The sequence below is a fragment of the Lysinibacillus sp. FSL R5-0849 genome, assembly GCF_038595075.1.
Lineage (GTDB): Bacteria > Bacillota > Bacilli > Bacillales_A > Planococcaceae > Lysinibacillus > Lysinibacillus fusiformis.
This window is the reverse complement of the sequence record NZ_CP152004.1, coordinates 4,089,424-4,147,094: the sequence shown is the minus strand read 5'-3', so window position 1 is coordinate 4,147,094 and position 57,671 is coordinate 4,089,424. Positions and strand designations below refer to the sequence as shown.

Genomic DNA, 57,671 nt, shown 5'->3' with positions numbered 1-57,671 from the left:
GATATTGTAAAAGGTTTAAACATTGGGGCAGATGATTATATAGTAAAGCCTTTTGATGAGGAAGAGCTATTAGCACGTATACATGCTGTATTAAGGAGAACCAAGATAGAAGACAAGGTGGTTGTCTTTGAGGGTTTACGCTTAGATAAAGAATCCTTTGAATTATATTATCAACAAGAGGCAATCCCATTAACACCAAAAGAATTTTCCATGATGTCCTTATTTCTAGATTATCAAAATAAAGTGTTTTCAAGAGAACATCTTATTAACACAGTTTGGGGTTATCATGTATCCATTGAGGATCGCACTATCGATTCCCATGTCCGTAATTTACGAGAAAAATTAAGGAAAAGTGGCTTTCCTGCTGATGATTACTTGCAAACCGTTTGGGGAATCGGCTATAAATGGCATAAGTTTGCGGACCGAAAGCCTTTAGAACATAAAAACTAGAAAACAACCTCTGCCAAATATACTGGGAGAGGTTGTTCGAATTATTGCGCTGTTAACTCATCTTCTGTTACCCATTTATGATTTTTCACTGCTTCACCATTCGTGGTTGAAGTGTAATCAACCATATAAACTGTGGTTGGTACAGCTTCTTCAATGCGGACGGTTGCGTTTTTCATGCCTTCCATATGAGTAGCGGTCGTTTTTACCTCTGTACCAGGGGACAGTGGTGCTTCCCCAACATCCAATAATTCCTCATGGATAATCCATTTATGATTCTCTACACGTTTGCCACCTGATGTTGGATCATAAGAAATGATATAGGCTGTAGTTTTATAGGCACCAACAATCGTCGCTTCGGCACCCTTCATCCCCTCCATATGCCCATCTGTCATCATAGCGGTACTTCCAACCGGAAATGCTGGATCTTCAGCTTTTCTTAATGTAGCCGGCACTTCTGCTGAGCTAGAATGATTCATTGTGGAGTGATCCATTTCTGTTTGTTGCTCAGTCTCAGGAGTAGTATCTGAAGTTGATGAAGGCTCTGTTTTATCTTCAGAGCAAGCGGATAAAGTAAGTATAGCAACTGCTGATAATAGTCCACCTGACCATCTTCGCTTGAATGTCATATGAGATCCTCCTTTCTATTTGCCCTTACTGTAACAAACAAATATGCAGAAATGATGGACATTCATTATTACAAAAAACTTCTTTAGTCTATTGACTAAAGAAGTGGATGGAAGCGCTATTGAATGGGCATGATTTTCAATGTTTTTTGTAGTCGGTACGCTAAAATACCAGCGAAAATAGCTAAGATAATATCTTTTGGGAGTGGGGGAATCATCCAGAGCCATGCTAATCTATAGGAAAAATCCTCTGGCGCACTGGCCCATAGTTTATACGCAATAAACATCCAGTTTGTACCAACTAAATAATTGATAGCAGTTGCGATGAATGCGGCTAGTATATAGCTTTTCTTTGTACCACTTCGTTCTACCATTAAACCGGCAACATATGCTGCTAAAATAAAAGTGATAATAAATCCAAATGTAGGGCTTAATAGTTGACTGAACCCTCCACCAAAGCGAGCAAAGACAGGTGCTCCTGCTAATCCAATACACATATAGACTGTGCAGGCAAGCGCTCCCTTCCTACTACCCAAAATAAGTCCGGCTAAAATGGCAAAAAAGGTTTGTAGAGTAATCGGCACTCCTCCCACTGTCATAAAGGGCACAAAGGAAGTTATATTGGCACCGATCATCATGAGGGTAGAAAATATTCCGATATAGGCAATATCTACCGTCTTTAATTTTGGATGACTTTGTTCTGATACTGTTGACATGACTTCACCTCTAATTTCAAAGTATTTATCGTTAGTGTAAAAAACTAAAACAAATGTGTCAACTTAATTATAAGTGTAGGTTAACTTAAGTGTGTTGGAAATTCCTTGTAGACTAACTATCTATAAAAATGTATGATAGAATCGTCATAATTTTTTAACTTTACATACTATTGGTGTGACATTTTAAACAATGTCGCTTAAAAGGGAAGTCGGTGGAAGTCCGACGCTGTCCCGCAACTGTAACGAGGAGTCCTATCATGTTTATTTGCCACTGTTAAAAATGGGAAGGCTATTTATAGGATGATGAATCGAAGTCAGGAGACCTGCCAATAAGTAATACCTGTAATGCCCACGAGGATGCAAGCAATTACGGACAATAGCTGGATTTTCTGACTTTGTTTATTCGAGGGTATTTTTGTGCGTATTTTTGCATGAAATGCCTTTTTTTATTGAGTGCCAACTGAAGTAAGATCATCTGACCTACATTATGCGAACGTATATTTAATTGCTTCATTCATCATCTTAGTAGGAGTTTAATGAATGAATAAAAAATTTATGTTATTTTCTTTAGTGCTTCTTTTAGTATTAATCGTATCCATGACACTTGCTGTAATGGTTGGATCTGTTTCGGTGACGCCATTATATGTATGGAAAGTAATTCTTTCGAAATTACCCTTTATACAACACTCAATAGAGCAAGATTGGAGTCGCTCACAGGAAATCATTATTTGGCAAATAAGAGTACCCCGTGTCATCCTTGCCGCTATTGTAGGAGCGGGTTTAGCCATTGCAGGGGCAGCGATTCAAGCACTTGTACGAAATTCCATTGCAGACCCATATATTTTAGGAATTTCTTCAGGAGCAGCAGTTGGAGCAACTTCAGTAATTATTTTAGGTGCTTTTTCATTTTTAGGTATCTACGCACTTTCTGTATCAGCCTTTATAGGGTCTTTGCTCGCAATTGGGTTAGTGTTTTTCTTATCGCGCGTAGGTGGCCGTGTCTCGATTTTTCGCTTGCTATTGGCAGGGATGGCGGTTTCCTTTATATTAACGGCCATTTCTAATTTTATATTAATGATGTCGAAGCAAGAGGGAGCTTTAAAGTCCGTTATGTTTTGGATGTTAGGCAGCTTAGCTGGAGCAAAATGGAATAATATTATTATTCCCGCCTCCATCTTTTTCATTGTGTTCGGGCTTTTATGGCTATTCTATCGAAATTTAAATTTGCTATTACTTGGGGAAGAGGCGGCGGTAACGTTAGGAGTGAATCTTCAACAATTTCGCATACAGCTCATTTTACTTGTCTCACTTTTAACGGGGGTACTTGTAGCAGTGAGCGGTTCTATCGGATTTGTGGGATTAATCATTCCGCATATAGTACGATTAATTGTCGGTTCTAACTATAAATATGTAATACCAGTCAGTGCTTTATTGGGAGGGATTTTCTTAGTTTGGGCAGATGCATTAGCTCGAATTATTATTGCTCCACAGGAAATGCCAATCGGTATTATTACAGCCTTTTGTGGGGGGCCGTTTTTCATTTGGTTACTCCGTCGTAATAATTATTCTTTCGGTGAAGGAGATTAACTTCCATGACATTAGAAGCAAAACAAGTATCATTCTCCATTTACGATCAGCGAATACTTCATGAGGTAAGTGTAAAAATAAAGGAAAAGCAATTTGTCGGGTTAATTGGCCCCAATGGTAGTGGGAAGTCGACATTGCTTAAAAATATGTATCGTCTCCTAAAGCCAGAAAGTGGGACAGTCTTGTTAAATGAACAAGATATTTTAAAGCAATCTAGTAAAGCCATTGCTAAAAATTTAGCCGTTGTTAGTCAAGAAACACCCGTATTATTTGACTTTACTGTTCATGATTTAGTCAGTATGGGAAGGACTCCACATAAAAAGCTATTAGAGCTTGATCAGGAGCAAGATTTTCAAATTGTAAAAGATGCTTTGAAGCAAACGGGCATATTGCACCTAGCGAAACGAAGCTTTAGCTCACTTTCCGGTGGGGAGAAGAAGCGTGTTATGGTGGCAAGAGCACTCGCTCAGCAAGCACAGGTCCTTATATTAGATGAACCAACAAATCATTTAGATATTCAACATCAACTTCAACTGATGGACTTAATTCAAACTTTGCATCTAACAGTAGTAGCCGCTCTCCATGACTTGAATATCGCTGCTATGTACTGTGACCAAATTTATGTTTTACAGCGCGGACGCATTGTTTGCCATGGTACACCAGAAGAAGTACTTACACCATCATTGTTGCGAGAAGTATTTGGAGTATTTGCTGATATTCAAACACATTCACTGACGGGTAAGCCGTATCTTACATATGTCCCTGAACAATTCGCAAGAGGGGGCAACCCTATTTAGTTTGCCACGATCATTCAACACCATCTAATAAAAAAGGGCGCTCCTTCATATAAGAGGGCGCCCTTTGTCATCTACTATTAAGATACCGCTTTTAAACCTGCAACTCCAATGATAATCGCAATGATGCTGATGATTCGTGCAAGGTTTTTAGATTCCCCAAAGAACATAATATTGACCAGCACGGCACCTACAGTTCCAATACCAACCCAAACAACATAGGCGATGCTTAGTTGTAAATAGTTGAAGGAAGCATATAAAAGTGCAAAGGATAAACCAAAGCCTCCGACGTATAATAATAAATTTCGTACGGTTTTATGTTGACTATAAAAGCGTAAACCAATGACACCGACTATTTCCGCCACTGCTGCTAATATAACGAATACCCAGCCCATTATGCATCCACTCCTTTTGTCGTACTAGTATCCTTCGATGGATTATCCGCCAATTTTAGGCCAATAACGCCCAATACTAAAATAACCATGAATATCCCTTTAATTGCATTAAAATCACCATTGAAAATAAAAATATCCATTAATGTAGTACCAATTGCACCTGCTCCAGCGAAAATTGCGTAGACAGTACCCGTAGGGAGTTTTTCACAAGCCTTCGATAAGAAGTGAAAATCAACAGCGATAATAGATACAATAATGATCCAATGCCACCATGTATTTGCTACGTTAAAACCGAATATCCAAAACAATTCAAATAAACTTGTTAGTCCAACATACATCCATTCTTTTTGCATAAATAAATTCCTTCCGTAGTAGAATTTTATGACTGACATTCAGTCATTTTTGAGATAAAAGAGAACGCCACTTATGCGTGGCGTAGGCCAAGTGCGTGATATAAAAAGTCTAGAAGCTCAAGCTTAAGCTGCTGCATGGTTTCATCCTTGCTATCGTCAAACAAATAAATTTGTTCGGCAGCAGATTCGATTAGACCAATGATAAGCTTGGCTGATCGCGATGGATTAATGGAATCTCGGATGATTCCTTGTCGCTGAGCCGTTAATAAAAAATGACTCATCCAAGCATAGTAGGGTGAATAGATGTTTTCCCACTCTTTCAAATGCTCAGTTTGTGCAATACCCGCATAAATAAGTGCGACAATATCTCCATATTCTTTCGTAATTAAGAAAATCATCTCTACCACTTCTTCAAGCTGCTGTTCAAAGGGTTTATGATCTGAAACACCTTCTTCGACAGTAGCCATAATGCGCTCTACCATATTTTTGGCAATAGCGGGCATAACCGAAAGACGCGATGGGAAATAAAGATAAAATGTTCCTTGTGCAATACCAGCTGTCTTTACGATATCTGAAACCTTTGTTTTTTCAATACCTTTTTCTCGAAATACTTCAATGGCTGCTTGAATAATTTTTTCTTCCTTTGACATGATATCCCTCACTTTGCCTTACTTATTAGTATGTTACAGGAGAGAAAAATGAATGTCAACGAAAAATGACTGATAGTCAGTCATTTTCGGCGAGTATAGTTGTTTTAACTTCAGGGAACTTTATGTTTGAAAGGATTGATGACAATGGAAAACATTAAATTTGCACAATTAGATTCACAGCAACTTGCGAAAATTAATGAACTGGAGAAAAAAATGGGTGTCACATTAGTTGCCTATGATTCATCATCTATGCCACCAAATAGCTCTGGGGCTTATGAGGAAAATAATAGCACAACCAATAATCATCCATCATAATAAATGTGAAATGCCTTGCAGTCATGTAAGGTATTTTCATTTTAAGTAGCGTTTAAGGAGTGAATGAACATGAAAGAGTTTTATGCTGATTTACATATTCATATTGGCCGCACAGCTAAAGGACGTGCTGTGAAAATTACTGGTAGTAAAACGTTGACATTAGCGCGCATATTAGAGACTGCTAGTGCAAGAAAAGGACTGGACATCATTGGTATTATTGATTGTCATTCGCCTGAGGTTATAGAGGAAATGAAAGAGATGATTGACCAAGGTGAACTCGTGGAACTGGCAGAGGGTGGACTGCGTTTTCAAGAAACGACACTGATACCAGGTTCAGAAATAGAAATCTATGATCAATATTGCCATGGTCCCATTCATGTGCTTGCTTACTTTCCTACATTATTGCTCATGGAGCAATTTTCAAATTGGATGTCTCAGCATATGAAAAATATTCATTTAAGCTCACAACGAATTTACTGTGATGGAAGAACATTGCAACAAAAAGTTCATGAGTTGGGAGGGCTATTTATTCCTGCTCATGTATTTACTCCCTTTAAAAGTTTATATGGCAAAGGTGTTCATCACAGTCTAACAGAAGTTTTTGATCCCCAGCTAATAGATGCAATTGAATTAGGGTTAAGCTCAGATACAAATATGGTACGCCATATTAAAGAGCTTCAAGCATATCCATTCGTGAGTAATTCTGACGCGCATTCTCTTGGGAAACTCGCACGAGAGTATCAAAAATTACGATTAGCAGACGCAAACTTTGTAGAATTACAAATGGCTCTTCGTGAACAACAGGGACGAGCAATCATCGCCAATTATGGCTTGAATCCATTACTTGGTAAATATCATCAAACAGTTTGTGGTAAGTGCGGAGAACAACTTAGTAACGAAGCTATAATTTGCTCGAACTGTGGAAGTCCACAAATCATAAAGGGTGTTGCTTCACGTATACAGGAATTATCAGAGGATTTTACACACGAAAAAAATAGACCACTGTATATCCATCAAGTACCGCTCGATTTTATTCCTGGTATTGGCCCAAAAATGATGGAACGATTACTGCAAGCATTTGGAACAGAGATGAATATTTTACATCGAGTAACCATTGAACAACTTGAACAAATTGTGCCACAAAAAATGGCCAAATTAATAGATGCTGCGAGAACAGGTCATTTAAATATTGAAGTTGGTGGTGGTGGAATTTATGGGAAGGTCCACATTGAATAGCAAAAATGATTTAAAAAGATTATTGGTTTTTTAACCTATTTTTAACTCCCTTCTAGTAAAATAGTTAAAACAATTACTATTTTTAGGTAGGGGAGAGAAAGTATGAAATTTTCAAAGAAATTCCGTTTTTTAGCCACAAGCATGCTTGCATTACAATTAACAATACCTGTCGCTGCGATTGCTGAAGAAACAGGAGATTACATAGCACCAAGTTGGACTACTCAGGCAGATTATATAGCTCTAGGTGATTCAATTGCACATGGAATGAATGAGGTCGGTGCAATTGGATTAGGCTACACAGATTTTGTTGCACAAGCTTTACAAAAAGAGGGCTTCATTACTTCTTATAATAAAGGTTTTGCAATGTCAGGCTATACAACAAAAAATGTGTTGGCAGATATACAAAATGATGTTGCCAAAACAGTGACTGGTTTTGGCTATCCTATGGAACAGGTTAAATTAAAAGCATCTATTAAAAAGGCAGAGATTATCACGTTAACTGTAGGCGCTAATGACTTACTGCCAATATTAAAAGAATCACAGACAGCCGGAATTGATACACTTGCCATCATAAAGGCTACAAAAGAGGCTGTAACCAATATTGCAGCAATTTTAACTGAAATAAAAAAATTAAATCCACAAGCAGAAATTTATGTGATGGGCTATTACAATTCATTCCCATATTATAGTGAGAGCTTACAAAATCAATTTAAAATACTATTGGCTACAATGAATACAACTATTAAAACGACAGTTGAAAAAGCTGGAGCGTTTTTTGTACCTACATCTGATGTTGTGGCAAAGGATGTTCCAAGCTATCTTCCAAATCCAGAAAATATTCATTTAAGTGAAGCAGGTTATTTTGCAGTAGCAAATGAGGCATTTTTACCAATCATAAAAACTAGTACCTTATGGGATGTAACGAAAGCTATTCAAGTCCATGTAAAAGATCGTAAAACGGTGGATGTAAATTGGCAAGAAGCGACGGATAATGTTGGTGTGGAGAAATACAAAGTATATGTAAATGGCAAATTAACTTCAACAGTACCTGCTGATACAACCGAGACGACGCTTACAGATTTGACTGAGCATACAGCCTACACAATTACAGTAAAAGTAATTGATGCTGCTGGTAATGAAAGTGTTCAAAATCCAACAGCGACTTTCACTACAGGAGAAACAATTCGTTTTACAGATACAGCGAATCATTGGGCAAAAGATTATATTCAACAAGCAGCAGAAGCAGGGATGATGAATGGCTATCCAGATGGCACATTTAAACCTAATCAAAATGTGACACGCGCACAAGTAGCCTCTATATTAGTGAGAAGTTTGGGAATAACAACGCAGGAAAAAGCGCCATTTACAGATATCGTTAATTATAATGCGAAAACACAGTCGGAAATTGCGGCAGCGTATGCACATGGCATTATTAAGGGAGCCGATGGGAAGTTTAACCCTGCAAAACCTGTAACACGCGCTGAATTAGCATTGATGATTGAGCGTGCCTACGAGCAACAATTTAAACAGCCTTATATTGTCCAAGGAAGCTCACCATTTACAGATATTGCATCTTATAATGCAGAGACAAAACATGCCATTACGATGTTGTTTGAGCTAGGAATTGTGTCGGGAGATGGACAGAAGTATTCACCGGCAGCTTCAACTACAAGAGGGCAAACAGCTAAAATGATGGTGAATCTGAATCAATTATTTAGTAAATAAAAAATAAAGGTAGGGGTGAAACAACATCTCTACCTTTTGACGTTATGTTTATAAACAAAGTATAGTCTTACTAGACTGAATATAGTAAAAAAGAGAGGAAAATGAGGATGTTTTCATTTATTTTATCTGCCAAAAGATTAGTTAAAGGATTGTGGCGGTCATTTAAACGACCACAGTTCCTATCATTATTTACGACACTATTCCTCATCATTCTATCGGGTACTTTGTTTTACAAGGGGACAGAGGGTTGGTATTGGCTAGATGCTATGTATTTTGCTGTAGTCAGCTTGATTCCAACAGGCGTAGAAACGGGGCTATACCCAACAACCTCGTTCTCCAAGATTTTTACAATGATCTATCTAATTGTAGGTACGGGTGTAATGTTTATTATGTTGCTCACGCTTGGCCGCTCTATTGTAGACTTTTCCTTAAATGAAGAGGAAGAGGTTGCGGTTAAGAAACATTTGAAAAAGTAGAATAGCCGTACAATGAATCTGATGAAAGATTCATTGTACGGCTATATTTTATGAAAGCTTTGCTATAATGCCTTCTTCATCGTCTAAAACAAGTTCAATACCTGTTGAAAAAGGATCACCATGGAGAACATCTTTTATCCAAACACGCAAGGCACCAATCATGGCTCCTGTATTGAGTATTTCGATTTGACCATTTACTTCAACCTCCGCACCGAAGCCTGTGTCATCATCGTATGTCAATTCGACGATAACATCCTCGGGGCGAATGCTCTTATAATACGCTTGAGATAAACAAATAGCGTTAATAATATCTTGCTCGTTAATTATTTGTGCCATTGGGCTTCCTCTTTGCGTTTTTTATCTTTAAACATATTCATAATTTTTACGACTAGCATCACAATAACGGCAATTGCAGCTACGTTAATGAGTAAACCTAAAATATTTCCTAGTAAACCCATACCGCTAAATAAGCTACCGAATAATAAACCTGCAAGTCCCCCAAGCATTAATCCTTTCATAAGGCCACCTGAGAAGAAACCACCTTTTTTGGTTGTATCAGCTTTATTTGTTGAGTTTGTGTTGTTTTTATTTGTTGTGGCATTTTTTTGATCTTTAGAAGTGTCCTGAGACTTCTGGATATTTGAGCTATTGTTATTGTTTGAGAAGCCTTTTTTACCTGATTTATAGGATTTAGCCTCTGCTGTTGGTGTATCAGAGATGAATAATGTTGCACCAACTGTGGAAAATATTAGTGTCGCTGCAAATAGAGCGGCAAGAATTTTTTTCATTACTTACATTCCTCCAATATAATTTTTGGTTTGGTCATAAACTAGTTCTTATATAGTAATATTACATGAACTTTATTAAAAAATAAAACCAATACCTTCTAGAAATGAGCAATATCAAAAAATTTGAACAAATAGTGACAGATGAAGTATTTGTGAAAATTATACAATAGAAAGGGGTGAAACGATGCTAGTCACATTAATAACCTTCATCTCCATATTTTTATTGCTGTATCTGACAGAAAAAAGGCGTTTCCTCAACGCGGTAGCTCTTGGTTTAATAGGGATATATATAATCAGAGCGATCATTATACACTATCCTTTATTACTGCCAAATGATCAGGGCATCATTTCAGAAATGGGAATTTTTATTATGCTAGGAAGCTTTCCTAGTATCATGTTTATTTTATCTATAGCCATGTTTTTCAATAGTAAGGTTTTGTTAGAGAAGGAAGGACGTAAAGTACGGAATTTAATGTTAGCTATTTTGGGGCTAAGTTTTGTTATTATGATGATATGGTATGTATTCGTCATTTTTATTCAGATTGAAAATGTGCTTTGGCATATTCTTTTCTTCTATGCGTTTTTAATTTTTGGCTATACAATGTTTTTATACACAAGTGTCCTAGCATATGCTGTATTGTATCATTTCACACCTATTCGCTATGAACCAAATTATATAATAGCCCTAGGATCAGGATTAATTGGCGATAGAGTTCCACCACTTTTAGCAAGTCGCTTAAATGAAGCGGTAAAGCAATACAAAAAGTACGGGGAAAGACCATTTATCATTGTCTCAGGTGGTCAAGGGACTGATGAAAAAGTATCAGAGGCTAGGGCTATGAAAACCTATTTATTAGATGTCCATGATATTCCTGCGAATAAAATTCTAATGGAAGATCAGTCGACCAATACAGAAGAAAATATGATTTTTACGAAAAACATAATGGATCAACATGCTCAAGGCGAAAAATACCGTTCCATATTTGTGACAAATAATTTTCACGTATTTCGCGCAAGTCTCTATGCAAAAAAAGCAAAACTAGATGCAGAAGGGGTTGGCTCAAAAACAGCCTTCTACTATGTCCCTAATGCATTTACAAGAGAATTTATAGGCTTATTAGAAATGAATAAATGGGCCCATATTACAGTTTTTTTAATCATTGCGCTATTTATAGGCTTACTGTTGCGAGCATATGTGTAACCAAAATTCAACTGTCTTCCATATAATAGTGGCAAGGCAGTTTTTTACATAATGTGCAAGGGAGGAAAACAATGTACGAGCAAATTTTAGCTAAGCGCAATAAGGAACGCATTCATTCCCTACAAGAAATCATACAAACGAAAAATACATGGTTTGCTCAACATATAAAATTACTAACATTCACTGAAGTTAACTTAACAGCCTTGCAAAAAATACTGTATCAAATAGTGCGAGGGTTATTAAAAGATCAGCAACAGCGACATTTGCAAATTGTCCATTCAGATCAAATTCAATCTGTGCAGGACAATGTATTAACGCTGTTAGCAGAGTATGATGATGTGTTGCGTGATGCTATTCCACAACCAATCTATATACTCATTTGGCAAATTTCATCCCTCGAAAGATTAACAAGCAGAATAGAAGTGGTAGATGATGTACTTGATGTAGTTGAATGGTATTTCTGCCATCAGGATAATCAAGTCAAGATTTTAGATGAAGAAGACTTAGATCATGAGGTAATGATTGATCTATATAAAGAGGCGGTTGAGGATCAGGACACGGATGCACAATATCAGCTAGGGGAGTATTACAATGCTAAGGAAGGGAATTGTTTTCAACCTGAAAAATCACTAAAATGGTTCGAATTAGCCGCAGCCCAAGGAAATGCAGATGCGCAATACGTGCTAGGGAATTTTTATTTTGAGGGAGTCGGTGTTGAGGAGAATTATACTCAGGCTTTTTCTTTATATGAAAAGGCTGCTTTACAGGGGCATGCCGATGCTGCCAATAATTTAGCGGATATGTACTTTAATGGAGAGGGTGTGCCGCAGGATTTTACTCTAGCAAGAAAATGGTTTGATTTTGCAGCTAGTAAGAATGTGGCGGAGGCTATGTTTACGCTAGGAATTATGTATGAGCAAGGATTAGGAGTCAAAAAAGATACGAATGCAGCTTTTAATGCGTATAAAAAGTCTGCCGAAACAGGATATGTGGACGCACAGTATCGTCTAGGCGGTATATATCTAGAGGGGCGTCTTGATCAAGCAAAAGATATAAATCGAGGTTTATTTTGGTATGAAAGAGCAGCAGAGCAATTTCATATCGATGCCTTTTATGATCTAGGATTTATTTGGAGTAAAGGCTTAACAGGCATTCGAAATATTGAAAAGGGCATTCATTGGTTTAAACAGGCTGCTCTGCAAGGCGATGCAGATGCGAAGCTACAGCTTGGTCATATATATAATAAAGGTGTGGGAGTGGCCAGAAATCTGAAGGAGGCTATTAAGTGGTATGGACTTGCAGCAGATGCTGGCATAGAAGAAGCCGCAAAATTAGTAGAGGAACTTAAGGAATTGTAAATTTTATATTAAAATTTAATGGTTCATTAAGATTATTTATATGGTCTAAGTTAATAATCCTTTTGTATTGTATGAGGGTTTATTTATGAGTATTTATAATTATTTAGAATAAGGGTATAAAATATTAATATAGTGAAATTTAATGATAATCAATTGAAAAATAGAAAAAAGATAAAAAAAATAAGCATAATCAAACAAACAAATGAAACAAAAGGCTACCAATAATATTGTGGTAGCTTTTTTTTGGTGAAATTCAGACAATGTAGTAGTAAGGACTTTATATATATGTTATGTAAAATTATGGTATAAATAAAATTGACAGTAATTTTTAAAATGTTTAAGGTAAATGAGTAATTTTGAAATGAAATCATACATAAATAAATCGACTGTAGTCAATGTATAGAGAAAATCTGTTAGTTGAGTGCAATTCACCTTTTATTCATGATAGAACAATGTGTGGCTGCTTTTGGAGGAAGCAGTGTGACAAATGAAATAGTTGAAGCAAATGGGAACATAGTAATATGGTCAGCCTATTAATCGGTATTTTTTGTTGTATCAATCAATATGCTAAAAGGTATTTATTGTTTCTCAGCCTGATAAAGTAAACGGAACGAAAGAGGGAAGATAAGTGATTTTTCAAAAACAGAGTAAGACGAAGGCGTTGGATTTACAGCAATATACGGTGAAAATGGAGCTGTCTAATCGCCAATTAATGGTGAAGCAAATTGAAATGCTAAATGTAACGAAGCAAGACTTACAATATTTAAAAGCATTCCAGCCGTATGTTATGGACAATGTTGATCACATCGTAAACCGTTTTTACAATATGATCGGTACCGAACAACATTTGGTAAATATTATTAGTCATCATAGTTCTGTAGAAAAGCTTAAAATAACGTTACGGCAGCACATTATTGAAATGTTTAACGGAACGATTGATGAGGAATTTTACCAAAGGCGTGTGAAAATTGCAAAGGTGCACGTACATATTGGGCTTAGAACACAATGGTATATTTGCGCGTTCCAAGATTTATCTCTCTCATTTATAGACTTGGTTGAACAGCATATCGATCATCCGCGAGATCAGTTTAATACAATAAGGGCCATTTCTAAAATTTGTAATTTCGAGCAGCAACTTGTTTTAGAGGCATATGAAAATACAGTTGAACAGCATAAAGAAAACATGGAACTAGAAAAAGAAGCAATTGAACGACAAATTGTACACTCCTCTGAATTGCTTGCGACCATTTCACAGGAAACCAATAATTCATTTTGCAGACTAAGCGAGCAGTCTGGGGAAATTGAACAATTGGCAAAGAGATCGCTAGAAGTGTCTACGCTGGCTGAAAACCAAGCACTGGATGGACGTGAATGTTTAAAGAAACAATCACTAAATATGCATAATATTATTCAATCTCTTCATGATATAGAAGAAAATATTGAACAATTATCTGATATGTCGAAGGAAATGGAAACGATTATGAGTGTCGTTACCAATATTGCCAATCAGACCAATTTGTTGGCCTTAAATGCTGCTATTGAAGCAGCCCGTGCCGGAGAAGCAGGGAAGGGATTTAGTGTAGTAGCTGATGAAGTACGTAAATTATCCATTCAAACAAAGGAATCTGTCACCGCTGTTGCATTATTGTTGCAAAAAACGAGTGAACGCACCGGGAAATTAGAGCAATCTCTCATTCATATCCAAGATGAGGTGGCATCTGGTGAGGATAATATGTTACACACGGAAGGACAATTTACAAATATAGTAGGGGCAATGACAGAAGCAAAAGATCAAAATGATTGCATGGCGACGAAAATACAAGCAATCGCAGGTATATTAAGTGGGTTGGGTAGTTCTTTTACTGAAGTAACGAACTCAGCAGAAAAATTAGCTAGCTTTGCCCAAAATTTAAAAAGCTAGATCACTAGTAGCTATATTAAACACTATAGTACTCATTATAATGTGTGTTTAGAAGCATATTCTTGGAGCTAGAGTTATCTCACAGTTGAGATAGCTCTATTTTTGCTAAATTTGTAAAGGGTTTAACGTAATTTTCAATGAAAATAAGTTTATACTGTAGACAGAACTAAAAATAGGGGCGGTTTACTATGAAAACAGTTGTTGTATTAGGTGGCGGTATTACTGGTTTATGCACAATGCATTATCTGCAACGCCAAGTGAAGGAAAAAAATTTAGATGTTCAGCTAGTGCTCGTAGAAAAAAATACATATTTAGGTGGCAAACTATATTCGGCCTATGAACAAGGTTTTATTATGGAAACTGGTGCTGATTCAATCGTAGCTCGCCATAAAGGTGTAATGGAGCTAGTGCAGGAGCTAGACTTTGAAGATCATCTCGTTTACAACGAAACAGGTATATCCTATATTTATACAAATAACGAGCTGCACGCCATTCCAGCGGATTCTACTTTCGGTATACCTATGAGTGTGGCATCACTTGAGGAAAGCACACTTATCTCTGACCAGGCCAAACAAGAAGCTTTAAAAGATTTAACTTTACCCAATGCAGGTTTTACAAAAGAAAGCTCAATAGGGGAATTTTTAACTTATTATCTTGGCGAAGAGCTTGTGGAAAATCAAATTGCACCTGTTTTAGCAGGTGTCTATTCTGGTGATTTACACCAACTTTCTATTGCCTCCACTTTACCGTATTTAATTGACTATAAAAATGACTATGGAAGTATCATAAAAGGTTTTGATGCGAATCGTGAGCAATTTGTTAAAGCTGCTAATAAAAAATTTATTTCATTTCAAAATGGATTATCCTCTTTAATTGAGCGATTAGAACAGACATTAACAGAGGTAGACATCATTAAAGGGGTAGCCACAAATCATGTCCAAAAAACGGGGAACAAGTATTCGATTTCATTAGCGAATGGTCAATACATTGAGGCAGATTATGTTGTTCTAGCGCTACCGAATGAAGCGGTTCAAAGTATATTACAGGACGACTCCTTAACACATTATTTTGATCAGTTTACTACAGCATCAGCCATTACTATTTATCTAGGCTTTGATGTGCCTGATGCAAACTTACCTGCGGATGGAACAGGCTATATTGTATCGCATAATTCTGATGTCACTTGTAATGCAGCAACTTGGACGAGTCGCAAGTGGAAGCATACATCGAAAAACAATCAACTACTTGTTCGCCTATTCTATAAGAGTATTAATCCGGCGTATGAGCAGTTACGTAAAATGACTGACGACGAATTGGCAGCCGTCGCTTTAGAAGATGTTCGGAAAAGCCTAGGAATTGATGAAAAGCCAACCGTTGTGAATGTCACAAAGTGGATTGATCAAATGCCTAAATATGACTTAGCTCACCGGGAAGCGCTACAAGGCTTACTACTAGAGCTGAATGAAAACTATCCGAATTTATCGATAGCGGGTTGCTCTTATTTTGGAGTAGGTATTGGTGCTTGCATTCAAAATGGGAAAAAAATTGGTGAAGAGCTTGCAGAAGAACTATCCAATTTCTAAGTTTTTAAGCAAATAATTTCTTTGTTATGTGAAATAGTCTTGACTCATTCGTCTGTAAACGATATGATTCTTTTAATTATTTAAAAAATTCATACTTAATAATTCTTATCAAGAGAAGCAGAGGGACTGGCCCATTGAAGCTTCAGCAACCAACTTTTTGTCAGGTGCTAAATCCAGAAGACCGTTGAGTCGAAGATGAGAAGGAACAATAATGATGAGTCGTTAAAGCCTTCTTTTTATATAAAAGAAGGCTTTTTATTATACAGAAATAGAGGAAGAGAGGCTAGTTTTATGGGATTGCTTGAAAAATTAAAAACGCATGTATTGACGGCAGACGGTGCAATAGGCACAGTGTTGTATGGCTATGGATTGGAGTATTGTCATGAGGAAATGAATGTTCAGAGACCTGAATTAATTGAAAAGATTCATAGAGAATATATCGCAGCGGGTGCTGATATTATTCAAACGAATACGTACGGTGCCAATGCCATTAAATTAGCTCGCTATGGACTAGAATCAAGTGTCAAACAATTTAATGAAGCAGCTATTACTATTGCTAAGCGAGCAGCAGCGGATGGCGGTCAATTTGTTTTAGGAACAATTGGTGGAATTCGTGGCATTCGTAAAAGCGATGCAACATTAGATGACATATTAGCGACCGTTGAAGAGCAGGCAAGTGTGTTACTTGCAGGAAATCCTGATGGCCTTTTACTCGAAACTTATTATGATTTTGAAGAATTAACAGCAACATTAAACGTGCTACGCGCCAAAACTAATATACCGATAATTGCTCAAGTATCTATGCATGAGCCTGGTGTTTTACAAAATGGTATGTCTTTAAATAATGCGCTACATGAGTTAGAGATTCTTGGTGCAGATATTGTTGGTGTCAATTGCCGTCTAGGTCCATATCATACGATTCAAGCGTTTGAGGCTGTAGAACTTCCGGCAAAGGCATTTATGTCAGCCTATCCAAATGCTTCGCTATTAGATTTAGAGGACGGGCGTGTTGTTTATGAGTCGGAGGCTGATTATTTTGGTCGCGCTGCTGTTGAACTGCGTGATCAGGGTGTTCGCTTAATTGGGGGTTGTTGTGGTACGACACCAAAGCATATTGCAGCCGCAAAGAAGTATTTAGAAGAGCTATCACCAGTTAGTGAAAAGCATGCGAAGCCTAAAAAGATTGAAATTGTTCGTGATGCCGAGCCAGCTAAATTTGAACCACTTCATGAAAAAGTAAAGCGTGAACGCTCGGTCATCGTAGAGTTGGATACACCTAGACACTTAGAAATAGATGGATTTCTTGAAGGGGCCAAACAACTATATGAGGCAGGTGCCGATGTAGTGATGATGGCAGACAATTCATTGGCATCCCCACGTATTAGCAATATTGCAATGGGGGCGTTATTGAAAAGTACTAATGGCGTGCGCCCCCTTACACATATTACCTGTCGAGATCGTAATTTAATTGGTCTTCAATCACATTTAATGGGGTTAAATGCCTTAGGAATTCATGATGTGCTAGCTGTTACGGGTGACCCAACGAAGGTTGGAGATTTCCCTGGTGCCACTAGCGTATATGATGTCTCCTCGATGGAGCTTATCCAATTAATTAAACAATTAAATGAAGGGGTTTCTTTCTCAGGGAAACCACTACGGAAAAAGGCTAACTTCTCTGTGGCTGCTGCATTTAACCCTAATGTTCGTGTTTTAGATCGTGCTGTGGCACGCTTAGAAAAAAAGATTGAGCATGGAGCAGACTATTTCATTTCACAGCCTGTTTATACAAAGGAAAAAATTATAGAAATATATGAAGCAACGAAGCATTTACAAGCACCGATTTATATTGGCATTATGCCCGTTACGAGTTATAAAAGTGCAGAGTTTTTACATCATGAGGTGCCAGGCATAAAATTATCTGAAGATGCTTTATCAAGGATGAAAGCATGTGGTGAAGATAAGGAACGCGCTACACTTGAGGGGATTGCAATTGCCAAGGAATTAGTAGAAGTGGCTGCGCAATATTTCCAAGGTATTTACCTTATTACACCATTTTTACGCTACGATGTGACATTAGAATTAATGAAATATATAGAGCAATTGGATGAACAGAAAAAAGGGGTAAGTATAAATGGCTAAGCACATGATTGAAGAACAACTTGATAAAAGAATATTAATTCTAGATGGCGCAATGGGAACCATGCTGCAAAATGAAAACTTATCAGCAGATGATTTTGGTGGAGAGGACCTAGATGGCTGTAATGAAAATTTAGTGCTTACTAGACCTGATGTCATTGAGAAAATTCATCATAAGTACTTAGAGGCAGGGGCAGATATTATTTGTACAAATACATTTGGTGGAACACCTCTTGTATTAAATGAATATAATCTAGGTGCAAAAGCGGAAGAAATTAATAAACGTGCAGTTGAAATTGCCCGTCAAGCAGTTGACAATTATACGACTTCCGACTGGCCCCGCTTTGTTGCAGGCGCAATGGGTCCAACAACGAAGACGTTGTCAGTTACAGGCGGCATTACATTTGATGAATTAGAAGAAAATTTCTTTGTGCAGGCAAAGGCATTGATTGAAGCAGGGGCAGATGTGCTATTGCTAGAGACAAGTCAGGATATGTTAAATGTGAAAGCAGGTACCCTTGGGGTAACTCGTGCTTTCGAGGTAACTGGTAAAGAATTACCTGTGATGATTTCTGGAACAATTGAGCCTATGGGGACTACTCTTGCAGGGCAAACCATTGATGCCTTTTATATTTCCATCGAGCATATTCAACCATTATCGGTGGGCTTAAACTGTGCGACGGGACCTGAATTTATGACGGATCATATTCGCTCATTAGCAGAGCTGTCAACGGGGTATATTAGCTGTTATCCAAATGCAGGCTTACCTGATGAAGAAGGATGTTATCATGAGTCTCCAGAATCTTTATCGCAAAAATTAAAAGGATTTGCAGAAAAGGGTTGGCTCAATATTGTGGGTGGATGCTGTGGTACAACTCCTGCACATATTGCGGCTATACGTGAAATTTTAAAAGATGAAAAGCCTCGTCAGCTACCAGAAAAAACGCATGGTCACGCAGTATCAGGTATCGAGCCACTTCTATACGATGATTCTATGCGTCCGTTATTTATTGGGGAAAGAACAAATGTTATTGGTTCTCGTAAATTCAAAAACTTAATTATTGATGGGAAATTTGAGGAAGCAGCAGAGATCGCAAGGGCGCAAGTGAAAAATGGCGCACATGTCATAGATATTTGCTTGGCGAACCCAGATCGTGATGAATTAGCAGATATCCGTGGCTTTATGCAGGAGGTCGTGAAAAAAGTTAAGGTTCCACTTGTTATTGATTCCACAGACGAAAAGGTTATTGAAGAGGCACTCAAGTTTTCGCAAGGGAAGGCCATCATTAACTCTATTAATCTAGAAGATGGTGAAGAACGGTTTGATGCCGTATTGCCATTAGTGAAAAAGTACGGTGCCTCGTTAGTTGTGGGAACAATCGATGAAACAGGGATGGCAGTCGATCGTCATCGGAAGCTTGAAATTGCTGAACGTTCCTATCAATTACTCACAGAAAAATGGGGAATGCAACCTGAAGATATCATTTTTGACCCATTAATGTTCCCAGTAGGAACGGGAGATGAGCAATATATTGGCTCAGCACTAGAAACAATTGAAGGAATTCGTCTCATTAAAGAAAAAATGCCCCGTGCATTAACGGTGCTTGGAGTTAGTAATATTTCGTTTGGCTTACCACCGGTTGGACGCGAGGTTCTCAATGCTGTATATCTTTATCATTGTACACAGGCTGGTTTAGATTATGCCATTGTCAATACTGAAAAGCTAGAACGGTATGCCTCAATTCCAGAAGCGGAAATTAAACTAGCCAATGACTTGTTATTTAATACAAATGATGAAACATTAGCCGTATTTACCGATTTTTATCGTGATAAAAAGAAGGAAAAGACTGAAGCAGATATTCCGAAAACTGTAGAAGGTCGCTTAGCCTACTATATATTGGAGGGGACCAAAGAAGGACTTATTGCTGATTTAGAGGCTGCCCGAGAAATATTTGAGTCACCTCTTGATATTATAAATGGGCCTTTAATGAATGGGATGGCTGAGGTTGGTCGTTTATTTAATGATAACCAATTGATCGTAGCAGAGGTTTTACAATCTGCTGGAGTGATGAAGGCTGCTGTTGCCCATTTAGAGCAATACATGGAGAAGAATGAGGAGAGTGCAGGCAAGGGGAAAATGGTGCTTGCTACTGTAAAAGGTGATGTGCACGATATTGGAAAAAACCTTGTTGATATTATTTTAAGTAACAATGGCTTTAAGGTTGTAGATTTAGGTATTAAGGTGACGCCTGCTCAATTAATAGAAGCTATTCGCAAGGAAAAGCCAGATTTCATTGGGTTATCAGGTCTATTAGTTAAATCAGCACAGCAGATGGTCACTACCGCCCAAGATTTCAAAGAGGCAGGAATTGATGTACCAATTTTAGTAGGTGGAGCTGCACTTTCCCGGCGTTTTACGGAAACAAAAATTGCTGATGAATATGGTGGTCCTGTTATTTACGCAAAGGATGCGATGCAGGGATTAGAGCAGGCCAATTTATTAATGGGTGCGGGGACACGTGAAAATTTCTTAGCAGAAATAGCGGAATCTCGCCAAAAACGTTTAGAGGCAGATGAAAAACGAGCAGCTCGTCCTGTCAAAGAGATTACAATAAAACCTGCTCGTACAGTAAAGGAAGCACCCGTATTTTTACCGGCTGATTTGCGTCGTCATGTAAAGAAAGAATATGCTGTTTCACATTTATATCCATATGTGAATATGCGGACATTGCTTGGGCACCATCTGGGGTTAAAAGGGCAAGTTCAACCATTACTAGATGCTGGCGATCCTAGAGCAACAGAGCTTAAAGATTTAGTGGATGATTATTTAAAAAGTGATCTTTTAAAGCCTTCAGGTTTATATCAATTTTTCCCTGCCCAAGCAGATGGAGATGATGTAATTATTTATGATCCAGCAGATAACAAAACAGAAATTGAACGTTTTACTTTCCCACGTCAGCAGGTCGAACCTTTTTTATGCCTGGCTGATTTCTTAAGAACGGTAGAAAGTGGAGAAATGGATTATGTTGCACTTATGGTAGTGACAGCAGGGCAAGGAGTTATGGCAAAAGCTCGTCAACTAAAAGAAGATGGTAAATTTCTTGAAAGTCATGCCTTGCAGTCGACGGCACTAGAATTAGCAGAGGGCTTTGCTGAACGCATGCATCAAGAAATTCGTGATCAATGGGGTTTCCCAGACGTGACAGACTTCACGATGCGCGATCGTTTTGCGGCTAAGTATCAGGGGCAACGTTTTTCATTTGGTTATCCAGCATGCCCAAACTTAGAGGATCAAGAAAAATTGTTTGGCTTATTAAAGCCTGAGGATATTGGTGTTCATTTAACGGAAGGCTTTATGATGGAGCCAGAAGCATCTGTATCGGCGATTGTTTTTGCTCATCCTGATGCTCGATACTTCAATGTATAAGGCGTAAAATATGAGGATATAGATAGTGGATGGATTGCCTATCTATATCTTCTTTTCTTGCTATTGAAGGTAAGGATAATTTCGGAAGGACGTGAGGAAAATGATTCGATTGATGGAAGAAAAAGATATACCTGAGGTGTTAGAAATTTATAATGATATTATTTTAACGAGCAAAGCAGTCTATCGATATGAAATTCAATCTTTAGATGAAAAAAAGAAATGGTTTAGCGACCAGCAAGCATTAGGAAATCCGTTGTTTGTATATGACGATAATGGGATGGTCGCTGGCTTTGCAACTTATAGTCAATTCCGTCCTTATCCGGGTTATAAATATACAATGGAGCACTCCGTTTATGTACATAAGGACCACTATCAAAAAGGTATTGCAACGAATCTTATGCTTAAGCTAATAGAGAAAGCGAAGGAACAAGGGGTAAAGACATTGGTTGCTGGTATAGATGGAGAAAATATTGGTAGTATTAAAGCACATGAGAAACTAGGCTTTGAATATGCAGGAACCATTAAAAATGCAGGCTATAAATTTGAACAATGGCTAGATCTTGTGTTCTATCAACTGCATCTGACTGGACCCAATTCATAAAAGGATATGACAAATGTCATATCCTTTTTGTGATGTTTGCGTCTGTTGCTGACTTATACTCTTGTTTTATGATGAGATCATAAGGAAAAGGAAACGAGGGAGTAAAAGATGGCAACAATTAAAGAAAAAACAAAAAAATTACGCCAAGATGTAGCGCCTTTTGCTAAATCAGATATGCGTAAAAGTGTTTTTCAAATGATCAATACCATTGTACCGTTATTTGCTTTGTGGGTGGCAGGTTACTTGTTAGTTGATGTTTCACCTTGGCTAACAGCTGGTTTAAGCGTTATTTCAGCTGGTTTTGTCGTAAGAACTTTTATTATCTTTCATGATTGTACACACGGGTCATTTTTCAAAAGTAAAAAGGCAAACGACTGGGTTGGATTTTTTACTGGAGTGTTAACGTCATTCCCATATGAAAAATGGAAGCGTGAGCATACAATTCACCATGCAACAAGCTCAAACTTAGACAAGCGTGGTATCGGTGATATTGATATGATGACTGTGGAAGAATATATGCAATCCTCAAAGGGTCAACGATTATGGTATCGCTTCTATCGTAATCCATTTGTAATGTTTGGTTTAGGACCTTTATATATGGTACTTGTTTTAAATCGTTTTAATCGTAAGGATGCAAAGCAAAAGGAACGTACCAACACAATGTTAACGAATATTGCCATTGCCGGAGTTTGTGCCGCTTTAATCTTCTTTATGGGCTGGCAAGCATTTTTATTAGTCCAAGGTGTGACACTATTTATTGCGGGTGCTTTAGGAATTTGGTTATTTTATATTCAGCACACATATGAAGATTCTTACTTTGAACATGATTCAGAGTGGGATTATGTGAAAGCTGCAGTAGAAGGTAGCTCATATTACAAATTGCCGAAAATTTTACAATGGGTTACAGGGAATATCGGTTTCCATCATGTCCATCACTTGGCTCCTCGTGTACCTAACTATAATCTTGAAAAGGCTCATAATGAAACGCCGCCATTACACACGGCGACAACGATTACTTTACGAACTAGTTTAGAATCATTGCGTTATAAGCTATATGATGAAGAGCAAAGTAAATTTGTAACGTTTAAAGAAGTCGAATTAATTATAAAACGGAAAGCAAAAGGCAGTATTGCCGCTTAGTTAAAACAGCCATCTCAATTAGAGAGATGGCTGTTTTAAATATAGCCGAGAAAATAAGCATGTACGGGCAAAAAAATAATTTTCTTGTTATAATAAGGGAAAAGTAGGAAAGAGCGTGAGATTATGTTGAGAAAATGGCATAGTATTATTCCGAATAGTCCTATGCTCAGTATATATTTATGGATTATTTTTTGCTTTCTACCGTTTTTCTTCATTTTTAGAAAATCATCTTATATAGAAATCTCTATAGGCATTACGTTTTTAATGCTATATTTTATTTTCTATCGATTTTCCATGAATTCGAAAAGCGGACTAGTATATATGTGGATCAGCTTTGAAATGGTTATTAATATTGTCATGACGATTTTATATGGTTATGTTTATCTTTCCATTTTTACAGCCTTTTTTATTGGAAATATACGAAGACCAGTTGGTTTCTATATTATGTACGGTCTACATATTGGCTTTACAGTCATATCTACAGGTGCCGGCTTTTTTGTTGAGCTTCAATTATTTTTATCACAATTACCTTTTGTCGTGTTAACTATTTTAGCTGTTGTTCTACTACCGCTAACGATCTATTCCAAAAATAAACGCGAAAACTTAGAAGGGCAGTTAGAAACGGCCAATGAGCGTATTGCAGAGTTAATTGTTTTTGAAGAACGACAACGTATTGCACGTGATTTACATGATACACTGGGGCAAAAATTGTCTATGATCGGTTTGAAAAGTGATTTAGCATCAAGGTTAATTGATCGTGATCCACAGCAAGCTTTAGTTGAAATTAAGGATATACGCCAAACTGCCAGTATCGCCTTAAAAGAGGTTCGTGAATTAGTTTCAGACATGCGTACAGCAAAATTTGAAGATGAGCTCATGCGTATTTCTCAAATATTAAAGGCAGCAGAAATGGAATTTGTCTTTGAAGGCGATAAAAATGCCTTGCAAGTGCCACCGCTTGTAGAAAATGTTTTGTCTATGTGCTTAAAAGAGGCTGTTAATAATGTTGTGAAACATAGTGGTGCAACAAAATGCGAAATAGCTTTCCATCAAAATTTTAAAGAAGTTTACTTAGTAGTTCGTGATAATGGACAAGGCATTACGAAAAAACAAGCATGGAAAACTGGGAACGGATTAAAAGGAATGCGTGAGCGATTAGAGTTTATCAACGGTTCGTTCAAAATTGAAAGTGTGGACGGCACGACATTATCAGTAACCATTCCAGTGGCTATTACGCATCAAAGTGTGAAAGAAAATCTGAAGAACATATAGAAAAGAGGCTTGTGACATGATACGAATTGTGATTGCTGAAGATCAGGGGATGCTATTAGGCGCTCTTCGCTCTTTACTTAGTATGGAGGAGGATATGGAGGTCGTTGGCTTAGCAAAAAATGGTGAGGAAGCATTGATGCTTGTTAAAGAGCACCAGCCTGATATTTGTGTTATGGATATTGAAATGCCAGTTAAAACTGGCCTTGATGCAGCAGAAGAAATGCATGGCTCTGGCTTGGATTGTAAAGTCATTATTTTAACTACATTTGCTAGACCAGGTTATTTCGAGCGTGCTAGAAAAGCTAGTGTAAGGGGATATTTATTAAAGGATAGCCCTATTGAGGAATTAGTTTCTGCAATCCGGACTATTATGGATGGTAAACGAATTTATGCCCCTGAGCTCGTTGATTTTGTGTATGAGGATGATAGTGAAAATCCATTAACTGAGCGAGAAAGTCAGGTGCTGACTCTTGTGGCAGAGGGCAAAACAACGAAGGAAATTGCCGCAGAGCTATTTTTATCTGCTGGAACTGTTCGTAATTATATTTCAACGATTTTAGAAAAATTAAACGTAGGCAATCGTATTGAAGCCATTGCACGCTTTAAAGAAAAAGGATGGAATAAATAAGAAAAGAACCTTATCGCATGGTAGCGGCAAGGTTCTTTTCTGTTTTACTTATTGCGTTTTGTTAAGCGTCCAAGAACGAATGCACCTGCAGCTACAGCAAGAACTGTATTCGTCTTTTTCGTAAACACTTGTTTTGTGACAAGGTTAAGGTTTTGAGGGCGTTCAGCTAGGCGACGCATAAAGTAACCGTACCAATCTTCGCCGAATGGAACGTACACACAGAAGTTATAGCCTTCTTTAGCTAGCTCTTTTTGCATATCTGTACGGAATCCATAAAGCATTTGGAATTCGAATTTATCAAGTGGAATATTATGATCAGCTACAAAGCGTTTAACGTGAGCAATAATATTATGGTCATGTGTAGCAATGGACGTAAATTTACCATGTAGTAAATGATATTCAATTAACTCAATAAAGTTTAAATCGATATCCAATTTATCTTGATAAGCAACTTCAACAGGCTCTTTATACGCTCCTTTTACGATACGTAAACGGTAGTCCTTGAATTTTTCGATATCGTCTTTTGCACGGTAAAAGTAAGATTGAATCACAGTTCCAACATTATTAAATGTTTTAGACAATTCTTCTACCATATCAAAAGATGTTTGAAGACGCCCAAAGTCCTCCATGTCGAAGTTAACAAATATATCATAAGCAGCCGCTTTTTCAACAATTTCATACAGATTGTCATAGCAGAAATCTACATCAATATCTAAACCTAATTGAGAAGGCTTTAATGAAATATGTGCTTTTACATCATTTTCATGAATAGCTTCTACCACAGAGAGAATTTTATCTTTTGCAGCAGTTGCTTCTTCTTTACTTGAAACAAATTCACCAAGGTTATCTACTGTACATGAGATATTATGTGCATTCAGTTCTTTGATGCTTGCAATTGTTTCTTCAATATTTGTACCAGCTACTACACTTTGTGCTCCTAATTTTAGGCCATATTTCTTTGCAGCACTATTCAATAGTTGGTTTTCAGATAGCTGGATGAAAAAATCGCGTAATAACATGGTCATTCTCCTAACTGCATTTTCTTTTTAGTATATCATAAATTATTAAAACTATATTAAATCTGCTTAACAATTATTTCAATTCAAGTATTTGCATACGCTCATTAAAAAGTGCAGGATAACTTAAAAAACCAATCATGATACTTGATAATGTCGCCGTTGTTAGGAGAGCGAAGATGATCAAAAGTTGAAATTGTACAGCCTGAATGGGGTCGGCACCACCAATGATTTGGCCGCTCATCATACCTGGTAGCTGTACTAAGCCAATTGTTTTTTGGCTTTCAATCGTGGGAATCATACTCGCCTTTACGGCATTGATAAGTTGTCGATGAACAGCTTGTTTGGGTGTGCCTCCAAGTGACAAAATTAATTCCATTTGATCTTTATGGCTAGTAATTTCAGCCGTAAATCGGTTTAAAAATAAAATGGATAACACCATTGAATTACCAATTAACATACCACTAATTGGAATAATATACTGAGCGGTCGCTGGCACAATGTTAAAGCCAAGTAAGACTCCTTGTGTAATGATTTCTATCATCACAAGTGTCAGTGCTATTTTCCAGGTGATCCCTTTAATACCTTCTCCTTTTTTTCGAGCATTAAATGTAGCGACTAGTATCATTAACGCAACCATAAGAAAAATATATACATAACTATTTGCATCAAAGACAAATTTTAGTATATAGCCAACAGCGAGCAATTGAACGATAGACCGAAGGGTTGCAATAAGCGTATCTTTTTCAAGTCCTAATTTTAATGTTTTGGATAGCAGTAGAGGGATGCACACGAAAATTAATGTTAGTGATAAGGACGTATAAGTCATATGTTAGCCCCCTGTACAAATTCTGCTACGCGTGGGTTAGTCGGTGCTTTAAGTAAAGCGCTCTTGCCAGTTTCTATTAGCTCCCCATTCATCATGACCCATGTATAGTGTCCGATCGTTAATGCTTGTTGCAAATTATGAGTAATCCAAATCATCGTCACATTATATTTTTTATTAATAGTGGCGATGAGCTTTTCAATTTCCTTTACAGATTGGCGATCCAGTGCAGAAGTTATTTCATCTAATAATAAGATAGAGGATTGATTAATAAGTGTTCTTGCTATAGAAACCTTTTGACGCTGTCCTCCTGATAAATCATTTGTGGATTGGTGTAAGAAGCTTTCATCTAAGCCAACATCCTCTAAATATTGAATGGCCTCCTGTTGAGAGAGTTTTTTTTCCTGCAATGTCCGGGGGAGTGCGAGGTTTTCCTTTACAGTGCCAGCAATCATAGGAGCAGCTTGTAGGGCGATACCAACATGTCTTCGTAATGCTGAGGGCTCATAATTTGAGATGGGCTCATTATCAATGAGTATATGTCCGTTTGTCGGTGAAAGAAGGCCATTACATAATTTAAGCAGGGTTGTTTTACCTGCACCAGAAGGGCCGACGAGAGTGGTAATTTGACCTTTTGGAAACGACCCAGTAATTGACTTTAATATCATTTTGTCATTTACTGAGAATTGAACTTGTTGAAAGTGAATGGCAGGCTCGTATAGAGTATTCATGTAGTGAAACTCCTTTGCTATAGTCAGTAAAATAACTGTAGCATGAAATGAAGTAAAGATGCAGTTTAAATATAAGATTTTAGAAATGAAGGGATAATAGGGAATGGAGATATTGTATTTCGATACGTTAACGTTTGCACAAGGTGCTATGTACATCGTAGCCACAACTGATGGACTTGCCTATATTGGGACGCCTAATGCATCATTTGATGAGGTTAAGGAGTGGGCAAAAAAGCCTTTTAAAGGTTATAGCTTTGAGAAAAATGAAGAAAAATTGCAACCATATAAGGAACAATTAACAGCCTATTTTAACAAGGAATTGACAGACTTTGATGTACCTATCCATGTGAAGGGGACACCTTTTCAATTAGCTGTGTGGGACGCCCTAAAAGAATTACCCTATGGTTCAACAACATCGTATGGAAGCATCGCAGAACGTATTGGGAACCCCAAAGCAGTTAGGGCTGTAGGTAGTGCTATTGGTGCGAATCCAATATTAGCTATTATTCCATGCCATCGTGTCATTGGCAAAAATGGTCAATTAACAGGCTTTCGTAGTGGACTAGATGTAAAACAATTTTTATTAGAACTAGAGAAAGATTAATACGTTCATTAGCCATTAGTTCAAAAAGGAAATCTGTCTGCTACTTTATTAATAGCAGAGCAGATTTTTCTTCTGTCTATATGTGCTGTTCTTCTTGTTGTACAGTGTTTTGTGTTTTACCGAAATGTGTTAAACGATGGGCAAAGGTTTCTCCTCGAACCGCAGAGCTTTTGAAAATATCTTGGAATTCGTAGGCAGGCGCTCCGTGTTCCATGACATCTAAACCAGCAATTTCCTCTTCCACCGTTACACGTAAAGGTACAAAAGCTTTAATGATAAATATACCGGCTGCTACAGATACACTAACCCAGGCTATTGTAGCGATCACACCGATAGCTTGAATGCCTAGCAAACTCAAACCCCCACCATAAAATAAGCCTTGCCCGTTACTATCAAATAATCCAACGGCTAATGTCCCCCACACACCGCAAATACCGTGTACAGCAATTGCACCAACTGGATCATCTACTTTTAGCTTCCACTCAATGAATCGCACACCTTCAACAAGTAATGGAGCGGCGATAAGGCCAATTAAAATAGAGCCGATAATGCTGACATTTGCTGCACCTGCTGTAATTCCTACTAGTCCTGCTAGTGCACCATTTAATGTGAGGGAGCCGTCAATATGTCCATAACGGAACTTCGTATAGAAGGAGGTTGCTACGACACCAGCGGCCGCTGCAAAAAATGTATTTGCGATGACATTCGGAACAAGTTCAGGATCGGCAGCTAAAGTGGATGCGCCATTAAAGCCAAACCAACCAAACCAAAGTAAAAATACGCCTAATGCTCCTAATGGAATACTATGACCTGTAATAACATTTACTCGACCATTTTCATATTTACCTAGTCGTGGTCCAACCATAACTGCGGCGATAAAGGCAGCTACAGCTCCCGTTAAGTGAACGACTGTTGAGCCAGCAAAATCCACAAAGCCTAAATCAGTCAACCAACCTTGGCCACTCCAAACCCAATGGCCTACAACAGGATAAACGACTAATGACATAAGTATAATGACTCCGATATAAGCAAAAATATTAGTACGCTCTGCCACAGCACCAGATAAAATAGTTGCTCCTGTTGCAGCAAACATTGTTTGGAAAATAAAGAATGAAAGATCATCAACTCCGTTTAAAGCAAAACCACTTATGCCGAAAATACCACCTACACTGTCACCAAACATAATTGCGTAGCCACATAAAAAATAGACAATTCCCCCTAGGGAAATAGTTAGAAAATTTTTCATGATGATGTTTACAGCATTTTTTGAACGTGTAAACCCTGCCTCTACCATAGCGAATCCAGCATGCATAAAAAATACTAAAATTGTGCCTAACATCACCCAAATTAAATTAACAGATAACAATAGTTCATCCATCTATATCGCCCCCTTTATTCTACTGCAATCGATCCGACTTCTTTTGTTCGGATACGAATTGCTTGTTCTACTGGATAAATGAAAATTTTTCCATCACCAACCTTGCCAGTTGCTGCTTCGCGCAATAGTATTTCTACAATGCCATCCACTTTACTATCATCTACAATCATTTCTAATTTCAATTTAGGTAAAAACTCAATTTCATAAGTATTACCACGAAATAAACCAGTCCTCCCTAATTGACGGCCACAACCTGCGATTTCAGAAACGCTTAGTCCTGCAATCCCTTGTTGTGCCAGACCGTCCCGAACGGCTCCAAAAACCTCAGGACGAATGATGACTTCGATTTTTTTCATCTGTACCAGCTCCTTGCGTAATTTTAATTTACATGTTAAATCGCCTGAAACAGTAGTGCAATTACTTTTTTAAAATTCGTGTTAGGTTTTATTACACGAATTATTTTTATTCTCGAAATAGTTGCTATAAAAAGGTTTTAGAATGGGAATGAAAGCGGTACTAAAATTTGTGTCTAAAATATGAACAGTTCTAAATTTTCTGACTATTAGTGTTAGAAAACCTTACATTAGGGAGTGTGAATGTCATACGCAAGAATTTGGGTATATAGTGTATACTAGGACTAATTATCAAAGCGGAAGAAGGGGTTTCTTGTGAGATCAAACTATGCAGATGATAGCTTAGCGCTACACACAGACTTATATCAAATCAATATGGCCGAATCCTATTGGGCTGATGGGATACATAATAAAAAAGCAGTTTTTGAGTTGTATTTTAGAAAATTACCATTTGGCAATGGTTATGCAATATTTGCTGGCCTAGAGCGAATGCTGGATTATTTACGGAATTTCCGTTTTAGTGAATCTGATATTGCGTATTTACGTGATGAAGTTGGTTATAAAGAGGATTTTATTGAGTATTTAAAAGATATTCGATTCACAGGGGATATGTATTCGATGGTAGAGGGAGAGCTTGTTTTTGCCAATGAACCGATTGTTCGAATAGAAGCTCCATTAGTGGAGGCTCAGCTTATAGAAACAGCATTATTGAACATCGTTAATTATCAAACATTAATAGCGACGAAGGCTAGTCGTATTAAACAAATCATTAAAAATGAAGTAGCCATGGAATTTGGTACACGACGCGCACAAGAAATGGATGCAGCTATTTGGGGTACACGTGCAGCCTTTATAGGTGGTTTTGCTTCCACTAGTAATGTAAGAGCAGGTAAACTGTTTAACATCCCAGTGTCTGGTACACATGCACATGCGTTGGTACAGGCCTATAAAAATGATTATGATGCTTTCCATTCTTATGCAAAACGTCATAGCGACTGTGTTTTTCTTGTAGATACGTATAATACTTTGAAATCAGGTGTTCCAACGGCTATAAAAGTAGCTAAAGAATTAGGAGACAAAATTAATTTTATTGGTATTCGTTTGGATAGTGGAGACATTGCGTTTTTATCAAAAGAGGCTCGTCGCATGCTAGATGCTGCAGGTTTCCATGATACAAAAATCATTGTTTCAAATGATTTGGATGAATACACGATCTTAAATTTAAAAGCTCAAGGGGCAAAAGTAGATGTGTGGGGAATCGGTACAAAGCTTATTACAGCTTATGATCAGCCTGCATTAGGTGCTGTTTACAAAATGGTTGCCATTGAAAACAGCGATGGTCAACTGGAGGATACCATTAAAATATCAGCGAATGCTGAAAAAGTATCAACGCCAGGTCTCAAAAATGTATATCGTATTATCGATAAAAAGAATGGCAAGGCAGAGGGAGATTATATTGCGATGCAAGATGAAAACCCTCAGGGGGAGGAACGTATTAAAATGTTCCACCCAATTCACACGTTTGTCTCTAAGTTTGTCACGAATTTCGAAGCGAAAAATTTACATCAGCATGTGATTCATAATGGAGAAATCAACTATCATAACCCAACGCTTGAGGAAATGCGTGATTATGCAGCCGGAAATTTAGAGCTGCTTTGGGATGAATACAAACGTGCGATGAATCCTGAAGAGTATCCCGTCGATTTAAGTCAAAAATGCTGGGATAATAAAATGCGCAATATTGAGGAAGTTCATAACATGGTTAAGCAAATGTAAAAAGGGAGTGATGGAAACAATGACTTTACAGCAACAAATCATTGAAGAATTACGTGTACAACCAACTATCGATGCCCACGAGGAAATACGTAAATCCATTGATTTCTTAAAGGAATATGCGAAACATTATAGTTTTGTAAAAGGATTTGTTCTTGGTATCTCTGGTGGTCAGGATTCAACATTAACAGGAAAGCTAGCGCAACTAGCTGTTGACGAGCTAAATAAAGAAGCTGGTGAAATGAAGTATTCATTTTGGGCGATTCGCTTACCATATGGAGTGCAAGCAGATGAGCAAGATTGTCAGGACGCTATCGACTATATTAAGCCGACGGGATCTTATACAGTTAATATAAAAGATGCTGTCGATGCGAGTGTGAGGGCCCTAGCAAATGCAGGTGTTCAGCTGAATGATTTTGTCAAAGGGAACGAAAAAGCACGGGAGCGTATGAAAGTGCAATATTCGATTGCTGCAATGAATGGAGCAGTCGTATTAGGAACGGATCATGCAGCCGAGGCCATCACAGGTTTTTATACTAAATTTGGTGATGGAGGAGCTGACTTAATGCCAATCTTTCGTTTGAATAAACGACAAGGGAAGCAGTTATTGGCAGAGCTCAAATGTCCTGAACATCTTTATATGAAGGTGCCAACAGCAGATTTGGAGGAAAATCGCCCATCTTTGCCAGATGAAGTGGCTCTTGGGGTGTCCTATGATCAAATTGATGATTATTTAGAGGGGAAGGAAATCCCAGAAGAACCTCGCCAACTACTGGAAGGATATTATTTGCGTTCGCAACATAAACGCCATATGCCTATTACAATATTTGATGTTTTTTGGAAGTAAAATAAGGGAAAAGAGTTGTAAAAGTGAATCTCACTTTTGAAAATAGCTCTTTTCTCTCTTTTTTTATGCAATTTGGTTCTATGTTGTTAAATATCATCATATAATGTCGATATAATTACCTATAAGGATTATAAAATGTAAGGGAGGGTAACTAAATATGAGGACTTCTAGAGTAAATGCAACGACAAGTAGTGTTTTTCGTCAGGAAAATCAATATTTACATGCAGGTGATATTAGCCATAATTTTGGGCAAAATCCACAAAATCTATTTAAAAATAGTTTGCAAAGAAATAAAGAGAAAAAGCGCAGTTCAATAAATGCGCCAAATCAGCAGAAACAGCATCAACATACAGTGCCTATCCATATGGATAGTACGAATGATTTGCAAATACGTCATGAATTAAATGAAACTGCGTTAAAGCTTAGTCGTTTAAGCAGACAAAAGAAGCGACTTAATAGTTACCGTTCTTCCATATAAAGACCAGACTCTCCACAGCCAAACATGTGGGGAGTTTTTTTGTGTATTTGAATGAAAAAGAAGTGCTAAATTCAAATTATTTGAAATGAAGATGTTCATTGAATGTTCAAGATAATTTTTCCAATTCTTCACCGCGATTTTTTACTAATTTCACAACTAATCTGTATTGTTGAATATGGCAACAGAAAACTAAATTTGGAGGGAATAGTTGTGAAAAAATTATGGTTACCAGCATTAATAGTATTATTTGTACTAGCAGCATGTACTAGCGAAAAACCTCAGGTAAAGGAGAAGGAATCAGAGCAAGGCGCTACTGAAATAGAAACGAAGGTAATGGATGATTCTGTACAAGTTGCTTCACTTGTAGATTCGCGGTTACAAGAGCCGAAGGAGGATACAGTTTGTGAAATGTGTAATATGAAGGTTTACATGAAGGATCATGAAATGGGCGTATTTTCAGCGCAAGCGATAAAAGAAGATGGGACTATTGCTTTTTATGACGATATTGGCTGTTTGTTAAATGCAGAGGTTGCTAATGAAGAGAACAATGCAAAATTTGTCCGTGATTTTGTGACGAAGGAGTGGGCGAAGGTCGAAGATGTAACAATTGTGAAAACAGAGCTGAAATCTCCGATGAACTGGGGCTATATTTACTTCGTGAACAAAGCGGAAGCAGATACATACATCCAAGAAAATTCGAATGCTTATATGGAGGAACTACAAAAAATTAAAGATGACGCATTGGAACGACGTAAGAAAATGATGGAAAAAAAGGCTGAGGGAGAGAATGGAGATTCTAGTTCTATGCATTCAAGTGATATGAATCATGGGCAAGAGGGACATGGTCATTAAAAGCTTAGACTAGGGGAACTTTCCTCTAGTCTTTTCATGCTGAATAAGGAGGGACAGTAATGAAACGAATAGGTTGGTTCATATTGTTTTTTCTATGGACATGTCAAACAGCAAATGCAGAGTTTGATCTTCAATTTGCTATTGATCAAGCGAGACCTGGAGAGATTGTTCATATTCCTGCCGGTCGTTACCAAGGAAATTTTACCGTAAAGAAATCGATTACACTCCAAGGAGAAAAAGGGGTTGAACTTTATTCTCAAAATACTAAACCTGCATTAAAAATAGACCATACGGCTAATGTCTCTATCGAAGATATAATGATTTCTGCCAAAAACAAAGGGATTGTTGTTAATGAAGTGGAGAATTTAAAAGTGAAAGCTATTGAAATAAAGGATGTACAAGTGGGTATCCATATTCAACGTTCTAAGCATATTCAATTATTAGAAAATAAGATTGTTGGTAATCAGTTACATTATGCTGAAAAAGGCAATGGGATTGCTGTGTTTAAAAGTGAGGACATTGCTATTGAACATAATGCAATTGATCTTGTGCAAGATGGGATATATGTAGAAGAAGTGAGACATATCAATGTGCGACAAAACGAAGTGACAAACAGTCGTTATGGAACGCATTTTATGTATTCAAGTGATGTGAAGGTGCTTTTTAATTCATATTTACATAATGTGACAGGTCTTATGGTAATGATGACTACGGACTTAGAAATAGCGAGCAATACATTTAGTAACCATAATGATTTCAATAGCTATGGCCTTTTAATGTATGACACACAACAGGCGAAGGTAAGAAAAAATAGCATTCGAAATAATCGGGTAGGTGTAGCAATGCAAAAATGTTCAGTCATACAAATACAAGAAAATGGGTTTCAGATGAATCAGACTGCCTTAGAAGGAACAAAGGTAGATAATCACTCTATCATCAATGATAATCAGTTTACTGGAAATATATTAACGGCAAGATCGGACCAACAAGGCTTGCGATTAGTTCGTAATTTTTATGATGATTACCGAGGGTTAGATGTTGCGGGAGATGGTTTCGGAGATGTTCCCTACGTGGCTGTGTCAAGCTTTGGTCAATGGATGGTGAGACAACCGGTTTATCAATTTTTTGTGGCATCACCGAGTGTTATGATTCTGACATCATTTGATCAGGAAGTGAATAAAACAGAACAAAATTTGCTTGTAGATAACGAACCAAGATTAATCAGCCATACGAAAGAGAAGTCGTTTTCGATCAACATCTTACAATTTATTTTTGGTTTAGTTGTATCTATGAGTGGATTTTGGCTGTGGAAAAGAGGGGTGTAAGTATGACGAGGTGGATAGCCATTCTAGTTATATGCAGTACAATATTGGGTGGTTGCGGCGAAAAGACGTATAACCCACGTGATATTATCCGTGAAACAGATATTTGTGAAATTTGTAATATGAGTATCGTTCATCATGAATATGCTGGACAAATTGTGCTCACAAATGGAGATTATAAGATTTTTGATGATATTGGGTGTTTGATGGATTATCTGGCGCTAAATGGTGAGGATGAAATTGGCGCAGCCTATATTAAAAATAAAGCAAATAATGAATGGATTGACGTTTATAAAGCTACCTATGTGTACAATGCAGGTTATTGGACTCCGATGAACTATGGAGTACTTGCATTTGCGACGAAGGATGAGGCGCAGGAATGGATGACCAATGAAGGAGAGGGGCAATTATTAGCCTATCAAGATTTGCTGACGTTTAATTGGGGGATTCATGAATGATGTTTGTGAAAATAGAGTTGAAGCAAATTTTAAGAAGCCATTGGATGCAACTAGTAGCTTTTCTTTTTACTTTTGTTTTTGTAGCCATTATTGTCATTCAGCGAATGGCATTACCTGATGTGGAGGGCTTTACACGTCAAACGGCATCATTTTTAAATGTGTTATTGTTTCTATTACCTTTATTTATTATCACCATTGGAAGTATGAGTATAGCCGGCGATATTGAATCTGGCTGGTTTTCATTATTAAAAACATATCCAATGAAAATTGGGCAATATATTATAGGGAAATATGTGGCTATATCACTTGCCTTTTTATTAGTAGTGCTTGTGGCATTTGGCGTTGTCTTAGCAATAGGTGGTCTATTAGGCGGCGTCCAGTTACCGATTATTTTAGTGATCCTTACGTTATTATGTATCTTTATATTTGTCTCATTAGGTATTGTACTGGGGGCAGTGGCTAAAACAAGATTATTTGCACTAGCCTTATCACTTGTTGTATGGTCCTTTTTTTTACTGCTCATTTCTTATGCGTTAATGGCTCTAGGTGCAGTTGTAGCGGGTCATGTTTTACAAAAGCTTACCATTATATCGATACATATTAATCCCGTAGAATGGCTACGCTTTGGTTATTTTATATTCACCAATCAGGCTAGTGTGCTTGGTCCAGCATTTTATGGTGTCACGAGGTTTTATTCGTCAACTTTAGGTCTTGTGTTGTATGTGGTGGTGACGCTTCTTTGGATCCTTCTACCACTTATGCTAGCTACTAAGTTTTCGAAGGAGGTCACACAGCGATGATTCTTTTAGAAGCCAAAAATATAGCCAATGTCTATGAAAATGGTAGAGGTTTAAAAGAAGCTACCTTTACATTACATTCTGGTAAAATTTTAGCGCTGGTTGGGGGTAATGGTGCCGGAAAGAGTACGTTGATCCGTTTACTAACGGGTCAAGAGAAGGGAAAGTCCGGAGAAATGATATGGCATAAACCAGATGTCATTCGTTATATGCCTGATGACGTAAATTTTCCAACCATGCTAACGGCAGCTGAAATTTTTGATCTACTAGCCTCTTTAAAGCAAGTAGATCAAAATGAACAAGAGTGCATATTGAAGCGTGTTTCCTTGTGGGATGTTCGTAATCAACCAGCTAAACAATTTTCTAAAGGGATGCTTCAGCGACTAAATCTTGCGCAATGTTTACTTGGAAGTGGATCTTTGCTGATCTTGGATGAACCGACAAATGGTCTTGATCCATTTTGGATAGCGCAATTAAAAAACGTAATGTTAGAGGAAAAGAACAAAGGAAATACGGTCATATTCTCTACTCACTTGCTGTCTTTTGCTGAAGAAATAGCAGATGATGTATTAGTTTTACATGATGGGGAAATTATAATTTCTGGTGGGATCACTGAAATTTTCACACAAGAAAATTCTACATCTTTGGAAGAAATATGGTTAAAAAGATTAAAATTGTAACATTCTAATGAATAGTGACGTTATATACTAAACAAGGCTTGTTTGACTACGTTCAAGCAAGCCTTGTTTAGTATGTGTTATCGAAGGGAAGAAGTTTCTGATAATTGTTTTACTAGACAAATTTCGATATGCTTATGATAAGTTATCGTGCAATTCACACAATTGTTTGATGAAATGGAGGTTTTTTAATTTATGAATTCTCAAATACAAAATGTGCTAGAAAATATAGAGAAAGTGATGATTGGAAAGAGAGATGTGGCTGAGCTAAGCCTTGTTGCTTTATTAGCGAGGGGGCACGTATTGTTAGAGGATGTGCCTGGTGTTGGGAAGACAATGATGGTTCGTTCATTAGCAAAATCCTTTGATGCGCAGTTTAAACGAATTCAATTTACGCCGGATTTATTACCTTCCGATGTAGTGGGGATCTCTATTTATAATCCGAAGACATTGGAGTTTGAATTTCGTCCAGGACCCATCATGGGGGATGTTATTTTAGCCGATGAAATAAATCGTACCTCGCCCAAAACGCAGTCAGCTTTACTGGAGGGAATGGAAGAAGCTTCTGTTACTATTGATGGTAAAACACTTGCTATTAATCAGCCGTTCTTTGTAATGGCCACACAAAATCCGATAGAACATGAAGGAACTTATCCATTGCCTGAAGCACAGCTTGATCGTTTTTTACTGAAAATAAAGATGGGCTACCCTAGTAGAGGGCAGGAAGTGGAAATTTTACGGCGCGCGGAAAATGGCAAAGCGATTGAAAAGATCGATGCAGTATTGTCGGTAGCTCAATTGATTGAGTTACAAGAGCTCGTTCAAGGAGTGTATGTTGAAGATTCAGTAAAAAATTACATGGTGGAGCTTGCTACTCAAACTAGAGAAAACAGCTATGTTTATTTAGGTGTAAGTCCCAGGGCGACATTAGCCTTAATGAAGGCTTCTCAAGCCTACGCATTTATGAAAGGGCGTAGCTATGTAACACCTGATGATGTCCAATACCTTGTCCCTTTTGTCTTTAGTCATCGTCTAGTTTTAAAGCCAGATGCTCGCTATGATAATGTAACGGCAAGTGAAATTATTGAACGTATCATTGCTAAAACACCAGTACCAACAAAAAGGTTTGCAGAACAATGAAGCAATGGAAAGCTTTTTTAGAGAAAAGTAAACATTTCCTATTAGTAGTTTTCTTAATGATTGTAACGTTTTGTTATGCGATGTTCCAAGGTGGATTTGTTAGTTGGTTTGTATTTTTTACGGTAAGTCCATTTTTAGTGTATGCCTTATTTTTCTTTGTTGTTAGAGAAAGTATCTTAGTAGTAGAGCGCAAAATTGAGCCAGCACATGTAGAACGTGGTCAATCAGCGAAGGTCATGATTTCAATCGAAAGAAAAACACGTTTTCCTTTTGCTTATATGATGATGGAGGAACTTGTAGATAGTGAGGGGTTAGTTCAGGCGAAGCTAGAAAGTTCAACTGCTATAAAATTTGTTGGCTTTAGAAAAAAATTTAACTGGCATTATGAATTAGTAAATATGCCTCGTGGCGAACACCGTTATTTGGGTGTTACGGTCGCTTTCTATGATTTTTTCGGTTGGGCAAAAAAAATGGTTGTGGCCGAGAAAGAACAAACTATTTTAGTGTACCCAAGGCTCAGAGAAATGAAATATTCGGCACTTCAAACAAAATATGATGTTGGGCCAATGATGTCTCCTTATTCCATAGTAAAGGATACTACTATGGCTGTTGGGTTACGAGAATATGTTCCTGGGGATCGTTTTTCATGGATTCATTGGAAGTCATTCGCGAAAACCCAAACCTTACAATCTAAGGAATTTGAGGATAGACAATCTTCTGAGCTAATGTTAGTGCTTGATGCCAAGAAATCAACATTATTTGAGGATAAGATTGAGCTAGTAGCATCTATGCTCAAGATGATCGTGCAGGAACTTGGTGATATTTCCTTTATTTCTGCTGGAGAAGTGACAAAGGTATTCCCTGTTATACAAGGTGAAAAGCAGTTAGATCAGGTTATGTATCATTTGGCAGCTATAAAATCTACTGAGAATGTAAAATTTCGATTTTATGACCAGCAAGCCTTTAAGCAAGTAGCGACATTGCTTTATGTGACTAATGAAGTATCAGAAGAATTCCTACATACTCTTGCGAATATAGTGAAAAGTTGTATTTGTTTTGTCGTGGCAAAACAGCCACCTGTGCAGTCTGAGGTTACATTGCGTTATAAACATATTCAAATTGTTTATGTAGATCCAACAGATTTTTATCATGTATTCACGGAGGTGAAGAAGCCGTGAAACAAACAGTAGGGGAATTTTTAGAGTTAGCGGTCGCCTATATTATAGTCTTCTTTATTTTGCGTGAATGGCTAATACCAATTATGCAATTAACTAATACAGGAGGGTTTCATCTCTTCCTAGTTTTTATTGGCTTGTCCCTAGCCCTAAGTTTATTCCGAGTGCATCCTTTATTATCAGGGATTGTAAAGTTTGGTTATATTACTTGGTGCATTGTCTTTATTTATAGCGAAAGCCCAGTGCTTTCTGGAAAGTCCATATCCTTCTTATTAACAGAATGGAAAGGGAATATGGCCGCCATTATATCAGGTGATTTTGGTCTAGTATCCGATGCCTTTAGAACAGTGCTATTTCTAGTATTAATATGGATGCTTGTTTACTTAATCCACCATTGGGTCTCTGTGCGGAAAAATATATTTTACTTTTTTGCCATGACAGTATTCTTTATTGCTACGTTAGATACGTTTAGTGAATACAATGGGAAAACAGCTATTGTTAAAGTGGTTATATTAGGATTAATGATGACAGGTGTCCTATTTGTCAAACGTTTATGGCTTCAAGTGGGTACAATGAGCAATACGTTTGGGAGATGGAAAATTGTTATTCCGATGCTTGTATCCGTATTACTTGTCGGGACTATCGCCTTCTTTTTACCAAAGACAGGGCCGACATGGGCAGATCCTGTGCCGTTTATTCAAGGTGTTACTGGACAAGATGGAAATGGAACAGGCATGAAATCAGTCGGCTATAGTCAAGATGATAGTCAATTAGGTGGACCTTTCCAAGGAGATAGTACATTAATTTTTACTGCGTCTTCACGTGATCGTCATTATTGGCGTATTGAAACGAAAGATACTTATACGTCAAAGGGATGGATTTTGTCAGAGGGGAACTTCGGAAAAAATGTATATGAGGCAAATGCGCCGATTATGACCTCTTTACAAGTAGGCTCACCTGAAAACGAGCGTCAAATTCAACTGGACATTGCGACCTCGATGCCGTTTTTAATCCAAACATACGGCTTGTTATCTGTTTCGGCTCAAGATTCCACATTATTTATTCAGGACGAGCAGACGGAAAAGATGACTATAGAGCAGCAGAATGATACATCGACATCTTTATCAGGCTATACTTTAACGTATAGTGAGCCTGTCTATAGTATGGAACAGCTGCAATTATCATTCCCAGCCACACTTGAAACGTTAGATTCGTCATTTGATCGCTTTATGCAGCTGCCAGCGCAATTACCACAACGAGTAAGAGATTTGGCGCTGTCGATAACACAGGATAAAACTACGGTTTACGATCAAATTAAGGCAGTGGAAGGTTATTTTAGGACGAACGGTTTTAGGTATGATAAAAAACAAGCGGCTATTCCGGCAGAAAATCAAGATTACGTTGATCAGTTTTTATTTGATACAAAAGTAGGTTATTGTGATAATTTCTCAACTTCAATGGTAGTCCTTTTGCGTTCGATAGGCATTCCAGCTCGCTGGGTCAAAGGATTTGCGCCTGGTACTGCAGGACCCATGTCAGATGGTCTGAGAGAGTATCGAATTACCAATGACAACGCGCATTCATGGGTAGAGGCATATATACCTGGTACAGGTTGGATGGAGTTTGAGCCTACAATAGGCTTTAGCGGCAACGTTAACATTGATTATGATATACCATTAGATACATCCGAACAGGAGGAAATAGTACAGCCAGAGCAAAAACCTGAGCAACCGCAAAAGCAGGAACATGTGTCTAATAAAGAACAAAGTAAATCAATGTTTAGCCTGGATAGGCTATGGACTTGGTTGAAAAAGTTTGCTTATGTTTGGATAATCATCTTCGTTTTATTGATTATCAGTGGGATTGCTTTATACTTGCAGCGCAAGACTTGGCTTCCAAAAATGCATGTTCGAGTCTATCGTAAAAAGACTGCCAATTGGTCTACCTTTGATTCCTCCTATCATATTCTTCTGAAGCAATTATCACGTATTGGATTGCGTATGAGAGATGGGGAAACGTTGCACATGTTTGCAGAACGTGTGGATGCATCATTAGAGACAGATCAAATGCAAAAGCTAACGGCTGTTTATGAGCAACATGTTTATGGGAAGGATAAACAAGAAGTGAATTTCACAAAGCTGAAAGAAAGTTGGGAATATTTAATCAATCGCACTATCGGTTGATTTTAACTTAGACAAAGAGTAAAATGAAAAAAATTAAATGCAAGGATTGCTTTCATATAAGTTCGATAATAAGGTTCGGATGTTTCTACGAAATCACCATAAATGATTTCTCTATGAAGGCGGATGTATTCGCTAGGTGAGAAGTATAGTAAATCACTTTACTTTGCTACGCATTCGCCTTTGTAAATCAACATGAGCTTTTTGAACGCGTAGAAAGATTTTACTTTCTTCGCGTTTTTCTTTGAACAAATGAAATATCCTTTAAAAATAGTAGAAGAGGTGGAAATTTTGACAGCTAGCCCTTTATTAAAAGAGCAAGAAAAAATCGTTGTACTTGACTTCGGTAGCCAATTTAACCAATTAATTACTCGTCGTATCCGTGAGTTTGGTGTATTCAGTGAATTACATCCACATACAATAACTGCAGAAGAAATTAAAGAAATGAACGCAGCCGGTATTATTTTTTCAGGTGGTCCAAACTCTGTTTATGATGAAAATGCTTTCCATGTGGATCCAGCCATTTTTGAATTAGGCCTACCAATACTAGGTATTTGCTATGGTATGCAATTAATGGCACATACAAATGGTGGTAAAGTAGAAGGCGCTGAAACTCGTGAATATGGTAAAGCTGAAATCAAAGTAACTACTTCCAATAAATTATTTGGTGAGTTACCAACTGAGCAAATCGTGTGGATGAGCCATGGTGACCATGTAACAGAAGTTCCTGCTGGATTTGAAGTTATCGCAACGAGCGCATCATGTCCGATTGCAGCAATGGCAAATGTAGAACGTAAACTATACGCTGTTCAATTCCACCCAGAGGTACGTCACTCTGTTTATGGTAATGATTTATTACGTCAATTCGTATTCGATGTTTGTGAGGCAAAAGGTGATTGGTCAATGGCCAACTTCATTGAACTTGAAATCGCGAAAATTCGTGAAATTGTAGGCGATAAAAAAGTATTATGTGCGCTTTCAGGCGGTGTTGACTCATCAGTTGTAGCGGTTCTTATTCACAAAGCAATCGGTGACCAATTAACTTGTATGTTCGTAGACCACAACTTAAACCGTAAAGGTGAAGTTGAGCAAGTAATGAAAACATTTACTGAAGATTTCGATATGAATCTTATTAAAATTGATGCTCGTAAACGTTTCATGGACAAACTTGCAGGTGTATCAGATCCAGAGAAAAAACGTAAAATTATCGGAAATGAATTTATTTATGTATTTGATGAAGAAGCATCAAAGCTTGAAGGTATGGATTTCTTAGCACAAGGTACTCTTTATACAGATATTATTGAATCAGGTACTTCAACTGCACAAACAATCAAATCTCACCATAATGTTGGTGGACTTCCAGAAGATATGCAATTCAAATTGATCGAACCATTAAAAACTTTATTCAAAGACGAAGTACGAGCATTAGGCTTAGAACTTGGTCTAGATGAAAAAATCGTTTGGCGTCAACCGTTCCCAGGTCCTGGATTAGGTATCCGTGTACTTGGTGAAGTAACAGAAGAAAAATTAGAAATCGTTCGCGAATCTGACTTCATCTTACGTGAGGAGATCGCCAATGCTGGCCTTGATCGTGACATTTGGCAATACTTCACGGTATTACCTGATATCCGTTCAGTTGGTGTAATGGGCGATGCACGTACGTATGATTACGCAATCGGTATCCGTGCGGTAACATCTATCGACGGTATGACTTCTGACTGGGCACGTATCCCATGGGATGTACTAGAAAAAATCTCTGTCCGCCTAGTAAACGAAGTAAAACACGTTAACCGTGTAGTGTATGATATTACATCTAAGCCACCAGCAACGATTGAGTGGGAATAGGTCATATATCTAATAACCGTTGAAGCCAGTTCTATAAAGGGTTTCACCGTTGTTTGAATGAGCAATTGCTTATCCACGTGCAATTTTTTAACACAAAAGACTTTCCTTTATTCATGTAATTCATGGGTGAAGGGAGGTCTTTTTTAATTGAAAATAATCCAGTATTTTCTATATTTTAGATAAGAATGATTAAGTTTTGTGCAATAATGGGGCAGTTTAATCCTTATAAATAATGATATGGTGGCTAGGAACGCCTATAAATGGGAGTTTGAAAATAAGTAAGGAAAGTTTAGAGGTCGGTTTCTTTAGCGTAGAAGATGCGCCGAAACTGATTGAAAATGATCACTTTAAAGAGGAACTTTTAAAATGTTTAGATAAAGATCATCATCCATTTTTTATTTCATTGTAGCATTTATTTAGGTGCTTTGATGCTTTAGTTCATGGAGTTTAATCGACTTTAATTGTTTATAAATAATATACTGGTTCAACATCATCAACGGCTAATATTCTATAGTTGGTAGTTTGAGTTGGGTGCTCATCTTACAAGCTTTACATTGAAATAATCAGCAAACTATTGGAGAATGTAGTAAACTAAATGGATGCAAAAAGTATTAGAATTATCAGATTGGGGGGGATTTAAATGGTGGAAAATAAACCAATAATTCATACATTAGCAGTTGGGATGCCAAAAGAATTGATTGATAGTAAAGGGCGTTCGATGATGACAGGTATTGAAAAGCAAAAAATGCAAGAAGTTTATTTGTCAGCTCATGGCTTCGACGGAGATGATGTCGCTGATAAAAAACATCATGGCGGACCTGATCGTGCAGTTTGTTTATATCCTGCGGAACATTACATACAATGGGAACAAGAACTTGGTAAACCATTGCCAACTGCTGCTTTCGGTGAAAATCTTACGGTTACAAATATGCTAGAAGAGGATATTTGTATCGGTGATATTTATAAAATAGGAGATGCTGTCATTCAAATTACACAGGGGCGTGTTCCTTGTAGTACGATCGACAAATATACCGAATCAAACACATTGCTCAAACGTATGATTGAAACTGGTTATACGGGCTTCCTTGCGCGCGTACTAGAAGAGGGGCCAATTTATGCGAACTCGAATATTGAATTAGTAGAAAAGCATCCTGCCCAAGTTTCTGTTTTGTATTGCAACGAAGTATATTTTAAAAACAAAGATGCAGATGCGATGAAACATATCCGAGAAGTTGATGCATTGGCGGAAGATTGGAAACAGAAGTTAGAAAAAAGAATTCAGGTCTTGCAAAGTAAAGTGATGAATTAAAAATTGTAGGCAAGGGAATCTGTCTTAAAATCCTTTAGAATTCGGGTGAGTTCTAAGGGTTTTTTTATATTATAGTGTTCAGTGAATTGTTCAGTACTTAGACTTTTTAGTAGCAGTTTATTAAAATATGAACATTAAATAAGAAAATTACACGAACTTTCGTATTTTATTTTGTAAAATTGTTCGGAAATAGGGTTGAAATCTAAAAAGTGAAATGATATATTACAAATGTAAATTAAATAAGTCGTCGTATAATGTCGGGAATAGGGCCCGTGAGTTTCTACCAAGTTACCGTAAATAACTTGACTACGATTGAGGTTTATATACGTATGTATAAACCCTAATTTATTTCACACATTAATGTGGATGAAATATATCGTAGACATGCGACTAGTAGATTAGTCAGCGTGTCTTTTTTGTTTTCGATATTGAGGACGACCATACGGAGGATTTTTTTATAATGAAAAAATATTTCATGTTTGATGAATTAGGAACTAATTACCGCCGAGAAATAATAGGTGGTATTACAACCTTCCTTGCGATGGCATATATTCTAGCTGTTAACCCAGGTATACTAGAAAATGCAGGGATGGATAAAGGTGCTGTTTTCGTAGCAACAGCATTAGCTGCAGCAGTTGGTTCTTTAATAATGGGTATTTTCGCTAAATTCCCAATTTCACTAGCTCCTGGTATGGGATTAAACGCATTCTTCGCCTTTACTGTAGTCGGGGCTTACGGTATTCCATGGCAAACAGGTTTAACTGGCGTATTCTTCTCTGGGATTATCTTTATCATTTTATCTCTAACAGGTATTCGTGAAACCGTTATTAATGCCATACCAGTTCAACTTAAATATGCTGTTTCGGCAGGTATTGGATTGTTTATTACTTTCGTAGGTTTACAAGGAGCAGGGATTATTGTAGATAGTCCAGCTACATTAGTAACTTTAGGAACTTTCACTGGTGCTACATTACTAGCGGTATTCGGAATTGTTTTATCTGTTATTCTAATTATTAAATTACGCAGTGTTGGTATTTTCTTAGGGATGGTTATTACTGCGATTATTGGTATGGTGACAGGTATTATTGAACCTCCAACGGCAATTGTTTCTGCTATTCCAAGTGTGGATTCTACATTCATGGTGGCACTACAACCACTTGGAGATATTGAATCACTATTTAACGTGAAGTTTTTAGTAGTTGTATTAACGTTCTTGTTTGTAGATTTCTTCGATACAGCAGGGACTTTAATGGCTGTGGCAACACAGGCTGGCTTAGTAAAAGATAATAAATTACCACGTGCAGGTCGCGCATTAATGGCAGATGCACTTGCAACAACAATTGGTTCTTTATTTGGTACATCTACGACTACTGCCTATGTAGAATCAACTTCAGGGGTAGCAGCTGGAGCTCGCTCTGGGTTCTCAGCAGTAGTAACAGCAGTACTTTTCTTAGTAGCATTATTCTTCTCTCCGTTATTAGCAGTAGTAACACCAGCAGTAACAGCACCTGCTCTAGTTATTGTAGGAGTACTGATGGTATCATCATTACGTTTAATTGATTGGGATAAATTTGAGATTGCAGTACCAGCATTCTTTACCGTATTAATGATGCCTCTTGGTTATTCCATTGCTACGGGTATTGCAATTGGCTTCGTGTTCTATCCGATCACAATGTTATTAGCGGGACGTAAAAAAGAAATTCACCCTATGATGTATGGTTTATTCTTTGTCTTCCTGGCGTATTTCATTTGGGTACGATAAATTAAATACATGTTGAAAATCACCTCCATTGTTAAGGATAAGTTCTAACGATGGAGGTGATTTTTTATTATTGGGATAGGAACGGTAAATAATTAAATACTTTTATTGTTATTCTATTCGTCTCTTTTACTATATAAAATAAAGCATAACTATAACGAATTATATAAAGTTGTTTTCACCATTATATAGAAGAAACTCACTTTGTAATAATAAGAATAGTTTTACTTTAATGAAACACTTGCAAACTTTGTTTTATGATGATATATTTAAACACGTTGTTACGAAACAAACGAACAACTTGAAAAATATTAACGTAGACAGTTGACAACGAGTTGACAATATGTTAAATTATAAAAAGTTACTTGAAAGTAACTAGTAAATGAACCTTGAAAACTGAACAAGCAAAACGTAATCAATAAAGTTTTAAGTAACTAGCTTAGCTAGTGAACGAAGCAAAATTTTGGACATCAAAATTGATGCCAGCAAAACAATTTGAGCTAATCAAATTTCTTTTATGGAGAGTTTGATCCTGGCTCAGGACGAACGCTGGCGGCGTGCCTAATACATGCAAGTCGAGCGAACAGAGAAGGAGCTTGCTCCTTCGACGTTAGCGGCGGACGGGTGAGTAACACGTGGGCAACCTACCTTATAGTTTGGGATAACTCCGGGAAACCGGGGCTAATACCGAATAATCTGTTTCACCTCATGGTGAAACACTGAAAGACGGTTTCGGCTGTCGCTATAGGATGGGCCCGCGGCGCATTAGCTAGTTGGTGAGGTAACGGCTCACCAAGGCGACGATGCGTAGCCGACCTGAGAGGGTGATCGGCCACACTGGGACTGAGACACGGCCCAGACTCCTACGGGAGGCAGCAGTAGGGAATCTTCCACAATGGGCGAAAGCCTGATGGAGCAACGCCGCGTGAGTGAAGAAGGATTTCGGTTCGTAAAACTCTGTTGTAAGGGAAGAACAAGTACAGTAGTAACTGGCTGTACCTTGACGGTACCTTATTAGAAAGCCACGGCTAACTACGTGCCAGCAGCCGCGGTAATACGTAGGTGGCAAGCGTTGTCCGGAATTATTGGGCGTAAAGCGCGCGCAGGTGGTTTCTTAAGTCTGATGTGAAAGCCCACGGCTCAACCGTGGAGGGTCATTGGAAACTGGGAGACTTGAGTGCAGAAGAGGATAGTGGAATTCCAAGTGTAGCGGTGAAATGCGTAGAGATTTGGAGGAACACCAGTGGCGAAGGCGACTATCTGGTCTGTAACTGACACTGAGGCGCGAAAGCGTGGGGAGCAAACAGGATTAGATACCCTGGTAGTCCACGCCGTAAACGATGAGTGCTAAGTGTTAGGGGGTTTCCGCCCCTTAGTGCTGCAGCTAACGCATTAAGCACTCCGCCTGGGGAGTACGGTCGCAAGACTGAAACTCAAAGGAATTGACGGGGGCCCGCACAAGCGGTGGAGCATGTGGTTTAATTCGAAGCAACGCGAAGAACCTTACCAGGTCTTGACATCCCGTTGACCACTGTAGAGATATAGTTTCCCCTTCGGGGGCAACGGTGACAGGTGGTGCATGGTTGTCGTCAGCTCGTGTCGTGAGATGTTGGGTTAAGTCCCGCAACGAGCGCAACCCTTGATCTTAGTTGCCATCATTTAGTTGGGCACTCTAAGGTGACTGCCGGTGACAAACCGGAGGAAGGTGGGGATGACGTCAAATCATCATGCCCCTTATGACCTGGGCTACACACGTGCTACAATGGACGATACAAACGGTTGCCAACTCGCGAGAGGGAGCTAATCCGATAAAGTCGTTCTCAGTTCGGATTGTAGGCTGCAACTCGCCTACATGAAGCCGGAATCGCTAGTAATCGCGGATCAGCATGCCGCGGTGAATACGTTCCCGGGCCTTGTACACACCGCCCGTCACACCACGAGAGTTTGTAACACCCGAAGTCGGTGAGGTAACCTTTTGGAGCCAGCCGCCGAAGGTGGGATAGATGATTGGGGTGAAGTCGTAACAAGGTAGCCGTATCGGAAGGTGCGGCTGGATCACCTCCTTTCTAAGGATATTTTCGGAATACAAACCTTGGGTTTGTAAGATTACGTTTTGCGTTCAGTTTTGAAGGTTCATTCTTCTGAATGAAATACTTCAAAACTTGTTCTTTGAAAACTGGATAAAACGACATTGAAATAGTAACAAACACATTTATTTTTTTAAGTTTTTTATAGGCTTAATAACATTAAAAGGTTTCAAGACACGAGCAGTTAAATGCGATGTGTATTGGAAGCTGATAGGTTAAGTTATTAAGGGCGCACGGCGAATGCCTTGGCACTAGGAGCCGAAGAAGGACGGCACTAACACCGATATGCTTCGGGGAGCTGTAAGTGAGCTTTGATCCGGAGATTTCCGAATGGGGGAACCCACTACGTTTAATCGCGTAGTATCTTGACGTGAATACATAGCGTCTTGAAGGCAGACCCAGGGAACTGAAACATCTAAGTACCTGGAGGAAGAGAAAGAAAAATCGATTCCCTGAGTAGCGGCGAGCGAAACGGGAAGAGCCCAAACCAAGAGGCTTGCCTCTTGGGGTTGTAGGACACTCAATACGGAGTTACAAAAGAGCGAGTTAGATGAAGCGACTTGGAAAGGTCCGCCAGAGCAGGTAAAAGCCCTGTAGTCGAAAGTTCGTTCCCTCCTGAGTGGATCCTGAGTACGGCGGAACACGTGAAATTCCGTCGGAATCCGGGAGGACCATCTCCCAAGGCTAAATACTACCTAGTGACCGATAGTGAACCAGTACCGTGAGGGAAAGGTGAAAAGCACCCCGGAAGGGGAGTGAAAGAGATCCTGAAACCGTGTGCCTACAAGTAGTTAGAGCCCGTTAATGGGTGATAGCGTGCCTTTTGTAGAATGAACCGGCGAGTTACGATTACGTGCGAGGTTAAGCTTTAGAAGGCGGAGCCGCAGCGAAAGCGAGTCTGAATAGGGCGAAATAGTACGTGGTCGTAGACCCGAAACCAGGTGATCTACCCATGTCCAGGGTGAAGGTAAGGTAACACTTACTGGAGGCCCGAACCCACGCACGTTGAAAAGTGCGGGGATGAGGTGTGGGTAGCGGAGAAATTCCAATCGAACTTGGAGATAGCTGGTTCTCTCCGAAATAGCTTTAGGGCTAGCCTCGTGATGAGAATACTGGAGGTAGAGCACTGTTTGGACTAGGGGGCCATCCCGGTTTACCGAATTCAGACAAACTCCGAATGCCAGATATTTATACACGGGAGTCAGACTGCGAGTGATAAGATCCGTAGTCAAAAGGGAAACAGCCCAGACCACCAGCTAAGGTCCCAAAGTAATCGTTAAGTGGAAAAGGATGTGGCGTTGCACAGACAACCAGGATGTTGGCTTAGAAGCAGCCATCATTTAAAGAGTGCGTAATAGCTCACTGGTCGAGTGACGCTGCGCCGAAAATGTATCGGGGCTAAACGATTCACCGAAGCTGTGGATTGACATCTACGATGTCAGTGGTAGGAGAGCGTTCTAAGTGCGTTGAAGTCAGACCGGAAGGACTGGTGGAGCGCTTAGAAGTGAGAATGCCGGTATGAGTAGCGAAAGACGGGTGAGAATCCCGTCCACCGTATGACTAAGGTTTCCTGAGGAAGGCTCGTCCGCTCAGGGTTAGTCGGGACCTAAGCCGAGGCCGATAGGCGTAGGCGATGGACAACAGGTTGATATTCCTGTACCACCTCCTCACCGTTTGAGAAATGGGGGGACGCAGTAGGATAGGGTAAGCGCGCTGTTGGTTATGCGCGTCCAAGCAGTAAGGCGTGTGTGTAGGCAAATCCGCACACTGTAACGTTGAGCTGTGATGGCGAGTCCGTATGGACGAAGTTCCTGATTTCACACTGCCAAGAAAAGCCTCTATCGAGGTGAGAGGTGCCCGTACCGCAAACCGACACAGGTAGTCGAGGAGAGAATCCTAAGGTGTGCGAGAGAACTCTCGTTAAGGAACTCGGCAAAATGACCCCGTAACTTCGGGAGAAGGGGTGCTCTTGAGCGTGCAAGCGCATGAGAGCCGCAGTGAATAGGCCCAGGCGACTGTTTAGCAAAAACACAGGTCTCTGCAAAACCGTAAGGTGACGTATAGGGGCTGACGCCTGCCCGGTGCTGGAAGGTTAAGAGGAGTGGTTAGCGCAAGCGAAGCTGCGAATTGAAGCCCCAGTAAACGGCGGCCGTAACTATAACGGTCCTAAGGTAGCGAAATTCCTTGTCGGGTAAGTTCCGACCCGCACGAAAGGCGTAACGATCTGGGCACTGTCTCAACGAGAGACTCGGTGAAATTATAGTACCTGTGAAGATGCAGGTTACCCGCGACAGGACGGAAAGACCCCGTGGAGCTTTACTGTAGCCTGATATTGAATTTTGGTACAACTTGTACAGGATAGGTAGGAGCCAGAGATCTCGGAGCGCCAGCTTCGAAGGAGGCGTCGGTGGGATACTACCCTGGTTGTATTGAAATTCTAACCCATGCCCCTTAGCGGGGCAGGAGACAGTGTCAGGCGGACAGTTTGACTGGGGCGGTCGCCTCCTAAAAGGTAACGGAGGCGCCCAAAGGTTCCCTCAGAATGGTTGGAAATCATTCGTAGAGTGTAAAGGCACAAGGGAGCTTGACTGCGAGACCTACAAGTCGAGCAGGGTCGAAAGACGGGCTTAGTGATCCGGTGGTTCCGCATGGAAGGGCCATCGCTCAACGGATAAAAGCTACCCCGGGGATAACAGGCTTATCTCCCCCAAGAGTCCACATCGACGGGGAGGTTTGGCACCTCGATGTCGGCTCATCGCATCCTGGGGCTGTAGTCGGTCCCAAGGGTTGGGCTGTTCGCCCATTAAAGCGGTACGCGAGCTGGGTTCAGAACGTCGTGAGACAGTTCGGTCCCTATCCGTCGTGGGCGTAGGAAATTTGAGAGGAGCTGTCCTTAGTACGAGAGGACCGGGATGGACACACCGCTGGTGTACCAGTTGTCTTGCCAAAGGCATCGCTGGGTAGCTATGTGTGGACGGGATAAGTGCTGAAAGCATCTAAGCATGAAGCCCCCCTCAAGATGAGATTTCCCATTACGCAAGTAAGTAAGATCCCTCAAAGACGATGAGGTAGATAGGTTCGAGGTGGAAGTGTGGTGACACATGGAGCTGACGAATACTAATCGATCGAGGACTTAACCAAAAATGTTTGAAACCTTCAATGAACCGTTTATCCAGTTTTGAAAGAATAATTTCTTTTATGAAGGGTTTCAAGATACGAGTAGTTCGAGGAAGCAATGGAGAGAGGGAAGGAACGTACTCAAGTACGTGACTGACTGAACGACAGAAGCTGACGGAGAAATGCGATGTATATTGAAAGCCGAAAATAGTCTAGTGATGATGGCAAAGAGGTCACACCCGTTCCCATACCGAACACGGAAGTTAAGCTCTTTAGCGCCGATGGTAGTTGGGGGCTTCCCCCTGTGAGAGTAGGACGTCGCTAGGCACTTATGAAGTCATGGATATCTTCCATGGCTTTTTTATTTTATCAACTAAAAAATCATGGTCTCATACACTACATATTAAATTTATACAGATGAAAAGATAACTAACATAGATAGCATTTCCTACTTATACTTGAACAGAATAACGGAGGAATGAAAATGAGGCATACTATTTTTTCGTCTCTTTCGATTTTTTGCCTACTCCTCACACTCTTAATGTTTGGTTATGATTCTACGAAAGGGTAGGGGCGTTTTTTAAAATTCCTTAATGACATCAGTATGTTAATGCCATTTATATTAGGTGGAATAGGTATTGTGAGTGCCCTTTTAGGTATTAAAGGAGAGTTTCGTTTCATTCTTGTTGTCCTACATTCATTTTTATTGCTACTATTTCTAGGCATCTATATAAAAGCCTTGTATGGATTTAGCTGAACGGTAATCCAAACTGCGGATATCCATCCGCAGTTTTTTTATATTTAATAAACAATTAATTTGTTCTTACACACTCCTAAGGCATCTCAAGGTATAATGAAGGAACAAGTGCTAGGAAATAAATTAATGTATTGAAAGGGAGAAACAGTTGGGAAAGAAGCAAATTTGGTATGAAGTAAAAGAAAACGAGTCCATAGAAGAATGTTTAGAAAGAATGCGACACGATGGGTACATGGCTATTGGTCGAAAAGAAGAGCCCCTTTTTCACTTAGTCGATGGTGAACCCACGTTATTACGTCAAAAAATTCAATTTAAAGCTATACCTACTCAAGATACGAATGATTTTGACTAAAATCCGAACGTTTTTTTTGAGCTTATAAAAAATGTTCGCATTTTTGCATTGACGATAATACGATCCCTTGTTAAAATGTGATAAGGAAAAACAAATAAATCCCACATATATGCTAGAGGATTGGCTCTAGTGTCTCTACCCGGCACCGTAAATGCTGGACTATGCGGGAAAGCACTTTTGGCTTTTATGAGAAGATCAATGTACGGTTTGTACATTGACAAATTCTTGCCCTAATAAGTCCTCAAGTAAGCTGCTTTCACGCGTAAAGGTAGAGAGTAGTTTATTTGAGGATTTTCTTTGTAAAAAGGTAAAAAAAATTGCAGAGCTATTCATATAGAGGCTTGCACAATAATTGATCATTTTTCTATCGTTTAAAAGGAGCGACAATTTATGAATCCGAAAATCGGTGTCATTATGGGTAGTTCAAGTGACTGGGAAACAATGAAACATGCATGTGATATTTTAGACGAATTACAAGTACCGTACGAAAAGAAGGTTGTATCTGCACATCGAACACCAGATTTAATGTTTGAGTATGCCGAAACAGCACGCAAACGGGGAATACAAGTAATTATAGCTGGGGCAGGTGGAGCCGCACATTTACCTGGAATGGTAGCAGCTAAAACAACTTTACCTGTAATCGGTGTACCAGTTCAATCACGTGCGCTGAATGGGCTTGATTCACTGTTATCCATCGTTCAAATGCCTGGTGGTGTGCCTGTAGCAACTGTAGCTATTGGGAAAGCGGGAGCAACAAACGCTGGTTTACTAGCCGCTCAAATTTTGTCAACGACAGATGCAGAACTTGCTGAAGCATTAGATGCTCGACGTGAAGCTACAAAGCAGCAAGTATTAGAAAGCACAGGTGACTTAGTGTGACAAAAATTATTTATCCTGGACAAACGATAGGTATTATAGGTGGGGGACAGCTTGGTCGAATGATGGCTCTTGCTGCAAAGGAGTCTGGTTTTAAAATTGCGGTACTTGAACCAGCAATGGACTCACCTTGTGGGCAAGTGGCAGATGTTCGTATTGTAGCTCCATATGATGATGAAGCTGCTTTAGAAGAACTTGCAGAAGTCAGTGATGTTATCACATATGAATTTGAAAATATTGATTATGAAGGCTTAAAACGTTTATCACAAATGGCTTATGTTCCTCAGGGGGCCGAGTTAGTACGCATTACACAAAACCGTATAACCGAAAAAGAAGCCATTGTGAAAGCTGGTTGCCCAGTAGCACCATATATTGTTGCAAAAACTTATGAAGAATTAGTAGCCAATATTGATTCGATTGGTTATCCTTGTATAGTCAAAACAGCAAGCGGTGGTTATGATGGCAAGGGACAGCAGCTGTTAAAATCAACTGAAGATCTTCCATTAGCGAAAGAACTCTTCACGCATTCTTCATGTATTGCAGAAGGATTCGTGCCCTTCGTAAAAGAGGTATCGGTCATTGTTCAAAGAAATGGTAGTGGTGAATCGTATTGTCAGCCAGTTGGAGAGAACATTCATGTTCATCATATTCTGCATGAAACAATTGTGCCTGCTCGCATAACAGAAAGCACAGCTCAGGCTGCGGAACGAGAAGCTTTAAAAATTGCTGATTACTTACATTTAGTAGGAACGTTAGCGGTAGAAATGTTCGTGTTAGAAGATGGTGGCATTGTTATTAATGAATTAGCACCAAGACCTCATAATTCAGGTCACTATTCAATAGAGGCGTGTAATGTTTCACAATTCCATCAGCATATACGAGCTGTGTGTGGTTGGCCATTACGTAAGCCAGAACTTTGGGCACCATCCATTATGATCAATGTATTAGGGCAGCATGTCGTGCCATTGAGTAACTCCATTGCTAAATATCCTGAATGGTCTATCCATCTTTATGGGAAAGCTGAAGCTAAGGTCAACCGTAAGATGGGCCATGTAACGATTATGACAAAAAACTTAGAAGAAACATTACAACAAATCGAGAGTTCTGGCATTTGGTCAGAATAGAAGGAGATACGCAATGATTGAACGTTACACAAGACCCGAAATGGGCGCAATATGGACAGAACAAAATAAATATCAAGCTTGGCTAGAAGTAGAAATCCTAGCTTGTGAGGCGTGGGCAGAAATAGGTGATATTCCGAAAGAGGATGTTGCTAAAATTCGTGAAAATGCTTCATTTGATGTGAACCGTATTTTAGAAATTGAACAAGAAACTCGTCATGACGTAGTGGCCTTTACACGTGCCGTTTCGGAAACACTTGGTGAGGAACGTAAATGGGTACATTATGGACTAACTTCTACAGACGTAGTTGACACAGCACTTTCTTATTTAATCAAACAAGCAAATGATATTTTACGTAAAGATATCGTGAATTTCATTGATATTATTGCTGCTAAGGCAAAAGAACATAAACATACAGTGATGATGGGCCGCACACATGGCGTCCATGCAGAGCCAACAACTTTCGGTTTAAAGCTTGGTTTATGGTATGAGGAAATGAAGCGTAACCTGGAACGTTTTGAAGCAGCCGCTAAAGTTATTGAAACAGGGAAAATGTCTGGCGCTGTTGGAACATATGCCAATATCGATCCTCGCGTTGAGCAATATGTTTGTGATCAACTAGGTCTGGCTGCATCACCAATTTCAACACAAACTTTACAGCGTGATCGTCATGCGCAATATTTAGGTGCATTAGCTTTAATTGCTACTTCCATTGAAAAATTTGCAACAGAAATTCGCGGTTTACAGAAATCTGAAACGCGTGAAGTGGAAGAAGCTTTTGCAAAAGGTCAAAAAGGATCATCAGCAATGCCACATAAACGTAATCCAATCGGTTCTGAAAATATGGTTGGAATGTCGCGTTTAATGCGTGGATACATGGTGACAGCTTATGAAAATGTCGCTTTATGGCATGAACGTGATATTTCTCATTCTTCTGCAGAACGCGTTATTTTACCGGATGCAACAATTACTCTTAACTATATGTTAAGTCGCTTCGGTAATATAGTGAAAAACTTAACAGTATTCCCTGAAAACATGAAACGTAATATGACTCGCACATATGGCCTTATTTACTCTCAGCGCATTTTGTTAGCATTAATTGATAAAGGATTAGTACGTGAGGAAGCGTATGATACTGTACAGCCTTTAGCTATGCAAGCGTGGGACGAACAGGTACAGTTCCGCACATTAGTCGATGCAAGTGAAAAAATCACATCTTATTTAACAAAAGAAGAGCTGGATGAGTGCTTCGATTACAACTACCACTTACAGCATGTCGATATGATTTTTGAACGTCTAGGACTTAACTAATATTTATTTCGCCAATAAAAAAATAAATGTTAGTGCCACCAGTAAATGCTTCGGAATTGAACCGTGGAGAACACGGTTCGATTCTGATCATTCATAAAAGCGTATCTCATAATATCAGGGGGAAAAACGAATGACTAAAGGTCAACTTTTGTATGAGGGTAAAGCAAAAAAATTGTATACAACGGAGGAGCCAAATGTGCTGCTTGTTGAGTACAAGGATAGTGCGACTGCATTCAATGGTGAAAAGAAAGAGGAAATAGAAGGTAAAGGCATTTTAAATAATCGCATTACTTCATTAATTTTCGAAAAATTACAAGGAAACGGAATTGCGTCACATTTCGTAAAACAATTATCTGATACGCAACAACTTGTAAAAAAAGTAGATATTATCCCGATTGAAGTAGTCGTTCGTAATATAGTTGCAGGAAGTTTAGCAAAACGTATTGGACTTGAAGAGGGCACACCTTTAAAACGACCAATCGTTGAGTTTTACTATAAAGACGATGAGTTAGGTGATCCATTCATCACAACAGAGCATATAGACATTCTGGAGCTTGCAACGTCTGCTGAAGTATCGGCTATTTACGAGAAGGCACTAGCTATTAACAAAGTTCTACAGCCAATCTTTGCTGATGTTAATGTGACACTAATTGATTTTAAATTAGAGTTTGGCCGTGATGCAGATGGCCATGTATTATTGGCAGATGAAATTTCACCAGATACATGTCGACTTTGGGATGCAACAACGAAGCAAAAGTTAGACAAAGATGTTTTTCGTAGAGACCTTGGTAATTTAACTGAAGTTTATACTATTATACTTTCTAGACTCGGAGGCAAATAACAATGAAAAAAGTAAAAATCTATGTAACATTACGTGAGAGCATTCTTGATCCACAAGGCTCTGCAGTACAGGGTTCTTTAGCTAAAATGGGCTACGGTGAAGTAGAGGATTTACGTATCGGTAAATATCTTGAACTATCAATTAAAGATTCAGAGCGTGACATTGATACTCTAGTAAAAGAAATGTGTGAAAAGGTTTTAACGAACGTTGTAATTGAGGACTACCGTTATGAAGTCGAGGAGGCTAACTAATCATGAAATTCGCAGTACTCGTATTCCCTGGGTCAAACTGTGATATCGATATGTATCATGCG

Annotated in this window: 52 protein-coding genes, 3 rRNA genes and 5 riboswitches (2 of these 60 only partly in view); of the genes, 43 read left to right on the top strand and 12 right to left on the bottom strand. The window is 38.7% G+C overall.

Annotated elements, in window-relative coordinates; translation table 11 throughout:
- Positions 1–450, top strand: partial view of a response regulator transcription factor gene (locus tag MKY80_RS20540; protein WP_342530980.1) — the 3' portion only. The gene continues 252 nt to the left of window position 1, outside the view; only the last 450 of its 702 coding nucleotides appear in the window; its start codon lies off the left edge, out of view; the stop codon is at positions 448–450.
- 41 nt (positions 451–491) lie between these two features.
- Here MKY80_RS20540 and MKY80_RS20535 read toward each other — a convergent pair whose 3' ends face one another.
- Entirely contained in the window at positions 492–1,076 is a 585-nt protein-coding gene (locus tag MKY80_RS20535; RefSeq protein ID WP_342530978.1) for a YdhK family protein, read from the bottom strand.
- A gap of 116 nt (positions 1,077–1,192) precedes the next feature.
- Positions 1,193–1,789 carry a biotin transporter BioY gene (locus MKY80_RS20530; RefSeq protein ID WP_342530976.1) on the bottom strand — a complete coding sequence of 199 codons (597 nt, stop codon included), beginning with the start codon at positions 1,787–1,789 and terminating at the stop codon, positions 1,193–1,195.
- Between the two features lie 154 nt (positions 1,790–1,943).
- Positions 1,944–2,135, top strand: a riboswitch (cobalamin riboswitch).
- 194 nt (positions 2,136–2,329) lie between these two features.
- On the opposite strand from MKY80_RS20530, the gene MKY80_RS20525 reads away from it, so the two are divergent.
- Together MKY80_RS20525 and MKY80_RS20520 are read left to right on the top strand one after the other, a co-directional pair.
- Positions 2,330–3,376 (top strand): iron chelate uptake ABC transporter family permease subunit, encoded by a 1,047-nt coding sequence (locus MKY80_RS20525; protein WP_090003203.1) that lies wholly within the window; start codon positions 2,330–2,332, stop codon positions 3,374–3,376.
- 5 nt (positions 3,377–3,381) lie between these two features.
- Positions 3,382–4,173, top strand: coding sequence for an ABC transporter ATP-binding protein (locus tag MKY80_RS20520; RefSeq protein WP_008176926.1), 792 nt, complete (start codon positions 3,382–3,384; stop codon positions 4,171–4,173).
- Between the two features lie 77 nt (positions 4,174–4,250).
- On the opposite strand, the gene MKY80_RS20515 is transcribed toward MKY80_RS20520, so the two are convergent.
- The 3 genes from MKY80_RS20515 to MKY80_RS20505 form a co-directional block, all read right to left on the bottom strand.
- Positions 4,251–4,565, bottom strand: a complete 315-nt coding sequence (locus MKY80_RS20515; protein WP_008176924.1) for an SMR family transporter — start codon at positions 4,563–4,565, stop codon at positions 4,251–4,253.
- Positions 4,565–4,918 carry an SMR family transporter gene (locus MKY80_RS20510; protein WP_008176915.1) on the bottom strand — a complete coding sequence of 118 codons (354 nt, stop codon included), beginning with the start codon at positions 4,916–4,918 and terminating at the stop codon, positions 4,565–4,567. The genes MKY80_RS20515 and MKY80_RS20510 overlap by 1 nt, the downstream gene beginning before the upstream one ends.
- A 71-nt stretch (positions 4,919–4,989) precedes the next feature.
- A complete protein-coding gene (locus tag MKY80_RS20505) occupies positions 4,990–5,571 on the bottom strand; it encodes a TetR family transcriptional regulator (RefSeq protein WP_170844200.1) in 582 nt (193 codons plus the stop codon).
- A 141-nt stretch (positions 5,572–5,712) separates the two neighbouring features.
- Here MKY80_RS20505 and MKY80_RS20500 point away from each other — a divergent pair, with 141 nt between their 5' ends.
- From MKY80_RS20500 to MKY80_RS20485, 4 genes are all read left to right on the top strand, one after another.
- A complete protein-coding gene (locus MKY80_RS20500) occupies positions 5,713–5,883 on the top strand; it encodes a hypothetical protein (protein ID WP_170844197.1) in 171 nt (56 codons plus the stop codon).
- A 69-nt stretch (positions 5,884–5,952) separates the two neighbouring features.
- Positions 5,953–7,119, top strand: coding sequence for an endonuclease Q family protein (locus MKY80_RS20495; RefSeq protein ID WP_043990225.1), 1,167 nt, complete (start codon positions 5,953–5,955; stop codon positions 7,117–7,119).
- Between the two features lie 102 nt (positions 7,120–7,221).
- Positions 7,222–8,844, top strand: coding sequence for an S-layer homology domain-containing protein (locus MKY80_RS20490; protein WP_342530970.1), 1,623 nt, complete (start codon positions 7,222–7,224; stop codon positions 8,842–8,844).
- 107 nt (positions 8,845–8,951) lie between these two features.
- Positions 8,952–9,320, top strand: a complete 369-nt coding sequence (locus MKY80_RS20485; RefSeq protein WP_174804750.1) for a potassium channel family protein — start codon at positions 8,952–8,954, stop codon at positions 9,318–9,320.
- Positions 9,321–9,368: 48 nt separating this feature from the next.
- On the opposite strand, the gene MKY80_RS20480 is transcribed toward MKY80_RS20485, so the two are convergent.
- Together MKY80_RS20480 and MKY80_RS20475 are read right to left on the bottom strand one after the other, a co-directional pair.
- Positions 9,369–9,656: a DUF2653 family protein gene (locus tag MKY80_RS20480; RefSeq protein ID WP_008176904.1), complete on the bottom strand. Its 288-nt coding sequence runs from the start codon at positions 9,654–9,656 to the stop codon at positions 9,369–9,371.
- The gene (locus MKY80_RS20475; protein ID WP_008176901.1) at positions 9,644–10,108 is read right to left on the bottom strand and encodes a hypothetical protein; all 465 of its coding nucleotides are present in this window, start codon (positions 10,106–10,108) and stop codon (positions 9,644–9,646) included. Before MKY80_RS20475 ends, MKY80_RS20480 begins: the two co-directional genes overlap by 13 nt.
- 184 nt (positions 10,109–10,292) lie before the next feature.
- On the opposite strand from MKY80_RS20475, the gene MKY80_RS20470 reads away from it, so the two are divergent.
- The 10 genes from MKY80_RS20470 (at position 10,293) to MKY80_RS20425 (ending at position 25,375) form a co-directional block, all read left to right on the top strand.
- Positions 10,293–11,309 (top strand): YdcF family protein, encoded by a 1,017-nt coding sequence (locus tag MKY80_RS20470; RefSeq protein WP_342530966.1) that lies wholly within the window; start codon positions 10,293–10,295, stop codon positions 11,307–11,309.
- Positions 11,310–11,380: 71 nt separating this feature from the next.
- Complete coding sequence (locus MKY80_RS20465; RefSeq protein WP_008176896.1) at positions 11,381–12,667, top strand: tetratricopeptide repeat protein; 1,287 nt, start codon at positions 11,381–11,383, stop codon at positions 12,665–12,667.
- 628 nt (positions 12,668–13,295) lie between these two features.
- A complete protein-coding gene (locus MKY80_RS20460; RefSeq protein ID WP_008176893.1) occupies positions 13,296–14,588 on the top strand; it encodes a globin-coupled sensor protein in 1,293 nt (430 codons plus the stop codon).
- 188 nt (positions 14,589–14,776) lie between these two features.
- Positions 14,777–16,171, top strand: coding sequence for a protoporphyrinogen oxidase (locus tag MKY80_RS20455; RefSeq protein ID WP_107922849.1), 1,395 nt, complete (start codon positions 14,777–14,779; stop codon positions 16,169–16,171).
- A 102-nt stretch (positions 16,172–16,273) separates the two neighbouring features.
- Positions 16,274–16,373, top strand: a riboswitch (SAM riboswitch).
- An 89-nt stretch (positions 16,374–16,462) separates the two neighbouring features.
- Complete coding sequence (locus MKY80_RS20450; RefSeq protein ID WP_090003209.1) at positions 16,463–18,310, top strand: bifunctional homocysteine S-methyltransferase/methylenetetrahydrofolate reductase; 1,848 nt, start codon at positions 16,463–16,465, stop codon at positions 18,308–18,310.
- Positions 18,303–21,734 (top strand): methionine synthase, encoded by a 3,432-nt coding sequence (gene metH / locus MKY80_RS20445; protein ID WP_342530961.1) that lies wholly within the window; start codon positions 18,303–18,305, stop codon positions 21,732–21,734. Before MKY80_RS20450 ends, metH begins: the two co-directional genes overlap by 8 nt.
- A gap of 100 nt (positions 21,735–21,834) precedes the next feature.
- Positions 21,835–22,335, top strand: a complete 501-nt coding sequence (locus MKY80_RS20440) for a GNAT family N-acetyltransferase (RefSeq protein ID WP_107922846.1) — start codon at positions 21,835–21,837, stop codon at positions 22,333–22,335.
- Positions 22,336–22,443: 108 nt separating this feature from the next.
- On the top strand, positions 22,444–23,475 hold the full coding sequence (locus MKY80_RS20435) for a fatty acid desaturase (RefSeq protein WP_342530957.1): 1,032 nt from the start codon (positions 22,444–22,446) through the stop codon (positions 23,473–23,475).
- 264 nt (positions 23,476–23,739) lie between these two features.
- The gene (locus tag MKY80_RS20430; RefSeq protein WP_008173707.1) at positions 23,740–24,747 is read left to right on the top strand and encodes a sensor histidine kinase; all 1,008 of its coding nucleotides are present in this window, start codon (positions 23,740–23,742) and stop codon (positions 24,745–24,747) included.
- A gap of 16 nt (positions 24,748–24,763) precedes the next feature.
- A complete protein-coding gene (locus MKY80_RS20425) occupies positions 24,764–25,375 on the top strand; it encodes a response regulator transcription factor (RefSeq protein WP_008173706.1) in 612 nt (203 codons plus the stop codon).
- Positions 25,376–25,419: 44 nt separating this feature from the next.
- Here MKY80_RS20425 and MKY80_RS20420 read toward each other — a convergent pair whose 3' ends face one another.
- The 3 genes from MKY80_RS20420 to MKY80_RS20410 form a co-directional block, all read right to left on the bottom strand.
- The gene (locus MKY80_RS20420; RefSeq protein WP_008173705.1) at positions 25,420–26,394 is read right to left on the bottom strand and encodes a proline dehydrogenase family protein; all 975 of its coding nucleotides are present in this window, start codon (positions 26,392–26,394) and stop codon (positions 25,420–25,422) included.
- Positions 26,395–26,467: 73 nt separating this feature from the next.
- Entirely contained in the window at positions 26,468–27,220 is a 753-nt protein-coding gene (gene fetB / locus MKY80_RS20415; protein ID WP_089987286.1) for an iron export ABC transporter permease subunit FetB, read from the bottom strand.
- Positions 27,217–27,948: a phosphate ABC transporter ATP-binding protein gene (locus MKY80_RS20410; protein WP_171366094.1), complete on the bottom strand. Its 732-nt coding sequence runs from the start codon at positions 27,946–27,948 to the stop codon at positions 27,217–27,219. The genes fetB and MKY80_RS20410 overlap by 4 nt, the downstream gene beginning before the upstream one ends.
- 103 nt (positions 27,949–28,051) lie before the next feature.
- Between MKY80_RS20410 and MKY80_RS20405 the strand changes: the two genes are divergently transcribed.
- The gene (locus MKY80_RS20405) at positions 28,052–28,552 is read left to right on the top strand and encodes a methylated-DNA--[protein]-cysteine S-methyltransferase (RefSeq protein ID WP_008173702.1); all 501 of its coding nucleotides are present in this window, start codon (positions 28,052–28,054) and stop codon (positions 28,550–28,552) included.
- Positions 28,553–28,628: 76 nt separating this feature from the next.
- On the opposite strand, the gene MKY80_RS20400 is transcribed toward MKY80_RS20405, so the two are convergent.
- Both MKY80_RS20400 and MKY80_RS20395 read right to left on the bottom strand, forming a co-directional pair.
- Positions 28,629–29,930, bottom strand: a complete 1,302-nt coding sequence (locus tag MKY80_RS20400) for an ammonium transporter (protein WP_342530951.1) — start codon at positions 29,928–29,930, stop codon at positions 28,629–28,631.
- A gap of 14 nt (positions 29,931–29,944) precedes the next feature.
- Positions 29,945–30,286 carry a P-II family nitrogen regulator gene (locus MKY80_RS20395; RefSeq protein ID WP_012291989.1) on the bottom strand — a complete coding sequence of 114 codons (342 nt, stop codon included), beginning with the start codon at positions 30,284–30,286 and terminating at the stop codon, positions 29,945–29,947.
- A 312-nt stretch (positions 30,287–30,598) separates the two neighbouring features.
- Here MKY80_RS20395 and MKY80_RS20390 point away from each other — a divergent pair, with 312 nt between their 5' ends.
- From MKY80_RS20390 to purQ, 25 genes are all read left to right on the top strand, one after another.
- Positions 30,599–32,059, top strand: a complete 1,461-nt coding sequence (locus MKY80_RS20390) for a nicotinate phosphoribosyltransferase (RefSeq protein ID WP_008173699.1) — start codon at positions 30,599–30,601, stop codon at positions 32,057–32,059.
- 19 nt (positions 32,060–32,078) lie between these two features.
- Positions 32,079–32,903: an ammonia-dependent NAD(+) synthetase gene (nadE, locus tag MKY80_RS20385; protein WP_008173697.1), complete on the top strand. Its 825-nt coding sequence runs from the start codon at positions 32,079–32,081 to the stop codon at positions 32,901–32,903.
- A 157-nt stretch (positions 32,904–33,060) separates the two neighbouring features.
- Entirely contained in the window at positions 33,061–33,381 is a 321-nt protein-coding gene (locus tag MKY80_RS20380; protein WP_089987290.1) for an NAD synthetase, read from the top strand.
- A 210-nt stretch (positions 33,382–33,591) separates the two neighbouring features.
- The gene (locus MKY80_RS20375; RefSeq protein WP_090003212.1) at positions 33,592–34,233 is read left to right on the top strand and encodes a hypothetical protein; all 642 of its coding nucleotides are present in this window, start codon (positions 33,592–33,594) and stop codon (positions 34,231–34,233) included.
- Positions 34,234–34,292: 59 nt separating this feature from the next.
- The gene (locus MKY80_RS20370) at positions 34,293–35,558 is read left to right on the top strand and encodes a NosD domain-containing protein (RefSeq protein ID WP_342530943.1); all 1,266 of its coding nucleotides are present in this window, start codon (positions 34,293–34,295) and stop codon (positions 35,556–35,558) included.
- A 2-nt stretch (positions 35,559–35,560) separates the two neighbouring features.
- Positions 35,561–36,013, top strand: a complete 453-nt coding sequence (locus MKY80_RS20365) for a nitrous oxide reductase accessory protein NosL (protein ID WP_043989619.1) — start codon at positions 35,561–35,563, stop codon at positions 36,011–36,013.
- Positions 36,010–36,813: an ABC transporter permease subunit gene (locus MKY80_RS20360; protein WP_237068910.1), complete on the top strand. Its 804-nt coding sequence runs from the start codon at positions 36,010–36,012 to the stop codon at positions 36,811–36,813. Before MKY80_RS20365 ends, MKY80_RS20360 begins: the two co-directional genes overlap by 4 nt.
- Positions 36,810–37,490: an ABC transporter ATP-binding protein gene (locus tag MKY80_RS20355; protein WP_089987292.1), complete on the top strand. Its 681-nt coding sequence runs from the start codon at positions 36,810–36,812 to the stop codon at positions 37,488–37,490. The genes MKY80_RS20360 and MKY80_RS20355 overlap by 4 nt, the downstream gene beginning before the upstream one ends.
- Positions 37,491–37,682: 192 nt before the next feature.
- Positions 37,683–38,627: a MoxR family ATPase gene (locus tag MKY80_RS20350; RefSeq protein WP_008173686.1), complete on the top strand. Its 945-nt coding sequence runs from the start codon at positions 37,683–37,685 to the stop codon at positions 38,625–38,627.
- Complete coding sequence (locus tag MKY80_RS20345) at positions 38,624–39,805, top strand: DUF58 domain-containing protein (protein ID WP_008173685.1); 1,182 nt, start codon at positions 38,624–38,626, stop codon at positions 39,803–39,805. The genes MKY80_RS20350 and MKY80_RS20345 overlap by 4 nt, the downstream gene beginning before the upstream one ends.
- A complete protein-coding gene (locus tag MKY80_RS20340) occupies positions 39,802–41,985 on the top strand; it encodes a transglutaminaseTgpA domain-containing protein (protein WP_090003215.1) in 2,184 nt (727 codons plus the stop codon). Before MKY80_RS20345 ends, MKY80_RS20340 begins: the two co-directional genes overlap by 4 nt.
- Positions 41,986–42,017: 32 nt before the next feature.
- Positions 42,018–42,119, top strand: a riboswitch (purine riboswitch).
- Positions 42,120–42,273: 154 nt separating this feature from the next.
- The gene (gene guaA, locus MKY80_RS20335; RefSeq protein WP_089987294.1) at positions 42,274–43,827 is read left to right on the top strand and encodes a glutamine-hydrolyzing GMP synthase; all 1,554 of its coding nucleotides are present in this window, start codon (positions 42,274–42,276) and stop codon (positions 43,825–43,827) included.
- A 232-nt stretch (positions 43,828–44,059) separates the two neighbouring features.
- On the top strand, positions 44,060–44,236 hold the full coding sequence (locus MKY80_RS20330; RefSeq protein WP_258955013.1) for a hypothetical protein: 177 nt from the start codon (positions 44,060–44,062) through the stop codon (positions 44,234–44,236).
- A 231-nt stretch (positions 44,237–44,467) separates the two neighbouring features.
- The gene (locus MKY80_RS20325) at positions 44,468–45,136 is read left to right on the top strand and encodes an MOSC domain-containing protein (RefSeq protein WP_342530934.1); all 669 of its coding nucleotides are present in this window, start codon (positions 44,468–44,470) and stop codon (positions 45,134–45,136) included.
- A 227-nt stretch (positions 45,137–45,363) separates the two neighbouring features.
- Positions 45,364–45,465: riboswitch (purine riboswitch) on the top strand.
- Positions 45,466–45,596: 131 nt separating this feature from the next.
- The gene (locus tag MKY80_RS20320) at positions 45,597–46,898 is read left to right on the top strand and encodes an NCS2 family permease (RefSeq protein WP_008173678.1); all 1,302 of its coding nucleotides are present in this window, start codon (positions 45,597–45,599) and stop codon (positions 46,896–46,898) included.
- 511 nt (positions 46,899–47,409) lie between these two features.
- A 16S ribosomal RNA gene (locus MKY80_RS20315) occupies positions 47,410–48,961 on the top strand.
- 234 nt (positions 48,962–49,195) lie between these two features.
- A 23S ribosomal RNA gene (locus MKY80_RS20310) occupies positions 49,196–52,123 on the top strand.
- A 187-nt stretch (positions 52,124–52,310) separates the two neighbouring features.
- Positions 52,311–52,426: ribosomal RNA gene (gene rrf / locus MKY80_RS20305) — 5S ribosomal RNA — on the top strand.
- The 16S, 23S and 5S rRNA genes sit together here, the layout of an rRNA operon.
- A 578-nt stretch (positions 52,427–53,004) precedes the next feature.
- On the top strand, positions 53,005–53,208 hold the full coding sequence (locus MKY80_RS20300; RefSeq protein ID WP_090002996.1) for an NETI motif-containing protein: 204 nt from the start codon (positions 53,005–53,007) through the stop codon (positions 53,206–53,208).
- Positions 53,209–53,291: 83 nt separating this feature from the next.
- A riboswitch (purine riboswitch) is annotated at positions 53,292–53,390 on the top strand.
- Positions 53,391–53,598: 208 nt separating this feature from the next.
- The gene (gene purE / locus MKY80_RS20295) at positions 53,599–54,087 is read left to right on the top strand and encodes a 5-(carboxyamino)imidazole ribonucleotide mutase (protein WP_008173674.1); all 489 of its coding nucleotides are present in this window, start codon (positions 53,599–53,601) and stop codon (positions 54,085–54,087) included.
- Positions 54,084–55,208 carry a 5-(carboxyamino)imidazole ribonucleotide synthase gene (gene purK, locus MKY80_RS20290; RefSeq protein WP_008173673.1) on the top strand — a complete coding sequence of 375 codons (1,125 nt, stop codon included), beginning with the start codon at positions 54,084–54,086 and terminating at the stop codon, positions 55,206–55,208. The genes purE and purK overlap by 4 nt, the downstream gene beginning before the upstream one ends.
- 13 nt (positions 55,209–55,221) lie before the next feature.
- Positions 55,222–56,517 (top strand): adenylosuccinate lyase, encoded by a 1,296-nt coding sequence (purB, locus tag MKY80_RS20285; RefSeq protein WP_008173672.1) that lies wholly within the window; start codon positions 55,222–55,224, stop codon positions 56,515–56,517.
- A gap of 130 nt (positions 56,518–56,647) precedes the next feature.
- Positions 56,648–57,358 carry a phosphoribosylaminoimidazolesuccinocarboxamide synthase gene (purC, locus tag MKY80_RS20280; protein WP_342530929.1) on the top strand — a complete coding sequence of 237 codons (711 nt, stop codon included), beginning with the start codon at positions 56,648–56,650 and terminating at the stop codon, positions 57,356–57,358.
- 2 nt (positions 57,359–57,360) lie between these two features.
- Positions 57,361–57,609, top strand: coding sequence for a phosphoribosylformylglycinamidine synthase subunit PurS (purS, locus tag MKY80_RS20275; RefSeq protein ID WP_008173668.1), 249 nt, complete (start codon positions 57,361–57,363; stop codon positions 57,607–57,609).
- Positions 57,610–57,611: 2 nt separating this feature from the next.
- Positions 57,612–57,671, top strand: the start of a protein-coding gene (purQ, locus tag MKY80_RS20270) for a phosphoribosylformylglycinamidine synthase subunit PurQ (protein WP_008173667.1). It continues 624 nt past the right edge of the window; the window shows 60 of its 684 coding nt (coding positions 1–60); it begins with the start codon at positions 57,612–57,614; the stop codon falls past the right edge of the window.

Bases quoted from the DNA above. Each gene is read 5' to 3' on its own strand.
- MKY80_RS20535 (WP_342530978.1), bottom strand. From the start codon at position 1,076: ATGACATTCAAGCGAAGATGGTCAGGTGGACTATTATCAGCAGTTGCT.
- MKY80_RS20530 (WP_342530976.1), bottom strand. From the start codon at position 1,789: ATGTCAACAGTATCAGAACAAAGTCATCCAAAATTAAAGACGGTAGAT.
- MKY80_RS20525 (WP_090003203.1), top strand. From the start codon at position 2,330: ATGAATAAAAAATTTATGTTATTTTCTTTAGTGCTTCTTTTAGTATTA.
- MKY80_RS20520 (WP_008176926.1), top strand. From the start codon at position 3,382: ATGACATTAGAAGCAAAACAAGTATCATTCTCCATTTACGATCAGCGA.
- MKY80_RS20515 (WP_008176924.1), bottom strand. From the start codon at position 4,565: ATGGGCTGGGTATTCGTTATATTAGCAGCAGTGGCGGAAATAGTCGGT.
- MKY80_RS20510 (WP_008176915.1), bottom strand. From the start codon at position 4,918: ATGCAAAAAGAATGGATGTATGTTGGACTAACAAGTTTATTTGAATTG.
- MKY80_RS20500 (WP_170844197.1), top strand. From the start codon at position 5,713: ATGGAAAACATTAAATTTGCACAATTAGATTCACAGCAACTTGCGAAA.
- MKY80_RS20495 (WP_043990225.1), top strand. From the start codon at position 5,953: ATGAAAGAGTTTTATGCTGATTTACATATTCATATTGGCCGCACAGCT.
- MKY80_RS20490 (WP_342530970.1), top strand. From the start codon at position 7,222: ATGAAATTTTCAAAGAAATTCCGTTTTTTAGCCACAAGCATGCTTGCA.
- MKY80_RS20485 (WP_174804750.1), top strand. From the start codon at position 8,952: ATGTTTTCATTTATTTTATCTGCCAAAAGATTAGTTAAAGGATTGTGG.
- MKY80_RS20480 (WP_008176904.1), bottom strand. From the start codon at position 9,656: ATGGCACAAATAATTAACGAGCAAGATATTATTAACGCTATTTGTTTA.
- MKY80_RS20475 (WP_008176901.1), bottom strand. From the start codon at position 10,108: ATGAAAAAAATTCTTGCCGCTCTATTTGCAGCGACACTAATATTTTCC.
- MKY80_RS20470 (WP_342530966.1), top strand. From the start codon at position 10,293: ATGCTAGTCACATTAATAACCTTCATCTCCATATTTTTATTGCTGTAT.
- MKY80_RS20465 (WP_008176896.1), top strand. From the start codon at position 11,381: ATGTACGAGCAAATTTTAGCTAAGCGCAATAAGGAACGCATTCATTCC.
- MKY80_RS20455 (WP_107922849.1), top strand. From the start codon at position 14,777: ATGAAAACAGTTGTTGTATTAGGTGGCGGTATTACTGGTTTATGCACA.
- MKY80_RS20450 (WP_090003209.1), top strand. From the start codon at position 16,463: ATGGGATTGCTTGAAAAATTAAAAACGCATGTATTGACGGCAGACGGT.
- metH (WP_342530961.1), top strand. From the start codon at position 18,303: ATGGCTAAGCACATGATTGAAGAACAACTTGATAAAAGAATATTAATT.
- MKY80_RS20440 (WP_107922846.1), top strand. From the start codon at position 21,835: ATGATTCGATTGATGGAAGAAAAAGATATACCTGAGGTGTTAGAAATT.
- MKY80_RS20435 (WP_342530957.1), top strand. From the start codon at position 22,444: ATGGCAACAATTAAAGAAAAAACAAAAAAATTACGCCAAGATGTAGCG.
- MKY80_RS20430 (WP_008173707.1), top strand. From the start codon at position 23,740: ATGCTATATTTTATTTTCTATCGATTTTCCATGAATTCGAAAAGCGGA.
- MKY80_RS20425 (WP_008173706.1), top strand. From the start codon at position 24,764: ATGATACGAATTGTGATTGCTGAAGATCAGGGGATGCTATTAGGCGCT.
- MKY80_RS20420 (WP_008173705.1), bottom strand. From the start codon at position 26,394: ATGTTATTACGCGATTTTTTCATCCAGCTATCTGAAAACCAACTATTG.
- fetB (WP_089987286.1), bottom strand. From the start codon at position 27,220: ATGACTTATACGTCCTTATCACTAACATTAATTTTCGTGTGCATCCCT.
- MKY80_RS20410 (WP_171366094.1), bottom strand. From the start codon at position 27,948: ATGAATACTCTATACGAGCCTGCCATTCACTTTCAACAAGTTCAATTC.
- MKY80_RS20405 (WP_008173702.1), top strand. From the start codon at position 28,052: ATGGAGATATTGTATTTCGATACGTTAACGTTTGCACAAGGTGCTATG.
- MKY80_RS20400 (WP_342530951.1), bottom strand. From the start codon at position 29,930: ATGGATGAACTATTGTTATCTGTTAATTTAATTTGGGTGATGTTAGGC.
- MKY80_RS20395 (WP_012291989.1), bottom strand. From the start codon at position 30,286: ATGAAAAAAATCGAAGTCATCATTCGTCCTGAGGTTTTTGGAGCCGTT.
- nadE (WP_008173697.1), top strand. From the start codon at position 32,079: ATGACTTTACAGCAACAAATCATTGAAGAATTACGTGTACAACCAACT.
- MKY80_RS20380 (WP_089987290.1), top strand. From the start codon at position 33,061: ATGAGGACTTCTAGAGTAAATGCAACGACAAGTAGTGTTTTTCGTCAG.
- MKY80_RS20370 (WP_342530943.1), top strand. From the start codon at position 34,293: ATGAAACGAATAGGTTGGTTCATATTGTTTTTTCTATGGACATGTCAA.
- MKY80_RS20365 (WP_043989619.1), top strand. From the start codon at position 35,561: ATGACGAGGTGGATAGCCATTCTAGTTATATGCAGTACAATATTGGGT.
- MKY80_RS20360 (WP_237068910.1), top strand. From the start codon at position 36,010: ATGATGTTTGTGAAAATAGAGTTGAAGCAAATTTTAAGAAGCCATTGG.
- MKY80_RS20355 (WP_089987292.1), top strand. From the start codon at position 36,810: ATGATTCTTTTAGAAGCCAAAAATATAGCCAATGTCTATGAAAATGGT.
- MKY80_RS20350 (WP_008173686.1), top strand. From the start codon at position 37,683: ATGAATTCTCAAATACAAAATGTGCTAGAAAATATAGAGAAAGTGATG.
- MKY80_RS20345 (WP_008173685.1), top strand. From the start codon at position 38,624: ATGAAGCAATGGAAAGCTTTTTTAGAGAAAAGTAAACATTTCCTATTA.
- MKY80_RS20330 (WP_258955013.1), top strand. From the start codon at position 44,060: ATGATATGGTGGCTAGGAACGCCTATAAATGGGAGTTTGAAAATAAGT.
- MKY80_RS20325 (WP_342530934.1), top strand. From the start codon at position 44,468: ATGGTGGAAAATAAACCAATAATTCATACATTAGCAGTTGGGATGCCA.
- MKY80_RS20320 (WP_008173678.1), top strand. From the start codon at position 45,597: ATGAAAAAATATTTCATGTTTGATGAATTAGGAACTAATTACCGCCGA.
- purE (WP_008173674.1), top strand. From the start codon at position 53,599: ATGAATCCGAAAATCGGTGTCATTATGGGTAGTTCAAGTGACTGGGAA.
- purB (WP_008173672.1), top strand. From the start codon at position 55,222: ATGATTGAACGTTACACAAGACCCGAAATGGGCGCAATATGGACAGAA.
- purC (WP_342530929.1), top strand. From the start codon at position 56,648: ATGACTAAAGGTCAACTTTTGTATGAGGGTAAAGCAAAAAAATTGTAT.
- purS (WP_008173668.1), top strand. From the start codon at position 57,361: ATGAAAAAAGTAAAAATCTATGTAACATTACGTGAGAGCATTCTTGAT.